Annotated in this window: 45 protein-coding genes, 1 tRNA gene and 1 pseudogene; 31 read left to right on the top strand and 16 right to left on the bottom strand. The window is 39.1% G+C overall.

Going from position 1 to position 45,702, the window contains the following annotated elements; all coding sequences use genetic code 11:
- The 5 genes from DSM106972_RS38655 to DSM106972_RS38635 form a co-directional block, all read left to right on the top strand.
- The coding region (locus DSM106972_RS38655) for an FtsX-like permease family protein (RefSeq protein WP_233787955.1) at nucleotides 1-697 on the top strand (697 nt) is incomplete at its 5' end.
- Between the two features lie 12 nt (nucleotides 698-709).
- Nucleotides 710-1,378: a DevA family ABC transporter ATP-binding protein gene (locus DSM106972_RS38650; RefSeq protein WP_127085664.1), complete on the top strand. Its 669-nt coding sequence runs from the start codon at nucleotides 710-712 to the stop codon at nucleotides 1,376-1,378.
- Between the two features lie 43 nt (nucleotides 1,379-1,421).
- Nucleotides 1,422-2,759 (top strand): SCP2 sterol-binding domain-containing protein, encoded by a 1,338-nt coding sequence (locus tag DSM106972_RS38645; RefSeq protein WP_127085663.1) that lies wholly within the window; start codon nucleotides 1,422-1,424, stop codon nucleotides 2,757-2,759.
- Between the two features lie 162 nt (nucleotides 2,760-2,921).
- A complete protein-coding gene (locus DSM106972_RS38640) occupies nucleotides 2,922-3,392 on the top strand; it encodes a methyltransferase family protein (protein WP_127085662.1) in 471 nt (156 codons plus the stop codon).
- A gap of 126 nt (nucleotides 3,393-3,518) precedes the next feature.
- Nucleotides 3,519-4,310 carry a peroxiredoxin-like family protein gene (locus tag DSM106972_RS38635; RefSeq protein ID WP_127085661.1) on the top strand — a complete coding sequence of 264 codons (792 nt, stop codon included), beginning with the start codon at nucleotides 3,519-3,521 and terminating at the stop codon, nucleotides 4,308-4,310.
- Here DSM106972_RS38635 and DSM106972_RS38630 read toward each other — a convergent pair.
- On the bottom strand, nucleotides 4,307-5,686 hold the full coding sequence (locus tag DSM106972_RS38630) for a UvrD-helicase domain-containing protein (RefSeq protein WP_127085660.1): 1,380 nt from the start codon (nucleotides 5,684-5,686) through the stop codon (nucleotides 4,307-4,309). The genes DSM106972_RS38635 and DSM106972_RS38630 overlap by 4 nt on opposite strands.
- Before the next feature lie 294 nt (nucleotides 5,687-5,980).
- Between DSM106972_RS38630 and DSM106972_RS38625 the strand changes: the two are divergent.
- From DSM106972_RS38625 to DSM106972_RS38610, 4 genes and pseudogenes are all read left to right on the top strand, one after another.
- Nucleotides 5,981-6,187, top strand: a pseudogene (locus DSM106972_RS38625) (hypothetical protein); the annotation flags it as partial.
- A gap of 193 nt (nucleotides 6,188-6,380) precedes the next feature.
- Nucleotides 6,381-7,382: an ABC transporter substrate-binding protein gene (locus DSM106972_RS38620; RefSeq protein ID WP_127085659.1), complete on the top strand. Its 1,002-nt coding sequence runs from the start codon at nucleotides 6,381-6,383 to the stop codon at nucleotides 7,380-7,382.
- 1,062 nt (nucleotides 7,383-8,444) lie between these two features.
- The gene (locus DSM106972_RS38615; RefSeq protein WP_127085658.1) at nucleotides 8,445-9,974 is read left to right on the top strand and encodes a sugar ABC transporter ATP-binding protein; all 1,530 of its coding nucleotides are present in this window, start codon (nucleotides 8,445-8,447) and stop codon (nucleotides 9,972-9,974) included.
- Nucleotides 9,971-10,945 (top strand): ABC transporter permease, encoded by a 975-nt coding sequence (locus DSM106972_RS38610; RefSeq protein WP_127085657.1) that lies wholly within the window; start codon nucleotides 9,971-9,973, stop codon nucleotides 10,943-10,945. The genes DSM106972_RS38615 and DSM106972_RS38610 overlap by 4 nt, the downstream gene beginning before the upstream one ends.
- A 24-nt stretch (nucleotides 10,946-10,969) precedes the next feature.
- Here DSM106972_RS38610 and DSM106972_RS38605 read toward each other — a convergent pair whose 3' ends face one another.
- From DSM106972_RS38605 to DSM106972_RS38590, 4 genes are all read right to left on the bottom strand, one after another.
- Nucleotides 10,970-11,209 (bottom strand): DUF3455 domain-containing protein, encoded by a 240-nt coding sequence (locus DSM106972_RS38605; RefSeq protein ID WP_325052261.1) that lies wholly within the window; start codon nucleotides 11,207-11,209, stop codon nucleotides 10,970-10,972.
- A 171-nt stretch (nucleotides 11,210-11,380) separates the two neighbouring features.
- Complete coding sequence (locus tag DSM106972_RS38600) at nucleotides 11,381-12,214, bottom strand: SDR family NAD(P)-dependent oxidoreductase (RefSeq protein ID WP_233787366.1); 834 nt, start codon at nucleotides 12,212-12,214, stop codon at nucleotides 11,381-11,383.
- Nucleotides 12,215-12,268: 54 nt separating this feature from the next.
- Nucleotides 12,269-12,967: a glutathione binding-like protein gene (locus DSM106972_RS38595; protein WP_127085655.1), complete on the bottom strand. Its 699-nt coding sequence runs from the start codon at nucleotides 12,965-12,967 to the stop codon at nucleotides 12,269-12,271.
- Between the two features lie 54 nt (nucleotides 12,968-13,021).
- Entirely contained in the window at nucleotides 13,022-14,311 is a 1,290-nt protein-coding gene (locus tag DSM106972_RS38590; RefSeq protein WP_170213635.1) for an MFS transporter, read from the bottom strand.
- Nucleotides 14,312-14,598: 287 nt separating this feature from the next.
- On the opposite strand from DSM106972_RS38590, the gene DSM106972_RS38585 reads away from it, so the two are divergent.
- Both DSM106972_RS38585 and DSM106972_RS38580 read left to right on the top strand, forming a co-directional pair.
- Nucleotides 14,599-14,847: a CTB family bacteriocin gene (locus DSM106972_RS38585; protein ID WP_127085654.1), complete on the top strand. Its 249-nt coding sequence runs from the start codon at nucleotides 14,599-14,601 to the stop codon at nucleotides 14,845-14,847.
- Nucleotides 14,848-15,351: 504 nt separating this feature from the next.
- The gene (locus DSM106972_RS38580) at nucleotides 15,352-15,600 is read left to right on the top strand and encodes a hypothetical protein (protein ID WP_127085653.1); all 249 of its coding nucleotides are present in this window, start codon (nucleotides 15,352-15,354) and stop codon (nucleotides 15,598-15,600) included.
- 289 nt (nucleotides 15,601-15,889) lie between these two features.
- Here the strand turns inward: DSM106972_RS38580 and DSM106972_RS38575 are convergent, their stop codons facing one another.
- Nucleotides 15,890-16,918 carry a hypothetical protein gene (locus DSM106972_RS38575; protein ID WP_127085652.1) on the bottom strand — a complete coding sequence of 343 codons (1,029 nt, stop codon included), beginning with the start codon at nucleotides 16,916-16,918 and terminating at the stop codon, nucleotides 15,890-15,892.
- Nucleotides 16,919-17,156: 238 nt separating this feature from the next.
- On the opposite strand from DSM106972_RS38575, the gene DSM106972_RS38570 reads away from it, so the two are divergent.
- Together DSM106972_RS38570 and DSM106972_RS38565 are read left to right on the top strand one after the other, a co-directional pair.
- Nucleotides 17,157-17,483, top strand: a complete 327-nt coding sequence (locus DSM106972_RS38570) for a hypothetical protein (RefSeq protein ID WP_233787365.1) — start codon at nucleotides 17,157-17,159, stop codon at nucleotides 17,481-17,483.
- Between the two features lie 100 nt (nucleotides 17,484-17,583).
- Entirely contained in the window at nucleotides 17,584-18,243 is a 660-nt protein-coding gene (locus DSM106972_RS38565; protein WP_127085651.1) for an SDR family oxidoreductase, read from the top strand.
- A 522-nt stretch (nucleotides 18,244-18,765) separates the two neighbouring features.
- On the opposite strand, the gene arsS is transcribed toward DSM106972_RS38565, so the two are convergent.
- The gene (gene arsS, locus DSM106972_RS38560) at nucleotides 18,766-19,752 is read right to left on the bottom strand and encodes an arsenosugar biosynthesis radical SAM (seleno)protein ArsS (protein WP_127085650.1); all 987 of its coding nucleotides are present in this window, start codon (nucleotides 19,750-19,752) and stop codon (nucleotides 18,766-18,768) included.
- A 271-nt stretch (nucleotides 19,753-20,023) separates the two neighbouring features.
- Between arsS and DSM106972_RS38555 the strand changes: the two genes are divergently transcribed.
- Nucleotides 20,024-20,854, top strand: coding sequence for a hypothetical protein (locus DSM106972_RS38555; RefSeq protein WP_127085649.1), 831 nt, complete (start codon nucleotides 20,024-20,026; stop codon nucleotides 20,852-20,854).
- A 117-nt stretch (nucleotides 20,855-20,971) separates the two neighbouring features.
- On the opposite strand, the gene arsM is transcribed toward DSM106972_RS38555, so the two are convergent.
- The 3 genes from arsM to DSM106972_RS38540 form a co-directional block, all read right to left on the bottom strand.
- Complete coding sequence (arsM, locus tag DSM106972_RS38550; RefSeq protein ID WP_127085648.1) at nucleotides 20,972-21,937, bottom strand: arsenosugar biosynthesis arsenite methyltransferase ArsM; 966 nt, start codon at nucleotides 21,935-21,937, stop codon at nucleotides 20,972-20,974.
- Nucleotides 21,938-22,018: 81 nt separating this feature from the next.
- On the bottom strand, nucleotides 22,019-22,693 hold the full coding sequence (locus DSM106972_RS38545) for a response regulator transcription factor (protein WP_127085669.1): 675 nt from the start codon (nucleotides 22,691-22,693) through the stop codon (nucleotides 22,019-22,021).
- 446 nt (nucleotides 22,694-23,139) lie between these two features.
- A complete protein-coding gene (locus tag DSM106972_RS38540) occupies nucleotides 23,140-23,427 on the bottom strand; it encodes a Mo-dependent nitrogenase C-terminal domain-containing protein (protein ID WP_073622213.1) in 288 nt (95 codons plus the stop codon).
- Nucleotides 23,428-24,068: 641 nt separating this feature from the next.
- Here DSM106972_RS38540 and DSM106972_RS38530 point away from each other — a divergent pair.
- The 4 genes from DSM106972_RS38530 (at nucleotide 24,069) to devC (ending at nucleotide 28,051) form a co-directional block, all read left to right on the top strand.
- Nucleotides 24,069-24,650 (top strand): TetR/AcrR family transcriptional regulator, encoded by a 582-nt coding sequence (locus DSM106972_RS38530; RefSeq protein ID WP_127085646.1) that lies wholly within the window; start codon nucleotides 24,069-24,071, stop codon nucleotides 24,648-24,650.
- 171 nt (nucleotides 24,651-24,821) lie between these two features.
- On the top strand, nucleotides 24,822-26,213 hold the full coding sequence (locus DSM106972_RS38525) for an HlyD family efflux transporter periplasmic adaptor subunit (protein ID WP_127085645.1): 1,392 nt from the start codon (nucleotides 24,822-24,824) through the stop codon (nucleotides 26,211-26,213).
- A 54-nt stretch (nucleotides 26,214-26,267) separates the two neighbouring features.
- Nucleotides 26,268-26,882: a GNAT family N-acetyltransferase gene (locus DSM106972_RS38520; protein WP_127085644.1), complete on the top strand. Its 615-nt coding sequence runs from the start codon at nucleotides 26,268-26,270 to the stop codon at nucleotides 26,880-26,882.
- Between the two features lie 2 nt (nucleotides 26,883-26,884).
- Nucleotides 26,885-28,051 carry an ABC transporter permease DevC gene (devC, locus tag DSM106972_RS38515; RefSeq protein ID WP_127085643.1) on the top strand — a complete coding sequence of 389 codons (1,167 nt, stop codon included), beginning with the start codon at nucleotides 26,885-26,887 and terminating at the stop codon, nucleotides 28,049-28,051.
- On the opposite strand, the gene DSM106972_RS38510 is transcribed toward devC, so the two are convergent.
- Complete coding sequence (locus tag DSM106972_RS38510; RefSeq protein ID WP_127085642.1) at nucleotides 28,048-28,731, bottom strand: hypothetical protein; 684 nt, start codon at nucleotides 28,729-28,731, stop codon at nucleotides 28,048-28,050. The two genes, devC and DSM106972_RS38510, sit on opposite strands and share 4 nt — an antisense overlap.
- A 401-nt stretch (nucleotides 28,732-29,132) precedes the next feature.
- On the opposite strand from DSM106972_RS38510, the gene DSM106972_RS38505 reads away from it, so the two are divergent.
- The 10 genes from DSM106972_RS38505 (at nucleotide 29,133) to DSM106972_RS38460 (ending at nucleotide 37,785) form a co-directional block, all read left to right on the top strand.
- The gene (locus DSM106972_RS38505) at nucleotides 29,133-29,636 is read left to right on the top strand and encodes a DUF2231 domain-containing protein (RefSeq protein ID WP_127085641.1); all 504 of its coding nucleotides are present in this window, start codon (nucleotides 29,133-29,135) and stop codon (nucleotides 29,634-29,636) included.
- Nucleotides 29,633-30,238, top strand: coding sequence for a DUF2231 domain-containing protein (locus DSM106972_RS38500; protein WP_127085640.1), 606 nt, complete (start codon nucleotides 29,633-29,635; stop codon nucleotides 30,236-30,238). Before DSM106972_RS38505 ends, DSM106972_RS38500 begins: the two co-directional genes overlap by 4 nt.
- A gap of 2 nt (nucleotides 30,239-30,240) precedes the next feature.
- Entirely contained in the window at nucleotides 30,241-31,140 is a 900-nt protein-coding gene (locus DSM106972_RS38495) for a cytochrome c oxidase subunit II (RefSeq protein ID WP_127085639.1), read from the top strand.
- A gap of 2 nt (nucleotides 31,141-31,142) precedes the next feature.
- Entirely contained in the window at nucleotides 31,143-32,792 is a 1,650-nt protein-coding gene (gene ctaD / locus DSM106972_RS38490; RefSeq protein WP_127085638.1) for a cytochrome c oxidase subunit I, read from the top strand.
- Between the two features lie 81 nt (nucleotides 32,793-32,873).
- Entirely contained in the window at nucleotides 32,874-33,458 is a 585-nt protein-coding gene (locus DSM106972_RS38485; protein ID WP_127085637.1) for a cytochrome c oxidase subunit 3, read from the top strand.
- A gap of 9 nt (nucleotides 33,459-33,467) precedes the next feature.
- Complete coding sequence (locus DSM106972_RS38480) at nucleotides 33,468-34,955, top strand: GMC oxidoreductase (RefSeq protein ID WP_127085636.1); 1,488 nt, start codon at nucleotides 33,468-33,470, stop codon at nucleotides 34,953-34,955.
- 94 nt (nucleotides 34,956-35,049) lie between these two features.
- Nucleotides 35,050-35,781, top strand: a complete 732-nt coding sequence (locus DSM106972_RS38475) for a DevA family ABC transporter ATP-binding protein (RefSeq protein WP_127085635.1) — start codon at nucleotides 35,050-35,052, stop codon at nucleotides 35,779-35,781.
- 55 nt (nucleotides 35,782-35,836) lie between these two features.
- Nucleotides 35,837-35,910: transfer RNA gene (locus DSM106972_RS38470), tRNA-Val, on the top strand.
- A 253-nt stretch (nucleotides 35,911-36,163) separates the two neighbouring features.
- On the top strand, nucleotides 36,164-36,574 hold the full coding sequence (locus tag DSM106972_RS38465) for a hypothetical protein (protein WP_127085634.1): 411 nt from the start codon (nucleotides 36,164-36,166) through the stop codon (nucleotides 36,572-36,574).
- An 11-nt stretch (nucleotides 36,575-36,585) separates the two neighbouring features.
- Nucleotides 36,586-37,785 (top strand): DUF6575 domain-containing protein, encoded by a 1,200-nt coding sequence (locus tag DSM106972_RS38460; protein ID WP_127085633.1) that lies wholly within the window; start codon nucleotides 36,586-36,588, stop codon nucleotides 37,783-37,785.
- Here the strand turns inward: DSM106972_RS38460 and DSM106972_RS56005 are convergent.
- Both DSM106972_RS56005 and DSM106972_RS52330 read right to left on the bottom strand, forming a co-directional pair.
- Nucleotides 37,721-37,876: a hypothetical protein gene (locus DSM106972_RS56005; protein ID WP_411675380.1), complete on the bottom strand. Its 156-nt coding sequence runs from the start codon at nucleotides 37,874-37,876 to the stop codon at nucleotides 37,721-37,723. The genes DSM106972_RS38460 and DSM106972_RS56005 overlap by 65 nt on opposite strands.
- On the bottom strand, nucleotides 37,866-38,090 hold the full coding sequence (locus tag DSM106972_RS52330) for a hypothetical protein (RefSeq protein WP_170213632.1): 225 nt from the start codon (nucleotides 38,088-38,090) through the stop codon (nucleotides 37,866-37,868). The genes DSM106972_RS56005 and DSM106972_RS52330 overlap by 11 nt, the downstream gene beginning before the upstream one ends.
- A gap of 180 nt (nucleotides 38,091-38,270) precedes the next feature.
- Here DSM106972_RS52330 and DSM106972_RS38450 point away from each other — a divergent pair, with 180 nt between their 5' ends.
- Nucleotides 38,271-39,443, top strand: a complete 1,173-nt coding sequence (locus DSM106972_RS38450) for a sensor histidine kinase (protein WP_127085631.1) — start codon at nucleotides 38,271-38,273, stop codon at nucleotides 39,441-39,443.
- 24 nt (nucleotides 39,444-39,467) lie between these two features.
- Here the strand turns inward: DSM106972_RS38450 and DSM106972_RS38445 are convergent, their stop codons facing one another.
- Both DSM106972_RS38445 and gyrB read right to left on the bottom strand, forming a co-directional pair.
- A complete protein-coding gene (locus DSM106972_RS38445) occupies nucleotides 39,468-39,806 on the bottom strand; it encodes a hypothetical protein (protein WP_127085630.1) in 339 nt (112 codons plus the stop codon).
- Between the two features lie 162 nt (nucleotides 39,807-39,968).
- A complete protein-coding gene (gene gyrB / locus DSM106972_RS38440; protein ID WP_411675382.1) occupies nucleotides 39,969-43,142 on the bottom strand; it encodes a DNA topoisomerase (ATP-hydrolyzing) subunit B in 3,174 nt (1,057 codons plus the stop codon).
- Nucleotides 43,143-43,606: 464 nt separating this feature from the next.
- Between gyrB and miaA the strand changes: the two genes are divergently transcribed.
- Together miaA and DSM106972_RS38430 are read left to right on the top strand one after the other, a co-directional pair.
- A complete protein-coding gene (miaA, locus tag DSM106972_RS38435) occupies nucleotides 43,607-44,506 on the top strand; it encodes a tRNA (adenosine(37)-N6)-dimethylallyltransferase MiaA (protein ID WP_127085628.1) in 900 nt (299 codons plus the stop codon).
- Nucleotides 44,503-45,243 (top strand): GDSL-type esterase/lipase family protein, encoded by a 741-nt coding sequence (locus DSM106972_RS38430; RefSeq protein ID WP_233787364.1) that lies wholly within the window; start codon nucleotides 44,503-44,505, stop codon nucleotides 45,241-45,243. The genes miaA and DSM106972_RS38430 overlap by 4 nt, the downstream gene beginning before the upstream one ends.
- Nucleotides 45,244-45,333: 90 nt before the next feature.
- Here DSM106972_RS38430 and DSM106972_RS38425 read toward each other — a convergent pair whose 3' ends face one another.
- On the bottom strand, nucleotides 45,334-45,591 hold the full coding sequence (locus DSM106972_RS38425) for a hypothetical protein (RefSeq protein ID WP_127085626.1): 258 nt from the start codon (nucleotides 45,589-45,591) through the stop codon (nucleotides 45,334-45,336).
- Nucleotides 45,592-45,702: the final 111 nt, after the last annotated feature.

Genomic DNA, 45,702 nt, shown 5'->3' with positions numbered 1-45,702 from the left:
TTTCTTCGTCATCCTGAATTTTTGCTTTTTTCTTGGTTGTAATCTTTTGTACTTCAAATTGAAGTGCGGAATGTGGGTTAAATTAGGTACATCTTTTGGTATTAATGGGCACTTAGTTACTAGTGATATTAATTTTTTACGGCTGTTTGGGGAGCGGCGCCAAAAAGGATTAATAGATATAGGTGTTCTAAAATTAGAACCAACAGCTAATACTGCTTGGGTTTTAGCGAATTTGCGTGCTAAATTACCTTCGGACGTGTTGGTAATATCTAAGCAAGAATTTCTAGATAAAGAGAAAGGGTTTTGGAATAGTAGCACCCCTGTTGGTTATGTTTTTGATTTAGGCGCCGTAATTGGCTTTATTGTTGGCGCCGTAATAGTCTATCAAATTTTATACAGTGATGTTTCCGACCACTTGGCAGAGTATGCGACTTTAAAAGCCATAGGATTTCGTGACCGCTATTTACTATCGGTGGTTTTTACTGAAGCAATGATTTTAGCCGCAATGGGTTTTATACCAGGGTTGGGTATTTCTCTTGGTTTTTATTCCATTACTCGACAAGCAACACTTTTACCGATGGTGATGACGGTAGGAAGGGCTATTTTTGTACTAACGCTAACAGCCTTGATGTGTGGTATTTCTGCGGCAATTGCAATTCGTAAGCTTCAATCTGCTGACCCTGCTGATATTTTTTAGCGTGAAAACACTATGTATAATGCCATTACAATTACCAACCTAAATCACTATTACGGACAAGGTGATTTACAGAAACAGGTTTTATTCGATGTTAATTTAGAAATTAAAACTGGGGAAATTATTATTCTGACTGGTCCATCAGGTTCTGGCAAGACAACGCTGTTGAGCTTAGTTGGTGGGTTGCGTTCACCACAATTTGGCAGTCTTAGAATATTAGAACGAGAAATGTTTGGCGCCAGTAATGATGAACGAGTAGAAACACGCAGGAAGCTTGGTTATATTTTTCAAGCGCATAACTTGCTGGAATTTTTGACTGCACAGCAAAATGTAATGATGCCATTGGAATTGCAAGATGTTACTTATTCGGAGTCTATACAAAAAGCCTCATTGATGCTTCAATCTGTAGGGTTAGGAAATCGGATAAATTACTATCCAGAAAACCTTTCCGGAGGACAGAAACAACGAGTCGCAATCGCGCGCGCTTTGGTAACAAATCCGCAAATTGTTCTTGCTGACGAACCGACTGCTGCACTAGATAAACAATCTGGTCGCGACGTTGTGGAACTCATGCAAAAACTAGCCAAAGAGCAAAATTGCACAATTGTGCTAGTTACCCACGATAACCGCATCTTAGATATAGCAGACCGTATCATCAATATGGAAGATGGTTGTCTTGTGTAGAGCAAATAGAGAATTTTATAACCAATATAAATACGTGAAAACAATGGCTAAATTTGACGAACATCCAACGGTTAAACGCTTTCGAGAACAAGCATCTAAAAGTGTTGCTCCCCCAGTTATTTTAGATGCCTCGGCATTGCGGCAACTGTGTTTAGATGCAGGCGCCGATGATATCGGTTTTGTAGAAATTGATAGACCAGCAATTGCTGACCAAAAAGAGGAAATTATTGCGGCTTTTGGCGCCACTAAAACACTAATTAGCTTTGTCTGCCGCATGAACCGGGAGAACGTCCGCACACCTGCTCGTTCTATTGCCAATCATGAATTTCACGAGACTTACGAGGACACTAACAAAGTTGCTCGTCACATTGTTCAAAAGCTCGAAGATATGGGAATTTGTGCAATGAACCCAGCAGCAGCTTTTCCAATGGAAATGGAACGATTCCCAGGTAAAGTTTGGGTCGTTTCTCATAAACCTGTGGCAGTTGCTGCTGGGTTAGGACACATGGGAATTCATCGCAATGTTATTCATCCTAAGTTTGGCAATTTTATTTTGCTTGGAACTATTTTACTCAGTACCAAAGTTACTGCTTATACCCATCCTATTGACTATAACCCTTGTCTGGAATGTAAATTATGTGTAGCAGCTTGTCCTGTTGGCGCCATTGGTGCAGACGGTCATTTTAATTTTGCAACCTGTTATACCCATAACTACCGAGAATTTATGGGTGGATTTACTGATTGGGCAGAATCTATTGCCGATAGTAAAAATGCTAAAGAATATCGTCAAAAAGTCAACGATTCTGAATCTGCATCAATGTGGCAAAGTCTTTCTTTTAAAGCAAGTTATAAAGCTGCCTATTGTATTGCAGCATGTCCTGCTGGAGAAGATGTAATTGCACCATTCTTAAATAATCGCAAAGAATTTATTCAAGAAGTAGTTAAACCATTGCAGGATAAAGCAGAAACAATTTATGTAGTTCCTGGTTCAGACGCAGAAGCTTACGTTGCTCGCCGTTTTCCCCACAAAACTATAAAACGAGTCGGTAATGGGATTCGTCCTCAATCTATACAAGGATTTCTTTTTGGATTATCCCTACTATTTCAACGCGAGCAGTCCAAAGGGTTAGATGCTGTTTACCACTTTACATTTACTGGTAATGAGCGGAGATTAGCAACAGTGACGATTCGCAATCGAATCATTCAAGTTGAAGAAGGTCATACAGGTAAAGCAAATCTTTCTGTAACTGCCGATAGTCAAACTTGGCTGCGTTTTTTAGCAAAGGAACAGAATATAATTTGGGCATTATTACAGCGAAAAATTCGTCTTCAAGGCTCGCCTAAATTACTATTAGCTTTCGGAAAATGTTTTCCCTCCTAGTAACCTTTAACCCATTAATACTTGCACCTGTATCTACCTTACGGCGCCTCTTCATATTTCAATCATGAGTACATAAATATTTCAATTCATGTGATTCCGCTTGCGCCTCGGAAAACTCAAGGGAGCATTATTTGCAAAATAATTACAAAAAGGTAATTCACAATGGAAGAAAAAATATCAGACAATCCCGGAGTAATTGCTTTTCCACCAGTTCTCTATGCTGGAACTTTATTAATCGCATTACTACTCAATTTCGTTTTTCCAATCGACTTTCTGCCGCGTTCTGTGACAGTGTTTTTAGGAACTTTGTTAATTATTTGCGCGCTCCTGATAGCGATTTTAGCTTTTCGGGCGATGAATCGTGCTAGCACTGCGATTAACCCTTCACATCCAACAACGGCGATTGTTTCAGACGGAGTTTTTAGCTTGAGTCGCAACCCGATTTATTTGTCTCTAACGCTGCTTTACATTGGTATTAGTTTACTATTCAGTGCGCTTTGGGCATTGTTGCTGTTATTACCCCTTTTAGTTATAGTGCAAATCGGAGTTGTTAAGCGCGAAGAGATTTACTTGGAGCGTAAATTTGGCGAGGAATACCTGCGATACAAATCACAAGTACGTCGTTGGGTATAAATTGCGAACAGATAGCAGTTCGCGCATCATTTGCAAAATTGTATATTGTGGAGACCCTATTAAATTCGGTCTCTACAATGCAGATCCAAATAAAATTATAATCGTAACCCCACTATAAAAAATCAAATGAACACCCAAACACGCGACCATTCTCCAGATATTTACTCAATTTTGAGTCAAACTCAACGCTTGCGAGTTAGCGATGGAGAGATTAAACCCGTTTTAGATGGTTGTTCAAATGCTTCACAGTTGCTCGTACTGATTTGGTCGCAGTTGGGAGATTTTGATAATCTAGAATATGCTTGGTGGTTGCGAAGAGAAAAAGAAAAGCTTTCTTCAAAAGGAATTACAGTCCGTGCGGTAGGAATTGGAAACCGTAATTCTGGTATTAAGTTTTGTGAATATACCGGATTTCCTCAAGAATGGCTGTTTGTAGATGAAACAGCTGAAATACATACTCTTTTAGGACTTTATCGCGGTTTAACTCTACAATTTCCAACCCTATCAATATCACAAAAAGCTTGGTTAAATTTAATGTTAATGTGTGCTGGCATTGGCAGTCCCGGAACTTTGAAGGAAGTTTTTCGAGGTTATAAAGGTGACAGAAAAGCTCCTCAGTTAATTGCTGATGAGGAAGTTGTAAAAAATACACCTTTACCACCAATAAAAGGTTCATTTTTCAAAGCTGCTGGAGGAAAAGGTTTTCAGCGTCCCTTTGAACTAGCAACCTTGCGTCTACGAAACATGACCGAAGTTTTGAGCAATTGGAATACTTACGTCCCGGATTCATCTTATTTGACACAACGGGGAGGAACTTTTCTATTTGACCCCCAAGGTAAATTAATTTACGAGCATCGCGACCGTGGAATTCTTGGTTTTGCCGAAAATATGAGCAATCCCTTATCTTTTCTGGATTAATAAACATTAACATCTTCAAGAGATTGCTTTAACAAGGCGCAAAAACCTTTTTCTCCGTCTATTCTAAAATTCCTTGGAAAAAATTCAAGTAAATGCCAGTTAGGGCTATTCTGCCAATAGTCTCGCTTTTGATTCGACATGGCATCATATTCTGAATCTCCTTCAAGTCCAAAATATTCAATAATTATTCCTTTTTTATCTCCAATTGTAAAGTCAGGACGGTAGTTAATTTCATTAATTTCATTCCACCAGAAGTTACGCTCGTACTTATACTGAATATCATGTTCAAAGAGAAAGTTCGCAATCACTTTCTCGCCAAAAGATTTATAGTGTTTTCCATCAAGCCCCTCGCTTGGTAGTGAACGAAGATAACGCAGCATTTCGTCATTTTTTAGACTTGTATTATTACTTGAAACAATACGTTCCCAATCTTCACGAAAATGTGCCATCATTAAAGCGCGAATTTCCTCATAAAAAGCTGGTTCGAGAGCTTTCTTATGTATATAAGTACTAATGAGTTCGTCTTGTACAATACGACTTTTGCTCTGTCCTCCATCTGGCTCATCGAACAGAATACTTTCTTCTGGATAAACCAAAGCATAAGCTAAGGCGTGGAAGGTCATTACATACGGTATAGAATTTTCTAATTTTGAGGTAAGGCGTTCTCGTATTTCCTCAGCAGCCTTGCGATTGAAGGCTAAAAGCAATATCTCATTAGGTGCAACGCCGCAATGCTTCTGTAAAAATAAAGCTCGATTAACCAAGGTGGACGTTTTGCCACTACCAGCCCGTGCTACTACTTGGGCATGATTTTCAATGGCGCCAATTGCTGCTGCCTGTTCAAGATCAATATTAAAGTTTAAGTGTTGCTGTATCCAAAGTTGCACAAAATTAGACTTTTCAGCCTGATAATTTTGAAATGAAATGTGTTCTGCACATTTAGCTTGATAAAAGTTATAAGTATTAGGAAAATCTTGCTCAAAATGCTTTTTTAGGTTTTCAAGCAAAATTTGCTTTTCTGCTTGCCGTTTTTCTGTCTCTTTGTCTATTTTTACTAATTCCCTAATTTTCTCTAAAGAAATAGTAGGTGATATTTTGTGAATTTTTTTAATAAATTGCTCTTTCTCGTATCTGAAAATAAATCCACCTCTATAATTGACCCTAATAAATTTTAGTTGTCTAAAAATGTTTACTTCAATAACTATTCCTTGAGTGCTATTCATTACTCCTTTTAAGTCTTGTATCATATGTTCATATTTAATTTTTTCCTCAAAACGGCTAACTTCTCTATTCAGAAGTAGCTCCCAAAGGTTATCATTATTACCAATTACTCTTGCAAAATCTTGAACATTGTCAATCTGCAAACCACTATCCATAAGTGCCTGACTCTTACTCAACAGCTTTTAGCGGATTCAAAACCCTATTTTCAGTTTTCCCCCAGACGGAGCAAATCTAACACTAACTCCAAACGTAATCGCTCCCTGCTGACAATATTCTATAATTGCCAGCAGGAACCGGAGTGTTAATGTATCTTGTATAACACTCAGCCACAGTATTAATCAGCATTTCAAAGTACAGAATACGTGTCAGAACAATATCTGTCACAAGCAATTGCTTTTGTAATACGTTTGTATTAGTTTGAGGCTAATGGAAAAATGGAGAAAAACACTATGACGACAAGTATTGAGCGTGCGGTACTACCCTCTCCTTTCCCTTACCATACGCAACTACCAGATGAAGACGGAACCTTTGTGTTCACGCAGTGTGCCGAAGGCAAGAATTTTCAGGAGCATCCCCAAAATCTCATTTTAACAGACTCAATTGGTTCGGTTTTAGAAAAGATTTATCCTGATGGTCAATATGCTATCGGGCAAGACTTATAGCGGATTTCGTTTTCATGCGGTGCATGTAGAGACGCGAAATTTCGCGTCTCTACAACGTTTCGGGCATTATATATGTACCTCACATACCTGAAATTGGCTATAAGTCACAGGTTTTCTTGATAAACTTGCAGTGTCCCAACCTGCTGATTATACAGTAATTCGCTTAATTTTTAGTCTTGTTCCGGCTATGAAGAATCAAACCTGTTTTGAAGGTGATTGTGTCCGAGTCTATATGTCAAGGTTCTTGGTATTTGGCGCCTACGTTGCGATTACCGTCGCCGCTTTGTCGCTGTTTGGTTGCGCGCGCGAGAAAACGAAAAAGATTGTTGGATTTTCGCAGACGGAGAACATCGGCCCGTGGCGCGTAGCCGAAACGAATAGTATTAAGTCCGAAGCTGCCAAGCGTAAGGAAACTTATGATTTCTTAATGACGGACGCTCAGGGGCAGACGTCGAAGCAGTTCTCTGACATTGAAGATTTAATCGCGCGGCAAGTCGATGCTATATTTCTGGCGCCACGCGAATATCAAGGTCTCACACCTGCTCTTGAAGCGGCGAGGGCGGCAAAAATACCAGTGTTTCTTATTGACCGTGAAGCTGCGGGAAAACCAGGTGAACACTTCGTCAGCTTTCTTGGGTCGGATTTCCGAGCGCAAGGGCGTCGCGTTGGCTCTTGGCTGGCTAAGGCGACTGGCGGCAAAGCATCAATTGTGGAACTCACCGGAACGGCGGGGTCGTCGGTGGCAATAGACCGGGCTAAGGGGTTTCGCGATGCTATCAGCAGTTATCCTAATATGAAGATCATCGCTACACAAACGGCGGATTTTTCGCGGGCTGCAGCGCAGCGCGTAATGGAAAACATCATCCAGGCTAAGGGTTCCGACATTACCGCAGTGTATGCTCATAACGACGAAATGGCATTGGGCGCCATCCAAGCTCTCAAGTCAGCAGGCATGAAACCTGGGGTAGATGTAATGGTTGGTTCAATCGACGGTCAGAAAGCCGCGCTCTTAGCGATTATGAAGGGGGAGCTAGGGGTGAGTGTTGAGTCAAACCCACGTTTTGGTCCACTTGTTTTCGCCACGATGGAGAAGTATTTTGCTGGCGAGAAAATTCCTCCTAAAATTATTCTCAAGGACAGACTCTTCGACATCAGCAACGCTAAGGATTTTGTGCATGAAGCATACTAGTGTTGTTTATTTCAATTACTGGGGCTGTTTTTACTGGTGGTTATGATTTGTATCTTCTTTTTTACTGGGGGAAAGTTTGCTATATCCCCCAGTAAAACATTATCCGAATCGCGCAAACCTGAAGCCATATCTTAACACAATAAGATTAACGTAAATATTACTACTTCCTTTTTTATTGATTACGTGTTTATCGCCCTCCGGGCAAACTGCGTTAACGCAAAATAAACGCTATTTTATAGAATTAATATGTATAACTAGCGTAATTTTTATACAGATGACCGCACATCTGGGACAGATATGCTACGTCAACGCACCAAAATTAATGACACGAACCAATAGTAGTTTATGTCAAAAGTTTTGGCTGGTTGGTTTGCAACGGATGTAACGGATGTAACGGATGTAACGGATGATTTATTTGCTACAAACTTGCGTCCAGTTATTTAAAATTATTTATCCGTTACATCCGTTCATCATCCGTTGCCAATTCTGCTACACCCCAAAACTTATGACATGAACCAATAGTAGTCCGTGTCATTAGTTTTGGAAGGTTGGTTTGCAACGGATGTAACGGATGTAACAAATGTAACGGATGATTTATTTGCTACAAACTTGCGTCCAGTTATTTAAAATTACTTATCCGTTACATCCGCTCTCATCCGTTGCTAATCAACGCACTAAAATTAATGACACGAACCAATAGTAGTTTATGTCAAAAGTTTTGGCTGGTTGTATGGTGGGCAATGCCCACCTTACTATCGGCGCCAACTAGCCAAAATTAATGACATGGAACAATAGTGCTTCATGTCATAAGTTTTAGGGAGTAGAAATATTGGCAACCGATGATTAACAGATGTAACGGATAGTTAATTTTAAATAACTTGGTTTTATTTGTAACCAATAAATTATCCGTTACATCCGTTGTATCCGTTGCTAATCAACGCCCCAAAATTAATGACACGAACCAATAGGTAATTTGTATCCTAATATAGATAAATAGAGATGTTGACGAGAAAAGATAGCCAGGAAGTATGGCGTGAAGGATTTCTAGTATAGGTGGCTCTGATGAATCAGGCGACTCGAACTGTCCTGCACATGAGGGACATAAAGAAAAGTTTTTCTGGCGTGCCCGCGCTCCAGGGCGTTGATTTTGAACTCTTGACAGGCGAGATTCATGCGCTAGTTGGCGAAAACGGCGCCGGCAAATCGACGCTGATTAAAATTCTGACGGGAGCGTATCGGCGGGATTCGGGTGTTATAGAGTACGCTATGGGTCGCGTTGCGTTTCAAAACCCGACCGAAGCCCAGGCAGTAGGCATTGTAGCTGTTTACCAGGAAATTAATCTCGTCGGTTTCCGAACTGTTGCTGAGAATATTTTTCTTGGCAGGGAACCGCATCGCTTCGGCATTATTGACAAACGACGCATGAACAGTGAAGCGGGCGAGATATTGGCACGTCTTGGGTTGCATATCGACCCACGCTCGGTGGTTGGTTCGCTCAATATTGCTCATCGCCAGATGGTAGCTATCGCGCGCGCTATATCTACACACGCGCGGGTACTTATCCTTGATGAACCCACGAGTTCGCTTACTCCAAGCGAGGTCTCTGTTCTTTTTGACGTTATGCGTAGACTAAAATCGGAAGGAACATCCATTATTTACGTCAGCCACCGTTTTGAAGAACTCTACGCCGTATGTGATCGTGTGACAGTCCTCCGTGATGGGCGCCACATTATAACGCAGTCACTGACCACACTCAATCGCCTCGATCTTGTCTGTCATATGCTGGGTCGCAAGCCAAGGGAAGTGAGCAAAGGAGTCACGGCATTCGCAACAGAACCGCAAAACGCAGTAGGGGGAGCAATACTGCTACAGGCAGAAGCTCTCAAATATCAGAATCGTCTCTCAGGTATCTTTATTGAAGTGCGGCATGGTGAAATAGTTGGGCTTGCGGGTTTGCTTGGCTCTGGTCGCAGCGAAACAGCGCGCGCTCTATTTGGGGCTGAACCACTTGACGGCGGAACCGTAAAACTCGAAGGTAAACTTCTCTCCCTACGTGATCCTCATGACGCTATCGACGTGGGGATAGCTTTCCTTTCAGAAGATCGCAAAGCGGACGGCATTATTCCTGAGCTTTCGGTGCGCGAAAACCTCACTCTCGCCGCTCTACCAGCCCTAACGCGATGGGGCATCGTTGACAGAAAACGACAGAACGAACTTGTTACTCGTTTTATGCAGCGTCTTGACATCAAGGCGGCTAGTGCCGAACAGAAAATCCACGAACTATCAGGTGGTAATCAGCAGAAAGTGCTTCTCGCGCGATGGCTGTGTAAGAATACGAAACTTCTTCTCCTCGACGAACCGACTCGCGGTATTGATGTTGGTGCAAAGGGGGAGATACAGCGGCTTATCGCCGAACTAGCTTTGCAAGGTCTTGGGGTTCTCATGATTTCATCAGAAGTGGAAGAGCTTGTTGAAGGCTCACAGCGTGTCGTCGTCTTGCGTGACGGGCGGTCAGTTGCCCAACTAAATGGCGAGCAGAAGAACATAAAGACAATTTTGCACGCTATGGCGGAGGGAACGGTTGATCCATGAAAATCAAGAAGCGCGCTCCTAGTTGGAGAACCCTATGGAACCCAAATAACGGCGCTCCTGCGGCACTCCTTATTTTGTATGTTGCGAACGCCATCTTTACTCCGCGTTTTGCTACAGTTAGCAACACTCTAAATATGTTGCTCCAAGTGTCTACGACGATGATCATTGCCGTTGGGATGACATTTGTTATTGCCTCACGTGGTATCGACCTCACCGTTGGCTCCACTATGGCATTGGTTTCAGTCATTGTGGCATTGCTTATTAATCACGGGATTTTTATTGCTATCCCGGTTGCTTTGGCAGGTGCCTTATTGATTGGATTTCTTAACGGCTTTCTCATCTCACGTCTCTCACTTGAACCTTTGATTGCCACCCTGGCGGCTCTCATTATGTGGCGTGGGATAGCTCAGGTTATTGGGGATGGTCAACTTGTTCCCTTTGCCAACCCCACGTTTGAAGCGATTGGAAAAGGCTATCTCGGCGCCATCCCGGTTCAGGTTGTAATTGCCCTTATTGTCATTGCGGCAGCTATCTTCTGTATCCGCTTTACGCTTTTTGGGCACCATATCGTTGCAGTCGGCGGTAACGAAGCAGCAGCAAGGCTTGCGGGTATCCGCGCTTTTCGCGTGAAATACATTGTCTATATAATTAGCGCCCTGCTCGCCGGACTGGCTGGGCTTATTGAAACGGCGAGACTCAGCATGGGCGACCCTAGCAAGATTGGTGTCAACGCGGAATTCGATGCCATTGCAGCCGTTGTTGTTGGTGGCACGCCCTTCTCTGGTGGTCGCGCGAATGTGCTTGGAACTGTTGTGGGCGCCTTGATTATGCAGGTAATCTCCACAAGCTTCAACATGTTGCTCATCCCGTTTACTTGGTCATTTCCAGCAGCGCATCACGCAGAAAACATAATATTTCTTGATATTGCTAAATACACCATTATTTATGTAAAATTTGGCACTCAGCAATAACCAAGAAATATTTTTCAGATAAGGTTATTGTGCGGCGCCATAGAAGTAGTAGTTGGCACTATAATTCACTCTTACTTCATTACCTACATAAGATGAATCGCAACCAACTTTGGGCGCCTGACCTCCGACTGTATCTACTCGTTGGATATAATTAATGTTGCTAAATACACCAGCTTTAATGTAATATTTAGCACTCAGTATTTGCCAAGGAATATCTTTGACATTAGGCGCCTGCACAAGATTTTTGACTTTACCAGTATTTATGCAGCTGCTGAAGCTTAATGAACGTATTTATCAGTAAATATGCTATAAATCGGTAAAATCTAGACTTATGTCATGCTGATTGATGATATGCGTTCTGAGCGCATTCAGGAGCTTATGCCTTGATGAAAGTGATGTTTGACAGTTCTGTAATAATTGCTTATTTTCGAGCTATCAAAGAAATACTCCACCACTAGCTTCAATCCGTTGCCCGTTGATCCATTTGGCATCAGGGGAGCATAAGAAAGCCACAATTCCACCAATATCTTCGGCTTGTCCAACTCGACCTAGAGCAGTATTAGAGGCGATATAACCTTTAATTTGAGGATTACTACGCACTGTAGCATTATTAAAGTCGGTTTCAATGGCTCCGGGAGCTAGCACATTAGCAGTAATTCCCCGCGTTCCTATTTCTTTAGCTAAGTATCTTGTGAAAGTTTCAATCGCACTTTTAGCAGAAGCATAAACCGAGTAACCTGGATTAGCGAAGCGAGTTGTCCCACTGGAAATGTTGATAATTCTACCGCCGTCATTTATGATTGGTAATAATTTTTGGGTTAAAAAATATACACCCTTGAAGTGAATGTTTACAAGACCGTCAAAATCTTCTTCCGTTACTTGGGCAATGGGAATCGTAGCTCCCACCCCAGCATTGTTAATCAAAATATCTAGTTTTTCTGTTCCAAATTCCTTACTTAGTACAGTTTGAAGTTTGGCAACAAAACCGTCAAAGTCCTTGATTTGCCCTACATCAAACTGTAAAGCGGTTGCATTTTGTCCTATTTGCTTAATTTGGGTTACTACTTCACTCGCTTCTTCCAGTTTGGATTTGTAAGTAATTATAATATCACAACCAGTTTGAGCCAGACGCAAAGCCATATCTTTGCCAAGTCCACGACTACCACCTGTAATTAAAGCAACTTGATTCATAGTTAAAGCAGTTTGAAGATTTAGCAAGTTTTGATCAAATTTGGTTGGACGGGCAGGGATGCCCGTTCCACAAGACACAAGAGTATGTTTAATTTATACTGACAAATAGTATAAAAATCATGAAGAGAATGTTTATCGCTTCACAGTAGTAGCGGATTGATTAAATAATAAATCGCGCGCTTGTTCTGGAGCTATTTGCTCATTATTAAATGCTTCAGCTTTTTCATAAGCTCGAATTGTTGCTGGGCGCCCTTTTATTGCTTCAAACCAGCGTTGCAGGTTAGGATAATCTTCTAGTTTCTGTCCTTGTCGTTCGTAGGGTACAATCCAGGGATAGCTGGCAATATCGGCAATTGAATAATCTCCTGCTAGGAATTCGCGGTCACTTAGTCGTTTATCCATAACAGCATATAAACGTCCTGTTTCGTTGACATAACGATTAATTGCGTAAGGAATTTTTTCAGGAGCGTATATATTGAAGTGATGGTTTTGCCCTGCCATTGGTCCAAGTCCTCCCATTTGCCAATACAGCCATTGCAGTACTTCCACGCGACCTCGAATATGTGCTGGAATTAATTTCCCGGTTTTGTCTGCTAGGTACTCTAATATTGCACCTGACTCAAAAATCGAAATGGGTTCACCACCATCAGCAGGTTCACGGTCAACAATTGCTGGTATACGATTGTTCGGAGCAATTTCTAGAAATTCTGGTTTAAACTGCTCCCCTTTACCGATATTGACAGGGATAATGTTGTAGGGTAGTTCAACTTCTTCTAAAAATATAGTAATTTTGTGTCCGTTGGGCGTAGTCCAGTAGTAAAGGTCAATCATAGATATTTCCCCTGTATATTTTAGACTCTGTAGTAGAGAATTTAAAGTCAATTGTTAATGAGTTGCTGCTTCAGATAAATTATTGGGCAAATTTGTTTTCATTTTAATCCAGCTTGTCAAAAGTGGTAACTGTCGAGCAAACCAAATTGATTCTAAAAGGCAAATAATTCCACTGGCAATTACGGTATTCGGGGCGCCGATATACTGTGCTAAACTTCCAGCGATTAAGCTACTCAAAGGTAGTGTACCAATTATAGACAGAGAGTAAAGACTCATCACTCTACCCCGTTTATCGTCTTCAACTAAGGTTTGCACAATGGTGTTACCGCAAGACACTATAAGCATTCCGGCGCCACCAATTACAGCTAGAATCAGTAACGAAAGCCAAACTTGTCTAGATATTGCAAAAGCAATTAAGCCAATTCCACTTATAGCAGGACATAATGCCATCAACTTTTCTAAACCCAACACTCGCTGACGCAAGCTAAGATAAAGACAGCCAATAACTGAACCTATAGCACCTGCTGAACTCAAAAAGCCCATTGTATCCCCACCACCTTTAAGGATGTCAGATGCAAAGATGGGAAGTAACGCCATATGGGCACTACCGAATAAACCATTTAATGCCAACAGTAATAAGATGGCACGAATTGGCACCACATTATATATATAACTAAATCCTTCTTGTAATTTTTGCCAGGTGTTGCTTCCAGATGTAGAAATGTGAGAAGGAGTTGGTCGTAATCTCATTGAAATAAGCGTTAATAGTGCCACAACGTAACTTAGACTATCGTACAGAAAGCAATAGTTGGCGCCAAGCTTGGCAAGTAATAAACCTCCAATTGCAGGCCCAATTAACATAGAGGTACTAAGCATGGCAGAATAAAGGGCGATAGCGTTATTTAAATGGTCACGGTTATCGACTGTTTCAATTACAATCGCGTACCTCACAGGCATATCCAGACCCTTTAATAATCCTCCCCAAATACTGAAAATTATCAGCACCCAAAAATTTGCCAATCCTAAAAAGGATAGTGTCGTCAAAGTTAAAGAAGCGACTGTTCCTAGCACTTGCACCACTATCAATAAATCGCGCTTACTCCAACGGTCACTCAAAACCCCTGAAAACGGCGCCAGAACTAATGTCGGTAAAAATTGCAGAAACCCGTTTAAACCAAGCAACCAAGCAGAACCCGTCTGGGTATAAATTAACCAAGAAATCGTCACCTGCGTCATAAACGTGCCTGACAGCGACAGCGTTTGTCCACCAAAGAAGAGTCTAAAGTTACGTGATTGGAATGCAGGTAGATGTAAATAAATATTATTTTTTAGCCAGCCCTTCAATTGCAGATGCCTCCCTAGTGGTATAATCCCTGCCTTTTAGTATGCCCTATCTAACTCAGCAATGCTTCTGTTTGTTTACTTACTTCCATATCGAACTTTAGTATGACTCTTTTCGGTGGAGAAATATAAGCTTTATTCCCAACGTTTGTGCGATGTACAGGAAGAAGCAAAATTCATAGTATGTACACATGAAGCGAAAACAAACGCAGCAAAGCAACCGAAATAATAAACGGTATGACTTCTGCGATATCTCAACCAAATAATTATACTTTTACGGAGATAAGTAAATGAATAACGAAACTAACACCAACGCAGTTGAACTTTCTTTTGATGAGCTTGATACTGTTGCAGGTGGTCTAGCTATTAGCTTAGGTGACATCGGTGGGTTTGCATCGGATGCTTCTAACAGCTTTTCGCAAAAGAACTTAGGGGTTGCTCAACAAACCTTTGCAGGCCCCGGTGGTAGCTATACTGCTTCTGTTGTTCAGTTGCAAGATATCTTGAGCAACGCAGGTCAAGCTATTGCTGCTAAATAATTAAAGTTATTCCTAGGGCGGGCAAGGATGCCCGCTGCACAAGATAGCTCCACAAGATGGCTCTACAAGATGGCTCCACAAGATGGCTCTACAAGATGGCTCTACAAGATAGCTCCACAAGATAAAAAGTGGTTTGTAAAGCAATAGTATAAATTGTGAAAAATTTTATTAAAGTTAACCTGATTTTGGCAGCGAAATCAGGCAAAAATATTTTTTAAGTGATATAATAAATATAACAAGTTTCTAAGATATCATGAACAATCTCCTCAATGCAAGCTCAGGCTTTTAACCTTGTCACTAAAGCGGATACAGGGAAAGCTTACTATCCCAAATCTGCCTGACTTCATAAATATTAAATCAAATTGCATAACTCAATGAAAGTGAAGATATACGTTCGACTAAAAATGTAATATTTTCTCAAGTTTTTGTGCAATTTCGAGATACATTTTCGGGTTACCGCCGGAATTGAAAGTGAATGCTGTAGTACTTCAATCATACAAAATTATGAACACTATTACAATCCAATTCGCTGGCTTTTGCGCTCAATCTCCAAAATACACATTCAACTCGCGGGTTGCAATGAAAAGTAATTGTAAACCAAGTAAGTGGGCTATCGGTCGAGTTACTGGATTACGGATTGATGATGATAATAATTGGAATTATACGATAGTTTTTGACTATCCGCAAGGTTATAGTGATGAACTCACCGAGGATGAATTAGCCGACGAAAACGAATTACTCTGCTTAAACTAATTTTTTTCTTTTCTTTGTGTACTTTGTGGTTCATGAAATGTACCACAAAGTACATAAAATCAGGCGCAAAACCAAATAAATGTGTCTAAACTCACAACGTATGTTTTACTATAACAAAGGTATAAAATTAGTCTTAAACGTACTAGTAATTAGCTTGGTTTATGTTTAATATAGTAAGTATTGATTGTTATTTAGTTTTAAACTAAATAGTAATTTTAATCGCCATTATATTTAGTATTTGCATGGAAGCTTAATAGTCCCATGCAATTTTGCTTTTGAGTGTAATTACTCAATTATTTAAAGGCGCCGACGGGAGAATAAAATTAAGGCTTTCAGGATACCATGTATAGTCATTCATGTCGCTGGGCCAGGGAACTTCATCAACTTTAGCCACCTGTAAAGTATTTTGGTAAATTTTATTGTACAAAGCAGGAAAATCACCTATTTGAATATTATTTTTAATAAAAGTTTGACGCAGCAATTGTGTTGTATACATCATATTATGAGCTTCAAAGCTACCATCTGGAAATATCTGGTCAAATATTAAAAACTTTATATCTTCTCGTTTTCGCTTAATTGCTCTTTGCGGTGTAATTCCAAATTTATTAGGTACAGTATCCCCCTCGATGTATACCATTATATAACTCGGTCCTTTCACCCAGTTTAAATAACCATTCCCAAAAGCAAAAACGTTTATCAACTGATTCGCACGCTTTTCCCACTTCTCCTTTAAAATTCGGCGCCTTTTAAAGTCGAATATACCAGCACGCGCATCAATATACTTCCTTTTTGCTACTCTCAAACCTCTTGCTAGTAAAATAGTACCATGACTATCACTGGAAAAGTTAAGAATAGTGTTGGAGGTAATGGCATAATTAGTTAAAATCGCGGTATTGCCAATTACAGGGCTGCCAGATAAATTCAAACGGTCTAATCCTGCATTTATCCAATCAAGGTATTTATTAATAAATCGAATAATCGGATGTATCTTACGGTAAGAGGCGTTATTTAAATTTGCAATACCAGTAACGAGAGTCGAAGCATATCTACGACTTCGCTTTGAAGACTCGCTTTCACGTTGCCCTAACCCAGAAATAAATACTGCATACAACTCGCGGTTATCGTTTTCCGGATAGTAAACTATTTGACTCGTAATTACACCAAAAGGATTTCCTGATGCAATAACGGTGTTAAAGTCAAAAATTTGCTCAGTCTCAGGGTTTTGCAACTGTCCATCAAATTTTTTATCCGGAAATATTGTTTCTAGGGGCCAGCGCCACCATCTTGAGTCTACTTGTCCTGCTTTTGTTTCGCTCATATACACTGTTGTTCTAAATTATACTATTTTTATTGTAAGTATGATTATACAAAATCCTTTATCAAAAAAGTATACCGTTTTAGCGTGCGAATCTAGAGACCAGGAAATTTTAGATGCCTTTCCGGAATTAATTGCTCCTAAGTTGGTTATTTATATAACGATAACAAGCGCGCCCTGCATAAGTATAAAAGGTAGGCGCCTATATATAAATCAACCAGAGTAACTAAAGGAATTTATTATGTCTGACTCAACTAATCCTTTAACACCAATTCAAATTGACAACGTTCCATCCCAAGATTTAACAAATTCTTTAACACCACAACAAATGAAACCTGATAACACTCCACCCAAATTCAACCTTAAAACTGCAATTGTCAAAAACTGGAAGACTACAACTGTTGGTGTAGTTATTTCTTTCACCGGTTTTGTCTCTTTTTCACCTCAAACCTTCGGTGGTTCCGATACACCTTTTGTACAGGTATGTAAGTATGTAACCTCTGGAGGTCTTGCAGCGTTAGGTATTAGCTCGAAAGACTATAACGTCTCAGGTGGTAATGGTAGTTAAATTGAAATACTTTTCTATCAATGCGTTTTTCGATTCCAATGTGGCAGCATGGATACGAAAATGTGCAAAAATTGAAGAATTAGTTTCGATTTGAATTAAAATGGCAACTTATTTAGTCACAGGCGCCAATCGAGGTATAGGTTTAGAGTACTGCCGTCAGTTAAAAGAACGAGGAGATACTGTAATTGCCGTTTGTCGTTCTGCTTGTGATGAGTTAAAAAATCTGGGTGTACAAATAGAGCCGAATATAGATATTACTCTCGATGCATCGGTAAATGATTTAGTTAATAGGTTACAGGGTTTGCATCTCGATGTTTTGATTAATAATGCTGGTATTATCGAACGAGTTAGCCTTGATAATCTGGACTTTGAAAGCATTCGCCGCCAGTTTGAAATAAATGCACTAGGAACTTTGAGAGTTACAGGCGCCTTGCTTCCGAATTTCAAAAATGGCTCTAAAATAATTATAATGACTAGCCGTATGGGTTCCATTGAAGATAACACTTCGGGAGGCTCATACGGTTATCGCATGTCGAAAGTAGCTGTCTCGATGGCAGGAAAGTCTTTATCGCATGATTTAAAACCAAAAGGTATTGCCGTTGCTATTCTCCATCCCGGACTGGTGCAAACCCGCATGACTGGTTTCAGTGGTATTACTACATCTGAGTCAGTTCAAGGACTTATCAAACGAATTGATGAATTAAACCTAAATAATACAGGCACCTTCTGGCATAGTAACGGTGAAATATTACCTTGGTAATCAATATATAAATATGAAATAAATATGAAAAAGCCGCGAAAACAATGCTTCGCGGCTTTCGGTGTGGTGTGAGGAGTTTAACTATCTATTATCATAAAGGTTACTTTGAGGGGCGACATACCTGGTAACAGTTTTGGTAACAAGAAACCCGGTTTCTAATAGAAACGCGACATATCGTGTCTACGACATACCGCGTCTCTAAAACGTTTTCTTCTTGTCCTTCACATCTTCTTGGTTGAAAAGATTTTTCTACCACGAAGGCACAAATTACACAGAAGAAATCGAACTATTAAGTTCATTCGGTCAACGAAATTCACCTTAATGGTGAGTGTGTGTACCCTAAAAGTAAAAACCGTGGCTTTTGGGAGGGGTCCACGGCTTTTGGGGTAATGTGAGAAGCATAACTGAGATTCATAATAAGCTTATAAATTAGAGCCGTGACACCGGTAACAGTTTTGGTAACAGAGACTCAAAAACACCTCCAAGGTGTATAAAGTTTTCCTTCACAATAGTTTACATGAACTAAAGTAAAGCGCCACCACAGCTCGAACCACTTCCAGCAGTACACCCATAACAGTAAGCAGCGGTTTGAACTTCGTTTATTACGTCTAAGTTGCCACTCTCAAGTAACTTGGCAACCGTCAATGCTTCCCCATCCTTGGTTTTTGCGGGCAGATTCATCATTTGGTTAAAGTCGCAATCGTAAATATTACCCTTATAATCGATAGATATTTCGTCACGACACATCAAGTTTCCTACTGTGTCTGGGTTGTAATGTGCTTCCAAAAATTCTAAGTAGGGAGCGTATAGTTTTTTACGTTCCAAGTGTAACTTTGTTCTCCCTACTGGTAAGTTTGTGATTGTGAATAAATTATTGAAGTCAATATTAAAATTGTTTTTCAAAAAACGTTTGTAATCACTTTCGAGACTTTGTTGGTTAGGCGCCAGAGAAAAGTTTTCGGTAGTCGGTAGCAAGGGGTTGTAGACTAAATCTAAAATTAAATCAGGCGCCGTACCGTAACCAAGTCTGTTTAACCATTGCAAAGCTTGAATAGAAGCGTCAAAAACACCGTTCCCCCGCATTTTGTCTACGTTATCTGCCATGTAACAGGGTAGTGAAGCTACAACTCTGACCTTGTTTTGAACAAAGTATTGGGGAAGGTAGTCAAAACTTTGTTCAAAATAAATAGTCAAATTTGACCTGACTATAACAGACTTATCGTTTTTTCTAGCTGCCTCAACAAGTTCCTGAAATCCATAATTCATCTCTGGCGCCCCACCAGTCAAGTCAACGATTTTGATTTGTGGGAATTTTTCGATTAATTCTACTAAATACTGGCAAATTTCGGGTGATAACTCCTCTGTACGCTTCGGCCCAGCATCAACATGACAATGCGAACAAGCTAAATTGCAGCGTTTACCCAAATTAATTTGCAAAACAGTGATTTGCTGCTTTAAGAGAGGTGATTTTAGTTTTTCTTTGAAAGGCGTGATTTTTGAAGTAATCATTTTATTTCAAGACAATGTACCGTCTTTATATTATCGCATAGCGTTTATGCAATTTCAGACCGCATAGAAATACAATTAATCTCTGCCTAAAGGATATTATCGTTCATGTATATTAGTTTTTCTGCTCGCAAATGTTATAGACAATACTAATCCCTTAATATCTACCTTACATTAACATAAAACCGCTCTTGAGGTAGAAAGAATAATGAAGCTATTTAGTTTAAAAAGTAGGTAAGTCACTTACAGCAAATTAATATCAGGAGCTAAAGTCATGAGTCAAATTCCCAAAAATGACAGTAAATCTAATAGTGCTTCCGATGATAACACATCTCAAGGAATTAGAGATATAGGGGTTTTGGCTTTCCTTGCCGTATTAGCGATGTTAACCATCAATAGCGGGGCTTTTGGTTCTAATGAGAGTATAACATCAAAAATTACCAATACAGCTGAGATTACCAGCGAAACCGATGATTTTGCAGGTAAAACTGTGACAATTAGGAGTAAACCTATTCAACGTCTTGGTTTACGTGCTTTTGCTGTCAAAGATAAACAATTAGTTGGTGGCAAACCTATTGTAGTTATTAATGCTTCAAATATACCCTTTGATTTACCAAAAGACGGGAATACAGAAGTTCAGGTGACGGGTCAGGTTCGTGAACTAGATATTCCAAAAATCGAGCGCGATTTTAAACTAAATATACAAGATGAATATTACAAAGATTACATTAATCAACCTGCAATTATCGCACGCTACATTACACTAGCTCCTAAACCCGGTCAAGTCGCTACAAATCCCGAACAGTTTTATGGTAAACGGGTTGCTATGATGGGCAAAGTCAAAGATATTCAAAGCCCAAATTTATTAAAGTTAGATGATGGCAATTTTATTGGTGGAAAAGATTTGCCGATTTTATTTAGCCAAAAACCAAAAGTCGCAATCAATGAAGGTCAAACTGTGGTAGTTATGGGAAGAGTTAGTCCATTTGTTGCTGCTGATATTCAACAAAATTATAAAATGAATTGGAATTCAGATGTAAAAAAGCAACTTGAAGACGAATATGCTAATACTCCTGTATTAATAGCAGAGAATGTGTATCCTTAGTAGATATAAGTGTAGTAATGCAGTGGAAAAAAAGTAGTCATAAAATACTTCCGGCGCCAGTATCGCCTTGATGTAGTTTATGACTTTTGTGCAACAATTAAGACATATACGATATTTCTAGCAACATCCTCCTCCGACGTAATGCCAAGTTGAATTGGTGACTAAAATATCTTTGGGAAGTTTGGATAAATTATTCGCTGTTTTATCGCATACAGACATAGGAATTCCTGCTTGTAAGATGTGACCGTTTTTATCATCAAAATATTCTTCTGCTCCACTATATATAGCTGTCTTGCCAGTAAATACACAGGCGCCATCTTCTGGAATAGGTACTTTGAAAGATACTGAGTCTAGACTTTCTAACAGCAGATGTTCTGGTAGATTATAATTACGAGCATCTAATAAACGGTATGGGCGCCGTGCCCGAATTTCTACTTGTCCAAAACCAACATCTATAATGCGCTGAATATATTCATCATATGTTAAGGCGCCGGATAAACACATTGCACGCAACCGTTCATCACGCTGTAAATGTTCTGGTATTGGACGTGTGGCAATCGGGTCACTCATTTGCAGGCGCCCACCTGGTTTCAATACTCGATACGCTTCACGCAACGCACGAGTTAAGTCAGATGGTTCAAATATATTAAACAAACAATTCTGTGCGACTATATCTACTGAAGCATCCTCAATAGGTAAATTAAAAGCATCACCTTCTCGAATTTCAACAAAACTGGTGTCGAACCAAGAATTTTCTTTTGCCGCAGTTTCTAAATTAGTAGAGGCAGCTTCACGCATTGCCGCTACTGGGTCAACTGCAATAACCCCACGTGGACGACGAGAAAAGTAAGCAAACTGTAAAGCTTCCAGTCCACCACCAACACCCACGTATAATACAGTCGGCTGGTTACTCAATTCTGTAGGATGTACTGTAGTCCCACAACCATAGTTCATGTCCTGCATCTTACGCGGAACTTTTAAGTCTGGGAACTGTAAAGGTGAACTTTGAACACAGCAAAGTCCGACTTCTGGAGTTTGAGCAACATCACTGTAAAATTGCGCTGCGGTTTCTAGGTAAGTCATGAAGATTTTAGATTACTCTTTCTACTCTATCAACTTGTACATGTCTTTAGAAATCGGGTTTCGATAAAGAAACCCGCTTTCTTATTCACGCAAAACATAACCTACGCCACGCACTGTGTGTATTAATCGTTTTTCGTGTTCAGCTTCGAGCTTGATACGCAAATAACGAATATACACTTCAATGATATTAGAATCGCCCATAAATGTATATCCCCAGACAGATTCTAAAATTCTATCCCGTGATATTACCTGGCGCGGATGTGATATTAAATATTCGAGTAAGTCAAATTCTTTAGTTGTTAATTCTATATTTCTTTCCTTACGTTTTACTTGTCGCGTTTTTCGATGCAAGCTCAAGTCTTCAAATAGTAATAGGTCTGGGTCTAATTCTTGTGTCTTTCTTACATGCGCGCGTACTCGTGCAAGCAAATCATCTGCACTGAACGGTTTAACTACATAATCATCTGCTCCCGCATCCAGTCCTGCTACGCGGTCGCTAACTTCATCTTTTGCCGTTAACAATATTACTGGCACTTGATCACCAGTCGTTCGTAAACGTCGGCAAATTTCTAACCCTGATAACCCAGGCAACATCCAATCTACTATCACTAAGTCGGGTTGTGACTCGCGTGCTACATTCAAGCCTGCTACTCCATCATGCTCGACTGTCACTTTATACCCTAGATATCCAAGCTCCATCTCCACGAATCGTGCGAGCTTAACTTCTTCCTCTACTAATAATATATGGGCTGTCATCGATTTTTTCACAGTTTTTTTCTTTAATTAACAACACAGACTCATCCGAACTAAAGCAACATTTTTTACATTTGTTTGACTTTCGATTTGATTTTGGTGTGTTATAATTTACATGCTACTGTAAACGTTAACACTCCAGATTATACAAGCATATTCTGAAATGAATTGATAAGTTTTGTTGCAATATTATATTGTTTTACTTATTTATGCTTAAAGATTCCCAGCTTCTTCAAGAAGTTAGGAATCTATGACTTTCAAATAGAATTTAAGTATAATTTATACCACTATATATCAGTGGTTAAAAGCTTAACGTAGAGATATAAAATTATTGAAATACTTTAAGTCTAGTACTGGTGCGCGCGCAGGGTATAGCTTGTAGAGTTGCTGTAGGCTTTAATCACATTTAATACTGATCCAAGTCAAGATTCGCTCATTGAAAATATATATTAACAGTAAGCGCTTACATCTTCTTTGCAGACGTCAGCTAGATAGCATAGTGCTTTAAAGCGTAAATATACGACTTGTTCGTAAAAAGGATTGAGCTTGCACATTGGGGGAATATGAAATAGTTTCTTGCCAAATACTACAACATCACGTTCAAATGGACATTGAGAAGGAATAAGTTTACATAGTTTATGTGCAAATTTTGAGTCTTTAACTTCGATAGATTCTAACCACTGACGGATAGGAAAGAGTATATCGTTTTGGCGGTGGAGTTGTGTAAAGGATGTCATGATAGTTCTCCTGATGTTTTTGTGTTTGTTTGGTAGTCGGGTTGTTATCCCTTCTATTACTTATATATGGCTGTGTTTTTTAACTTATGCATTTTGTCCCTTGTTTTAGGAACAACTCTTACTACAGTTACCAAACTTAACTTTCCGGACAGTATGGTAAAATTTGGCAACGGATATAACAGATGTAACGGATAGCTCGCAAAACCGTAGGTTGGGTGGAGCGTAGGCGGAACCCAACATCAAATTCAAGTTAAGTTATTACAACTTTTTGGCTTAAAATTCTTAACCAAGTAGTATCGATGTATGTAGGCTGTAGGTTAGGTGGAGCGCGAGTACGTTCACGTAGCACGTAGTGTCCCGTTATCCGTAAACGTAAACGTAGTTTTCCTTTATGGTAGGATATCCGCTTATGGTAGGGAAACCCAACATAAATATTCGTACTCGGCGCCCATCCTACAATCAAATTTATAAATGTTGGGTTACGCCTACGGCATACTATGTGAGCGCAAAGCCTCCACCCAACCTACATTACACCCGTTACATCCGTTACATCCGTTACATCCGTTGCCCACTTGACTTCTTTGTAAACTTCACGTTAGACTATTTTATAACGAGCGTTCAATATAAAAAGGCTCTATATTATGCCAAAGATAGTAGACCACGATTTGTACCGTAAGGAGTTACTGAGTAGGTGTTTTGACTTGTTTGCTGCTAAGGGGTATGGGTCGATAACGATGCGTGAAATTGCGAAGGAGTTAAAGGTTTCGACGGGAACGCTGTATCACTATTTTCCAAATAAGAAGGCTTTATTTGAACAGTTGGTGGAAGATATGGTACAGAATGAGCTTTCTATTGCGACTGCGGAGTGGGAGACGTTAAAGACTCGACAGGAACGCGCGGAAGCTCTGGGTAAATATTTGAATGGCAATCTTGATTATCATATTAAAAGCAGTTATTTAATGATTGATTTTTCACAGCATCAAGATTCTGAAGGTTATATAGATAGTGAATTTTGGCGCCGTTTATGCGAGCGTTATCAAGGCGCCATTTATGAGTTTTTGGGTGTGGAAGACCGCGCACTTGCTGATTTTATCATGTGTTTTGTTGATGGGGTGATTTTGGAGAGGTTACTTGGTATAAATACGATTGATGTTGTTGAACAATGTACGCTGATGGGCAAGATGGTAAATGCTTATTTAGAAAAGTATGGATTTAATTCATAGGAGTTTCTTATGGTTAGTTTTTTACCATAGAGACGCAGAGTTCACAAAGTAGGGTGCGTGAAAGCCATTAGAGTCTACACTAAAAATTTCATATAAAGTGCTTTCACGCACCATCAATGTGTTGCATTTTTTGGGAATTATAAGTTCAGCATCTATATATAGAGGGGAAGTATGAGTTTTAAAGTATCTCTCAAGTCTTTTAATGGTTGGATGGTTGGAATGATGGTTGCTGCTACTGCTGCTACTGGTGGTGTATTATATTATGGTGCCCAGCAGTTTGGTTTAGCTGGTAAGCCTGTTGAAAAGCCTGTTGAGTTACCACCTGTTACGAAAGTTAGTGCTTTGGGGCGCCTGGAACCTGAAGCTGAAATAATTAAGTTGTCGGCGCCTATCCCTTTGGATGGTGATAGAGTAGCTAGGGTGTTGGTGAAAGAAGGTGAGACGGTTAAACAAAGTCAGGTTGTTGCTGTATTAGATTCAAGAGCTAGATTACAGGATGCTTTACTCGTTGCTCAAAAACAAGTCAGTATGGCAAGGGCAAAGTTAGCACAAGTACAAGCTGGCGCCAAAACTGGACAAATTCAAGCTCAAAAAGCTACAGTAGCTAGGCTACAAGCTCAATCTGTTGGTGATAAGGTTGGACAACAAGAAATTATTGCTCGGTTAGAAGCTCAATGGCAAGGTGATAAACAAGCACAGTTAGAAAATATCGCTCGGTTAGAAGCACAAGCACAAGGTGATAGACAAGCACAACTTGCCACTATTAGTAGGTTGGAAGCTGAGTTGAATAATGCAAATTCAGAATTGGGACGTTATCAGCAACTATATAATGAAGGGGCAATTTCAATTTCGCTGTTCGATGGTAAACGGTTGAGTGTGGAAACTGCGAAACAGCAACTTAACGAAGCTCAAGCTGTGTTGAAACGTATTGACACTACTTCCCTTAGACAAATTAGTGAAGCAAAAGCTGTGTTGCGACGTATTGATGCAACTAATAGTAAGCTCTTAAGTGAAGCAAGAGTTGCGCTAAATAGAATGGGAGCAACTGGCAATAAACAAATTAGTGAGGCTGAAGCTACATTAAATAGTATCGCTGAAGTTCGCTCTGTGGATGTTCAAGCTGCACAAACTGAAGTTGATAATGCTATCGCTGCTACTAAACGTGCAGAAACTGAATTAGAACAATCTTACATTCGGGCGCCACTAAGTGGACAAATTCTCAAAATTCATACCCGTGCTGGAGAAAAGATTGGTGATAACGGAATTGCAGATTTGGCACAAACGAGTCAAATGGTAGCAATTGCTGAAGTTTATCAAAGCGATATTGCTAAAATTAAACTTGGACAAACAGCTAAGGTAACAGGACAAGCATTCCAAGGTGAAGTCAAAGGCACTGTATCACAAATTGGTTTACAAGTGAACCGTCAAAACACCTTTGCTAACCAACCAGGAGAAAACCTCGACCGTCGTGTCGTCGAAGTCAAAATTCGTATAGACCCTGAAGATAACTCCCGTGTCGCTGGGTTGACTAATTTACAAGTTCAAACTTCGATTGATTTGTAACGTTTTATTACTTTAATCCATAACGAATGTTCGTTATAAAGAAGGAAGTCAAATATGCAAGCAACAATAACTAAGCTTGAAACATCACAAGTCAACCAAGCTACCGAAGTTTTAGGTCATGCTTTTCGTCAAGACCCCATTTTTAATTATTTGCTGCCAGATAATTCTACTAATACGCTCTTGTGCTTACTTCGTGTTGCTTTGAGACATAGCCATTCTTATAACCATACTTATACAACTACTACTAATACTGGTGAATTACAAGGTGTTGCATCTTGGATACCACCTTCTGGTTCTGGTGGCAGTGTAATACGTATATTACAAGCAGGCGCCTTAATTTTACCGTTCAAACTGGGAATATCAAGGTTTGCACACACGCTTTCTTGGTCTTGGGCAATGGAAGAATTGCATAAACGCAATATGTCGTCAAAACCTCACTGGTATTTATCGCTGTTGGGTGTTTCACCAAGTAGTCAAGGATGTGGAGTAGGTAGTTTATTAATTGAACCGATATTGAAACAAGCTTCTCGTGACGGGTTGCCTTGTTATTTGGAAACTTCAACCGAACTCGCTGTACGGTTTTATCAAAAGCATGGGTTTAAGGTTGTTTGGGGTGGTGAGTTATTAAAGGGTAGTCCTTATTTGTGGGCAATGGAAAGGGTGGCATAATTATGAGATTATTTAGTAAGAAAAAAACACCGTTAGCTTGGCGCCAGTTGATGAAAGAGAAAACTCGTCTTGCTGTAGCTGTAGCGGGAATTGCGTTTGCTGATATATTAATGTTAATTCAGATGGGGTTTGAAGGCGCCTTATATGATGCTTCGATACAACCCCATCGTAATTTACAAGCTGATTTGGTGTTGATTGACCCGCAAATGCAAACTTTGTTTTCGGTCAAAGATTTTGCGCGGGAGCGATTATATCAAACTTTGGCGTATGATGGTGTTGAGTCGGTAACTCCAATTTACATTTCCACCGGACAATGGCGTAATCCGCAAACTCGTTTGGAAAGGGCTATTTTAGTATGGGGTGTTGACCCAACTAAACCAACGTTCAAAATGCCAGAAGTGAATAAGCGACTCGAAAGCATTAAACCGTTGAATAGTGTGTTGTTTGATATTGCGGGTCGTCCTGACTATGGTGTTAATAGTGATGAGTTTAACAAAACTAACAGGTTTGATACCGAGTTGAACGGTAAAGCTGTTAATGTGACTGGTTTGTTTGTAAATGGCGCCTCGTTTGCAGCAGATGGTAATGTAATTACGAGTGAATCTACATTTATGCAGCTTTTTCCAAGCAGCAAACCAGAAAAAATAGCTGTTGGGTTGATTAACTTGAAAGATAATGCCAATATTCTCAGGGTGCAAAAACAGCTTGCTGCATCTTTACCCAAAGATGTTTCGGTACTGACTACAGAAGAGTTTGCCCAAATTGAAAAGAAATATTGGGCAGAAGGTACAGCGATAGGATTTATTTTCGGTTTGGGTGTCGGTGTCGGGTTTATTGTAGGAATTGTAATTGTATATCAAATTCTTTATTCTGACGTTTCTGAGCATTTACCTGAGTACGCAACACTCAAAGCGATGGGATATACGGATGGTTTTCTGCTGCGGGTTTTGATACAAGAATCGCTGCTTTTAGCTGTTTTAGGTTATATACCTAGTTTTATTGCTGCTATTGGATTATATAGTCTTGCTGCTGGCGCCACAATGTTACCGATTGCGATGACGGTGGAACGTGCAATTAATGTTTTTGTTTTAACTGTAGCTATGTGTAGCATTTCTGGTGCTATTGCGATGCGAAAGTTACAATCTGCTGACCCTGCCGATATTTTTTAAGTTTTGCGGATGGATACTAGTTGCAAGTCAATTTCGTTGCCGATCATTTGATAATTATAAGTCATTAAGAAAGACTGATTATATGTTCTGGAGTTTGGAACATATAATGTTGCTAACAAAGTTAATTGGTAGTTGGTAATTTTAAGTAAGTATTGATTTTTATAAAAATCAATTACTACTCTATCTTGATGTCTCAAAAACTTGATATCGCATGAATTTATGAGATAATCAACTATATCATTTTGAAGTCGATTATATATATTAACTTGGGCGCCGTTTACAGTAACTAAACAGGCATCGCGTGGTGCCCATCTACCATTATAAGTGATTAAGGCTACTTGTGAATCAGCCCGCCAATTTGTAGTAATATTACCATAACCTTGAGGACTACCATTACAAGCGTAAAGGCTTGCAACTGGCTTATCACCTCGTATATCATATAAATAGTTTCTGGTTCTATTAGATTTACTATTTTGACCCCATACTACTGTATATCGTGAATTTGGCGATATTAAATATTCTCGATGAAAGTCATATAAATAATATTTTGTAATTGCACGTCTATTTTGGCGCACAACCGGAGATTGTGTTCTTCTGGCTTCAACTTTTGCGTTGGAATTTATAACCAAGGCAGCAAAAAATAAGAAACTCAAAGAAACTTTAAGCACTGTTTTCAGCATATTTACGTTGTCTGATATTTATTTAGCTTTTAACTGTATCTTATTTTCATCTTATCCGGTTTACTTAAACAATTAAGTGATACATCAAACAATAAATTTATTGTTGATAAAGCAATATTCATCAAACTTCAGGCGCCGATACAATTATGATTACTCTTTATTAATAAACTAATTGTTGCAGATATGAAGCAGTAGAAACCCGATTTATTCTTAACTGTATCTTAATTTCTCTGTGCAAATTTTAAAGTAAATTATATCATGGTTTGAGTTATGTAATTTTTATATATAGAATTTATGTGTTAATACTAGTAGTGTTTGAGTAAGTTAATGACGATGAATCAAAAAAAATCAAGTGTTAGTAAAATTTTGTTGTATCTTTTGGATGTGTAGAGGAAAACAAAATGTTTGACAACTTACTTCCACCTTTAAATGAGCATAATCTACCGTATCCAGACACAATACACCCTATTGTTGTTCACTTCGTAATTGCAATGGTGTTGTTTGCTGTGGTTTGTGATTTTGTGGGTTTGGCAACTCGGAATTATAAACTTTATGAGGTGAGTTGGTGGAACATGTGTTTCGCCACGGTTTCAATATTTATTGCGATTATATTTGGTCAAATCGAAGCTGGTCTAGCTTTGGCATATGATGCGGTGGAATCAACACTGAGTTTACATACTTTAATTGGTTGGTCGCTGTCGGGAATTATTGCTGCTATTACGGGATGGCGTTATATTATTCGGTTACGTGACCCATTAAGATTACCTACTTCCTATTTGGCTGTTGGATTAGTTTTAACTGTCATTGTTTGCTTTCAAGTTTACCTTGGAGATAAGTTAGTTTGGGTGTATGGACTACACACGCAACCAGTTGTAGAAGCTATAAAACAAGGGGTTTTGCAATGAATTATGGTTTGATTGAACAAATTAAATCACAACTTGGCGCCAATGGGTTGCCTTATGCAATACCAATTCATCCTAACTTGGTGCATTTAACATTGGGATTATTTATTGTAGCAGTAACTTTTGATATTGTCGGCGCCTTTTATGTGTTGGAAAAGCCAGTTTTTAAGTTTTTGGCAATTCCTGCGACTCGTGCGAGCTTGTTCGATGTTGGTTGGTACAATATGCTAGCTTGTGCAATTATTACGTTTTTTACAGTTGCAGCAGGTTTTTACGAAATTATGCTGGCACAACCATCAGCTGAGATTAAAAGTGCTTGGGGTTTACAAGCTTTTGAAACTATGCTTTGGCATGGTGTTGGTGGTGTTGTTTTATTAACGTTAATTGTTGTAATGACGGTTTGGCGAGGGTTTCAGCGCTATGTATGGCGTAAAGACCGAGGACAACAAGTTCAGTGGAGTTATTTAGCTGTGGGATTGGTGATTATGTTTATGATGTATCTTCATGGTACATTAGGCGCCCATTTAGCAGGTGAGTTTGGTGTTCACAATACCGCTGTTAGGTTATTGCGGATGAGTGAAGATGTTAATGCGGTGTTGAAATAATTATGAAAATTCGTACTATTGTAACCTTGGTTATTGTTACATTAGCTTTGAGTGTTGTGAGTTTATGGATGGGAAATTTGTCACATTCTTGGTTTCCACCCCAAGCAACAGCAGAGTCTTTACTTATTGATGATTTGTTTAGCTTTTTGGTGACATTAGGTACTTTTATCTTTTTCGGAGTGACAGGTACTCTTACTTATTCAATTCTATTTCAACGTGCAGGTAAATACGATATGAGTGATGGCCCTCCAATTGAGGGGAACGTCAAATTAGAAGTTATTTGGACTGCAATTCCTTTTTTCTTGGTGATTTGGATAGGCACCTATAGCTATCAAATATACGACCAAATGGGAATTCTTGGACCGATGGAACATGTACATCTAATGGAGTCCGCAGAAGCTGCTTCGATGGATACACCATCTAAGAAAATTACAGAAGTAGAAGTCATTGCCAAACAGTGGTCTTGGGAGTTCCGTTATAAAGGTGCCAATGTCAGTAGTACAGAGTTACATTTACCTAGCGCACAACGAGTTCGGTTGAAGTTGACTTCTGCTGATGTAATACACGGGTTGTATATTCCAGCTTTTAGATTGAAGCAAGATATCATACCTCAGCAAGTTATAGATTTTGAATTTACTCCAATACGTGTGGGTAAATATCGTCTTCGTGATTCCCAATTTAGTGGTACTTATTTTGCGGCAATGCAAACCAATGTAGTCGTAGAAACACCTGAAGATTTTAGTAATTGGTTAGTTCAAACAGCGAAACTTGAGCCAAAACCTTCATATAATCAGGCTTTTGCTGAGTATCAACAGCAAAGTAAACAAACTATAAAAGGTTGGGATAGTGTGGCACCTGCTACACCTCCAGTCGTGAATTATTCCACTCAGAAGGATAGCTAGTTATGACAATTTTAGAAAATATTGAAGGGCAAAAAAAACATCATCTACCTTTAACGACGTGGAAAACTTATTTTAGTTTTAGCACTGACCATAAGGTGATTGGTATTCAATATATAGTTACGGCATTTATATTCTTTCTCATTGGTGGAATTTTCGCGATGATTATTCGCGGAGAACTCATAACTCCCGAATCTGACTTGGTTGAACGTACTGTTTACAATGCCATGTTTACGATGCATGGTACGGTGATGTTATTTTTGTGGACGTTTCCTGTTTTAGCTGGTCTGGCTAATTACCTTGTACCACTAATGATAGGTGCCCGTGATATGGCATTTCCAAGATTGAATGCTGTGGCATTTTGGATGGTGCCTATATTCGGCATTATTCTGATGGCGAGTTTTCTGTTACCTTCGGGTCCTGCACAAGCAGGATGGTGGTCTTATCCTCCTGTCAGTTTACAAAACCCTAGTGGAAATTTAATTAGCGGTCAATTTTTATGGTTGGTAGCAGTGGCATTATCGGGGGTTTCCTCAATAATGGGCGCCGTAAATATTGTCACCACTATTTTCAAAATGCGGGCGCCGGGAATGACGTTCTTCCGAATGCCTGCATATGTTTGGACGGTTCTTAGTGCCCAAATTATTCAGTTATTTGGACTACCTGCACTCACCGCCGGGGCAGTAATGTTACTGTGTGACCTCTGTTTTGGCACAGCATTCTTTGACCCTGCGAAAGGTGGCAGTCCAGTATTATATCAACACTTCTTTTGGTTTTATTCACATCCCGCAGTCTACGTAATAATACTACCAATTTTTGGTATTTTCTCGGAAATTTTTCCAGTTTACGCCAGAAAGCCGTTATTTGGATACAGAGTAGTTGCCGTATCATCCCTTATTATTACAGGATTGAGTGCAGTTGTCTGGGTTCACCACATGTTTGCGAGTGGTACTCCAAGCTGGATGCGGGTGCTATTCATGTTTTCGACAATGTTAATTTCCGTCCCCACTGGTATTAAAGTGTTTGCTTGGGTAGCGACGATTTGGGGTGGTAAACTTCGACTTGACACTCCAATGCTATTTGCACTGGGTGGATTAGTAATGTTTGTATTTTCGGGCATTACAGGCATTATGCTTGCCGCAGTACCCGTTGATATTCATGTTAATAACACCTATTTTGTCGTCGGTCACTTCCACTACGTTATATACGGCGCCACTGTCATGGGAGTGTATGCTGCTATATACCACTGGTTCCCCAAAATGACCGGACGAATGTACTACGAAGGATTAGGAAAACTACACTTTGTATTAACATTTATTGGCGCCAATCTTAATTTTTTTCCAATGCACCCGTTAGGTTTACAAGGAATGCCACGTCGGGTAGCTTCATACGACCCAGAGTATGCATTTTGGAATGTGATAGCTTCTTTAGGAGCATTTTTACTGGGAATGTCCACACTACCATTCATCTTAAATATGGTCAGTTCCTGCGTAAACGGGAAATTAGCAGGTGATAACCCTTGGAGAGCAATAGGCTTAGAGTGGTTAATTTCCTCACCTCCACCAGTAGAAAACTTTGAAGAACTCCCCATAGTTATCTCAGAACCATATGGTTATGGTAAAAACGAACCACTCGTAGAAAACGGCAACGGATAAAACGGATGTAACGGATACATACGTAAATCATCCGTTACATCTGTTACATCCGTTGCAAAGTATTTAATTCAAAAATCTAAAATGGAAACAACAGCACCAGAACATATACAGCATTCTCACGACGAAGAAGCAAATAGCATGTTTGGCTTCATCGTGTTTCTACTTTCCGAAAGCGTTATTTTCTTAAGTTTGTTCGCAGGATATATAGTCTACAAAACCACAACAACAAACTGGTTCCCAGCAGGTGTAGAAGGATTAGAAATTAAAGAACCTGGAATAAATACAGTCATTCTTGTAGCCAGCAGTTTTGTAATATATATAGCAGAAGTTTTCTTAGCACGTAAAAATATCTGGGGTTTTCGCGTATTTTTACTTCTCACAATGATGATGGGGAGTTATTTTCTATACGGTCAAGCTGTGGAATGGCAAGGACTGAATTTTGGGTTTACATCTGGAGTATTTGGTGGAACGTTTTATTTACTCACAGGTTTCCACGGACTGCACGTTTTCACAGGTGTTTTATTACAGTTCATGGTCTTAATTCGTTCTTTTATTCCTGGTAACTACGATAAAGGTCACTTTGGTGTTGCGGCAACTTCGCTATTTTGGCACTTTGTCGATGTGATTTGGATTATTTTGTTTAGCTTAATTTATTTGTGGCAATAGGAAACTTATATGATTATTGATGACCAATATTATGATGTAATTATAGTTGGTACAGGCGCCGGTGGTGGAACAATAGCACAAAAACTGGCGCCAACGGGTAAGAAAATTCTGATTTTGGAAAGAGGTGGTTTTTTAGCTCCAGAAGAACAACTTCAAGGTGGCGAAGTCTTTAAAAAAGAGCGCTATCGAGCTAACGAAGAATGGTACGATAAAGATGGTGAGCCATTTTTTCCCCAAACAAGTTACTCGGTTGGTGGTGATACCAAGACTTACAGTGCTGAACTGTTACGAATGCGGGAAAAAGATTTTGAGCAGGTACAGCATCAAGATGGTATTTCGCCTGAGTGGTCAATTAAATATAAAGACTTGGCGCCATATTACAACGAAGCTGAAAAGCTTTATAATGTGGGTGGTCAAACTGGAGAAGACCCTACCGAACCACCTCGCATTCAAGAATATTTGCACCCAGCAGTAAATCACGAACCTCAAGTCCAAGAAATTTGCAATATCGTATCTGAACAAGGATTAAATCCATCGCATCTACCTTTAGAGGTAAATCAAGACAGCGATACCAAACCTGGAATTGCAACCGTCAAAAACTATCCTAACGTCACCCTTAAAACCGACGCATTTGTAAGCTTTCTACATACTAGCCCCAGTGGAAGAGAAGTCAAAGCAATTGAAGCGCAAATAGGTACAGAATCATATTTATTCTTTGCCCATATTGTTATTCTAGCTTGCGGCGCCGTCAACTCGGCAGCATTACTATTGCGTTCAAACAACGAAAAACACCCCCACGGACTCGCTAACAGTTCCGACCAAGTGGGACGCAATTTTATGAAACACTTAATGACATCATTAGTACAACTACGTCCCACAACAAATTCGGGTATATTTCCCAAAACAGCTTGTATCAATGATTTTTACTGGGGAGATAAAAACTTTCCCTTCCCAATGGGTAGTATTCACAACACAGGTGGTCTTCTTCAAAATGTCATGTTTGCAGAGTCTCCACCTTTATTATCTGGTTTAGCCAAACTTATGCCTGGTTTCGGTTTACGACAACTAGCCATTCGTTCTATAGGTTGGTGGTTACAAACCGAAGACTTACCAGACCCAAACAACCGAGTTAGACTAAAAAACTCAAAACTCTATTTAGAATATACCTCTAACAACACCGAAGCACACGACCGTTTGATTTATCGCTGGTTAGATACACTCAAAACAGTAGACCGCATTATGAATAACCCCCTATCACGTGGCGCCTATCCCCGTGCTGAGGCGCCTTTAAATGTAATTGCACACCAGTCAGGCACATGTCGCTTTGGTGAAGACCCTAAAACATCAGTTCTTAACCTCAACTGTCGCGCGCACGATGTCAATAACTTATATATTGTTGACGCCAGCTTTTTCCCATCCAACCCAGCAACCAGTCCCTCACTTACAGTAATTGCAAATGCTCTCAGAGTCGGAGAACATTTAATTACAAATTTATAACCTTGTGGGTTGGGCATCCTGCCCGACCTTGACACCACTTTACCCAATAAGTTAAATTAATTTATAACAAACGTTCGATATAATAAGTGCGATTATGCAGTTAGAATCACATCAGCTTGGTGAAGAGAGTGTAATATCGATACAAGATTTAAACCATTATTTTGGAGAAGGCGCCTTACGTAAGCAAGCATTATTTGATATAAATTTAGAAATCAACAAAGGTGAGATAATCATCATGACGGGGCCATCGGGTTCTGGAAAGACGACGCTGTTAACGTTGATGGGTGGTTTGCGTTCAGCGCAGTCGGGTAGTTTGAGGATATTGGAACAAGAGATATGCGGCGCCAGTAAGAAGCAGTTAACTTCGTTACGTCGTAATATTGGTTATATATTCCAAGCGCATAATCTGATGACGTTTTTAACGGCAAAAGAAAACGTGCGGATGTCATTAGAGTTGCACGATAAATACTTAGACCAAGATATTGATGCCTTAGCTGTGAATATGTTAGAGATGGTAGGTTTAGGTAATCGTGTTGATTATTATCCAGAAAGTTTGTCGGGAGGACAAAAGCAGCGTGTAGCAATCGCGCGGGCATTAGCGAGTCATCCTAAAATAGTATTAGCAGATGAACCAACAGCCGCATTAGACAAAAAATCGGGACGTGATGTCGTAGAACTGATGCAAAAACTGGCAAAAGAGCAAGGCTGTACAATATTATTAGTCACCCACGACAACCGTATTTTAGATATTGCTGACAGAATTGTATATATGGAAGACGGCAAGCTGGTTAGCGATGGTATTGATGCGGCAGCCAAAGTTAAATAAATTATCTTGCTTTGTAGAATAAGCTATGCTATACTTAACAAGTTGCGAAAAATTCGGACGTATAGCTCAGTTGGTTAGAGTACATCCTTGACATGGATGGGGTCACTGGTTCGAATCCAGTTACGTCCATATATTTATACCCGTACAGTGCGTAAATTTTTTTGAAAAATAAAAAAATGAAACTGTGACATTATAGCATTACTAAACAAGGCTCTTAATCTTTCGCTTGAAGATATGTTACAAGCTGCGTTTTTGGCAAAAAGCAAAGGTTCATAAAGTTTTGAGATTTTGTTTATGATTTATAGTAAATTAGTGATATAAGTCTAAAAAATAAATTATAACATGTATAAAATTAATTTATTTTTGTATCAACGAGTACAGGATGCCATATCCGAAACACTTCCCTAATGACTGCCCTCCATCAGAATGCGATATTGCGTCGGGAGAGTTTTACAGGTACATAAAAAATCAAAAACCGTGCCCAGAAGATTTCCTATCTTGGCGGGAAGAAAATCCAGAAAAAGAATGTCCTAAAGGCACTTCGGAATGTCAAGCTTGTGGAGTATCAATTTATTTGTCATTGGATGATGCTAAAAAGCTATCTCGTAGAGTTGCATATTTTAGGAATAAGAAAATAGCGAAGGGTACTCTGAGTGACGAACTGGGAAGAATAAAAAATACTCCATCAAATGTTGGAAAGTCTCATTATACTTGGTGGATACCAGAGAATAAGGAGCCTTGGAAAGTTTTTGAACCGATTGATGACAATCAAGAAAATTCTAACAAAAAATAACAATATAAATCATGAGTTTTTTGCCTGAAAAAACAGTATTAGGACAGCTTGAAATCATAGAAGTTTATGACTTTTATGATAAACCTGTATTGTTTTCCTGTAAAAATAAATCTGGATTTATTTTTTTTGTAGTTTGTGTAGATAGTTCAGACTCTGCGGAAATATGGTTATATGCTCCCGTATCTTCATCTCGATTTCAGCGCATAGTTCGCGGTGAAGTTGAGCTTAGAGATATATTTGCTGATACAGAAGATGCTTTTGTTTATCAGATAGAAATTCCTTATGAAGATAGTCAAGATACTGTTTATAATATTGTTGCTTGTAAAGAAATACCAGATGAATATATGCCAGAGTCTGGAGAAATAATTCAATCCAAAAATAATCACGATGATAACAATATTACAAAAATTTCTACACAGAAAAGAAAAGAAATTATAGACTTTGTTTTAGAGTTTATAAAGAAAGATATTTCCGAAGTTCCTGTAGGTGATTTAGGATTAATCTTATTTTCATTACAAGAGACAATTGATGCTATAGGACAAATAAAGCTAGGGAAATCAGAGAGCCACATAATAGAACAAGAAGTAAAGCAAAAGACCCAAGTTGCTATATCTGGTGTATTTAAGGGTTCATTTGGTATGCGTCTAGAAGGCACTGTATATGAAGATAGTTTAGGCTTAGGAGAGTCTTTTTTAGGACAATGCCTAAAAGAATTTATACAGTTAATAAATCTTGGAGCAAATGCAGATGAATTGCCAGCTAAATTGAATACATTAAAAAAGAAAACTGCTTTTAAATATACTGATTTTTTAAAAGCTTTAACTAGAATTCAAATAAGTAAGTTGCATATAAGCTGGGCTTCTCCTAACAAAAATCTGCAAACTGGAGAAATAGAACTAGAAACTGTATATAAGGTTCTTGATATTATAAAAAATATACAGACGACAGCAGAAACGAAAATTTATGTAAAAGTCAAATTGATTCAAATTAATTATCCTGGCAGAACAGCAACTTTACAAGAAGTAGACTCGACAAAAAAATACAAATGCTTGATAGCAGATTCTGCTATTAAAGATGTAGAGACGGTTAGTAAAGCACAAGAATATTTGGCAACTATTCGAGATTCTGCAATACTATTTTCCTTTACTAATAAAAAAGAACACAAATATGAATTATTAAGTTTAAAGTCAGAACCTCCAATTGATGCTTAAAATAGAAAGGGTTTCGGCGCTTGGTATTGCTGATTGGACATACAAAGGCAAAACCACGATATTGATTAAATTCTGTATGACTAATAACCAATGCTGGTATCAAATAGAAAAAAGTTTACTGTGTGCCAGTAGGTTAATTCGTTTTTGATCATTTTGAGTGAATTTAACTTTTCGCGCGTTGGTTCGATAATCATATTTTTAGTATTCCCTTTTCCCTCACTTTTATCAGCAACCTTCCCACCTAAAGTTTCCACTTGCGCGCGTTGTTGGTTTAAATCAAGTAACCATGTAGGGCTATGCCTCACTAATCATACAGCGAGGATGCCCATGTTACAACATCTTAAAATACTCCTTAAGCGGTATATGTAGACATGGGCGATGCGTATACAATAGTATGCTAACCTCGTGTAATTAGTCTACATCGCTTTTTAGCATATTACGCGATGCGAATTTATGGTAATTCGCTTTGAATTGGGAGAGTAGCTGTGAGTCGAATTTTGTTACTCCTGGATAATAGACAAAACAGGCGCCTGTTAGTGAATACTTTGGCACAAATCAATGAAATAGTGGCGCCAGAAGGGTTATCTAGTAAGGAATTAGAAAACTTAATACAGCAACCCTTTGATTTATGTATTCTGTGCATGGTGATGTTAAAACGCTATCGTCAAACACTACACGCACGTAAAGAAGCTGAGTATCCTGTTGTTTTACCATATTTACTTGTTATTACCCAAAAACAGCTAAGAATAATAAATTATAATTCGCTGCATAGTATAGATGAGCTAATTACAATACCAATAGTGAAACGTGAATTACTTTTAAGAGTAGAAGTTTTATTAAGGTCACGCTTGTTGTCGCAACAGATGCATACAGCGAATAAAAAGCTATCGATGGAAATTGAACAAATACGCTGTTTGGAAACAGATATTCGTTCATCTTTAGAACGTGAACGTACACTAAATGAACTAAAGTCTCGGTTTGTGTCAATGGTGTCGCATGAGTTTCGTTCACCCTTACAAGTCATTTTATCTTCTTCGCAAATCATTGAGCAGCATGGTGATAGGCTTTCGTTAGAAAAAAAACAGCAGTTTTTTCAGCATATTAAAGCTAATGTTAAGAAAATGAATCAATTGTTAAATGATGTTTTAACGATTGGTGAGGTTGATTTAAAAATGTTTAAAGCGGATATTAAGCCAATTAACTTATCTGATTTTGTGCATGATTTAATTGAAGAAATTTGTCTCACATCAGAACAACATCGCAAAATTGCATTTAAGTTTTACGGTGGTTATAACGATGTATATGTTAATGAAAATTTAATTCGTCACATTCTCATTAACTTGCTTTCTAACGCAGTTAAGTACTCATCTCCTGAAAACGATATTAATTTTACTTTACGTTGTCAAGATGGTGAAGCTATTTTTACAATTCAAGACAAAGGTATTGGTATTCCTTGCGAAGATAAAGAAAAACTATTTGGTTTATTTCAACGTGCCAGCAATGCCAAAGATATTCCTGGTACAGGGTTAGGACTTGCTATTGTGAAAAAATGTGTTGATTTGTATGCTGGTTCAGTTGAACTAGAAAGTGAAGTAGGCGCCGGAACAACAGTGACGGTAAAATTACCAATACCTCAACCTGCACCTGTTTATCGATAGGGCGCCTAAATGACTCTAGAATTATTAAGGTTCAATAAGCTTAAAGCCCCAAGGTTTGATAACACTAAGAGCGATTTCTCGGTCTATACCTTCATAAACTTCCCATTCGGAGTTTTTGTCTTTGGGATGTCCCTCACCAACATGACCTGCAACTTTGATAATGGGCAAACCAGCCAAGCGGTTACGCTCCATTTCCTTTGTAAGTGGTAGTTTAATTATATGACCTCTAAACTTGGAGGTGCTTTCTTTGGCTACAACTTCACGAACGAGACAGATATCACCAGCAGTTCCCCAAGTAGTTTCGTAAATGTAAAGGAACGATATATAGGTTTTTGGTTTAATGGCTCTTCTAAGAACTTCCATTATATATAATCCTGAAATGAGGCACGAAATATATTTTCATAATAAATACTAGCAGATTGTTACTGTCTCCGCCTCTTGGTTTCTGCCTGTATTTTAAATGACTTATGAAAAAAGGCTAGTTTTGAGGCTAGCCATTTTAAATATTAATGATTGAAATCTGGATTAAATATCTAAGTCCATCAAATCAAGTTTAGAACCGTAAGTCTCAATAAATTCACGGCGTGGTTGTACTCTATCGCCCATTAATATTGTAAAGATACGGTCGGCTTCAGCAGCATCCTCGATTTCTACTTGTTTTAAAGTTCGAGATTCAGGGTTCATCGTCGTTTCCCATAACTGTGCTGGCATCATTTCACCCAACCCTTTGAAACGCTGAATGTTGTAGTTAGCGTTTTCTGGGAACTGACTGATGATTTGGTTTTTCTCTCGGTCGCTGTAACAGTAATAGTGGTTACGTCCACGTTCTATTTTATATAGAGGTGGACATGCAATATATACGTGTCCTTGTTCGACTAAAGCGCGCTGGTATCGGTAGAAGAAGGTTAGTAACAGAGTACGGATGTGCGCCCCATCTACGTCAGCATCAGTCATTATTATTACACGGTGATACCGTAATTGTGCTACATCGAAGTCTTCGCCTTTAACACCCAAACCAAGAGCAGCAATCAACGATTGAACTTCGTTGTTCTTATAAATTTTGGCATCGTCAGTTTTTTCGATGTTAAGAATTTTACCTCTTAATGGAAGAATTGCTTGGAAACGTCTATCACGTCCTTGTTTAGCACTGTTATGGATAAATACACCGCTTGCTAAAGCAAAGTTATGGCTATTTGGTACTTCAATGTCATAAACATCCATTTTTTCTTCAAGATGTTCGACTTTGACGATACGGTGGTTGTAGTTAATAACTGCTTGTTTTGCGAGATATTCCTCTCCCCTGAAGTAACGCTCACAGAAGGTTTTCCAAGATAGTAAAGATTTATCCTTTAATCGGCGCCGATAGTCGTCGTAAACTTCTGGGTCTATCCAATTAGTTTGTCTGTAAACTTCTCTCAAAGCACCCATCGTTTTGATGTAGTAAGTTTTGTTAAGTGCCTCACGACGACTTAATCTGTAGTTACAACTCTTCCATTGCTCCTTCGTTTTCTCCCGGCGCCATGCTAGTAACTCTTCGTTTTGCCATTGTACCTTCGCTAAATCTGAAAGTACTTTGCGAGCTTCAGGATTATTTGCGTAATACTCACGCACACGCTCTGACTGCTTAAGTCGGTTAGCTTCGTCGCTCCAGTATTCTTGCTGCGCGCGGTTTAGCTGCTCGCTGTTTTCTTGGCGATAAGCTTCATTAGTATCGTAAAACTCACGCCATTTTTGCGTCATAAACTCTTTGTAGGCTTCATCCTCCCACTGCGCTTTTGCTTGTTCGGAAAGAATTTTACGTGTGTCTTCACGCTGCATTCGCTCCTTCATAAAAGCACGAAACTCTGGAGTCATATGAGCTTGGCGGCTTTTTTCGATTACATCTGGTCTATGTAAAGTTTTCTGAAGATGTTCACGATGTAATGCCAAGTGGTCTTCGGGTTTCATCCGAAGAATATTAGTAGGGTTGTTGTTGCGCTTGTTGAAATCAACGTGATGACGATGGCATTTACCCTTGGCGCCGTAAACACCGTGTTCCAGGTTATAGAAGTCGGCGAGCAAATGCGTATAAATCCAATCGTCTTTTAGAGGGTTCCACGCCATTTCATAGCCATTAAGCCCTTGTCCACGCTCATTTTTCTTAGATATTTCCCGATATAAAGGCATCAGCGAGTCTTCGGGAGTTAACGAAGCTGCTGGCTTATAACTACCGTCCCGTAACATAAAACGATGGTCAGGAGTACAAATTATTGTCTTTCCGTTATCAAGCGTTACCTTGACTACCTCAGTATTATCTTTAGTCTTACGTGCATTAATTATACGCTCTATTCCTATATTCCCACTCTCACGGATAGTATAGCAATAGTTCTGTATTCCTTGTTCCTGCTCTTTTATGATGTCTTCTACTGTTAAATGGCGCCCGTCAGTAAGTGCGATTTCAGTGTATAAAAAAATACAGCCCCCCGCTGAATCGCCTTCCACCAAATATATCTCTGATTCGGCTGGATCTCGGCTGCTGCAATCGGCTAATTTACCGGGTAAAGGGGATGATTCGAGTACAGATTTGCGGCGTACTAACTCACGTGCGTGACGTGCAGCTTCAGCAGCTTTAAAGGCTTGAATAGCTTTATCTAATATTGAATCAGCAATACCAGGATGAAATTCTAAGTACTCACTAAGAACTTCTCCAACGAGAGACTCAACAATACCACGAACTTCGGTGTTACCAAGTTTTGTTTTAGTTTGCCCTTCAAATTCAGGTTCAGGTACTTTTACAGAAATAACAGCAGTTAAACCTTCGCGAACGTGTTCACCACTAAGGTTAGACTCGTGTTCTTTAATCTTGTTGCGTTTGCGGGCAACACTGTTCATTGTCCGGGTTAATACTGCTTTTAAACCCTCAAGGTGTGTACCACCATCAACGGTACGAATGTTATTGGCAAAACCTAAGACATTATCTGAGTAAGCATCAGTACACCATTGTAAAGCTACTTCGACTTGAACGTTATTACGCTCGGCTTGCACAAAGATAATTTCTTCGTGTAAAGCTTGCTTATCAACGTTCATGTACGCGACGTATTCACGAATACCACCTTTGTACTCGTAAACTTCGACTTTAGGAGTTTCACTTTTTATTAACTCCAAACGGTTGTCAGTAAAAGTAATTTTGACACCCGCATTCAAATACGCCAACTCTCGCAGGCGCCCAGATAAGGTAATATAATCAAACTCGGTACCAGTTTGGAAAATAGTGTCATCGGGCTTGAACTGGATAGCAGTACCAGTGCGGGCTTCTTTCAAAGACTGTATTTTTAAATCTGTTTGTGGAATTCCGCGTTCGTAGCGTTGGGTGTGTACTTTCTTATCACGCCAAACAGTCGCTTCCAACCACTCAGATAAAGCATTAACAACCGAAACACCAACCCCGTGAAGTCCTCCAGATACCTTATAGCCACCACCACCAAACTTGCCACCCGCACCAAGCACAGTCAGTACAGTTTCCAGTGCTGATTTTCCAGTTTTAGTCATAGTATCAACTGGAATACCCCGACCGTCATCTTGCACCTGACACGAACCATCAGCGTTTAACTCAACCTCAACAGTAGTACAATGACCAGCTAAAGCTTCATCAATCGAATTATCTACCACCTCATACACTAAGTGGTGCAATCCGCGCGTTCCGGTTGTACCAATATACATACCCGGTCGTTTGCGAACGTGTTCCAGACCTTCCAAAACCTGTATCTGATCGGCGCCGTAATCTGTCGTCATGAAAATTTTCCGATATGAGTGGGAATAAAATCACTTAAATAGCGATTTAGTCAAAATCACTTCAAGATTCTAGCACAAAAGCCTTAATGACGACCGTAGGGCAATTTGATAGTGATTTTATTAAGGGGGTATACCCCACCTCTATTAACTCGTCGATTGCCTTGATATTTTCGTCGCATCAACCAGTAGCGCTCTTGACTACACCTATTATAGTAAAATTGTATTAAATGTATAGCTATTGCCTATTCTACGTAAGAAATTGGAATAAAAGAGGAGAACATTAAATTTTAGCTAAAATTTAAGGATTGATTAACGAATTACAGTAACGTAAGCAAAGCGTATAAATATTTTGTTCTCAAAGATTATCCCATAGTTTGTGTAGATTTTGCATTATGACCGAGTTCAAATTAATAGTCATATGTGGTGCAACAGCGACAGGGAAATCTGGCTTGGCGTTAGAATTAGCGACACGACTTAACACCATAATTATTAGTGCAGACTCGCGTCTAGTTTACCGTGAGTTTGATATTGGTACCGCCAAACCCACACCATCAGAGCTTTCAATGGTACCCCACTACATGATAGATATCTGCGAGCCACTTGACACAATGACAGTTGCAGACTATCAAGACCAAGTTCACAACTTAATACAAACCTTAAAAGAAGCAACCCCTCTTTTAGTAGGAGGTACAGGTTTATATATAAAATCAATCGTACAGGGTATGAAAATACCAAGAGTGGCGCCAAATAATAACTTAAGAACCCAACTATTAGAAACATTCACTCAAAGTCAACTATACGCAATGCTACTACAAGTAGACTCAACTGCCGCATCAAAAATTCATCCCAACGACCCAGTACGAACCATTAGAGCATTAGAAGTATTTTATATCACAGGCATACCAATATCAGAACAACAAGGAGAAAACCCTCCCTCTTACCCCATCCTACAAATAGGTTTAGATAGCGACCCTACGCATTTAACACAGCGCATTACCCAACGTACCGAAAAAATGATAGAAGACGGATTTATAGCAGAAGTCGAATATTTGTCTTCTAAATACGGCGCCGACCTATCACTATTCAATACACTAGGTTATCAAGAAATTCGACAATACTTAGCAGGCGAAATTTCGCTCTTAAAAGCCAAAGAGTTAACAGTACTACACACTCGACAATTTGCCAAAAGACAACGGACATGGTTTCATGCATATCCAGAAATTGAATGGTTTGACATTCAATCACCATTATTATTAGAGCAAATATGGCAGAGAGTACAAAAATTCTTATGAATATTATAACATTAATCTCTCTTAGTCTCAACTTGCTAGCATTTATATTAGCTTGTTTCCTGACCATTAAAAACGGAGGAATAGATTACTGGCGCCAAAAATTCTCCAATATAAACATCTCTAATATATCAGATGTACACAACCCACCGTATTACAAACATAAAACGAGTCAATTTGAAATATTGCCAATAAAACCTAACACAATAATTTTTCTTGGAGACAGTATAACCGACGAAGGAGAATGGACGGAACTGTTAAAAAACCCAAACAGTCAAAACCGTGGTATATCTGGTGACACTACAGAGAGAATATTAAGGCGTCTAGATACAATTATCAAAAATCATCCCAAACAAATATTTTTGATGGTTGGTATTAATGACTTACACATGCTCAAAAAATCAGTGGAAGCTACAGTAGAGGGATATAAACAAATCTTAAACCAGTTTCAAGAAAAATTACCTAACACCCAAGTATATATTCAAAGCGTCTTACCTGTGAACAATAATATCTACTTGTATTGGGCAGATAACCAGAAAGTTATAGACTTGAATAGGGAGTTACAAAATCTAGCAAAACAATACAATTATAAATATATAGATATACATTCTCATCTTGTTGATACACAGCAACAATTAGGCGCCGACTTTACAAGTGATGGACTACATTTAAATGGGAAAGGGTATTTGATATGGAGGGAACTATTGGCAACGGATGTAACAGATGTAACGGATGGCTGATTTCGTGATTATGGCGGAATATAAAGTAAATAAGTAAGTGGACAGTTTGTAATCTGTCCAACAACAGGATATAGATATTATACCGAATCGCTATTGAACGTTAAATAGCGTGTTGTTATAATATCTTTTCATTAAGCTTTTATAAGTTTTTGTAATTTTGGCTTGCTCCGTTTGTCGGTCAGCCAATTTGATGATAAATATAAATGGCAAAAAAAGTAAAACTAAGCCTAAAAATGCACCTAACCCAATCACCAAAAAGCAAGCAATCAACCCATAAATAAACTGTGATGTATAATTAGTCGCAGGCGCCGCTGTTACATCATCACAACCTTCTAAGTTACGATACATATATGATTGGGTTAAAAATAAAAAATACGCTTAACATCGTTATCATATCCTCTTACCTAGGAAAGACAGTGTTAAAAAGCTAACAAGTATTAAAGATTATAATTATTTTGT

The organism is Dulcicalothrix desertica PCC 7102 (assembly GCF_003991905.1).
GTDB classification, from domain to species: domain Bacteria; phylum Cyanobacteriota; class Cyanobacteriia; order Cyanobacteriales; family Nostocaceae; genus Dulcicalothrix; species Dulcicalothrix desertica.
This window is presented reverse-complemented; position numbering and strand designations above follow the sequence as displayed.

Excerpts from the sequence above, each read along its gene's own strand:
- DSM106972_RS38650 (WP_127085664.1), top strand. The coding sequence starts at position 710 with ATGTATAATGCCATTACAATTACCAACCTAAATCACTATTACGGACAA.
- DSM106972_RS38645 (WP_127085663.1), top strand. The coding sequence starts at position 1,422 with ATGGCTAAATTTGACGAACATCCAACGGTTAAACGCTTTCGAGAACAA.
- DSM106972_RS38640 (WP_127085662.1), top strand. The coding sequence starts at position 2,922 with ATGGAAGAAAAAATATCAGACAATCCCGGAGTAATTGCTTTTCCACCA.
- DSM106972_RS38635 (WP_127085661.1), top strand. The coding sequence starts at position 3,519 with ATGAACACCCAAACACGCGACCATTCTCCAGATATTTACTCAATTTTG.
- DSM106972_RS38630 (WP_127085660.1), bottom strand. The coding sequence starts at position 5,686 with ATGGATAGTGGTTTGCAGATTGACAATGTTCAAGATTTTGCAAGAGTA.
- DSM106972_RS38620 (WP_127085659.1), top strand. The coding sequence starts at position 6,381 with ATGAAGAATCAAACCTGTTTTGAAGGTGATTGTGTCCGAGTCTATATG.
- DSM106972_RS38615 (WP_127085658.1), top strand. The coding sequence starts at position 8,445 with ATGAATCAGGCGACTCGAACTGTCCTGCACATGAGGGACATAAAGAAA.
- DSM106972_RS38610 (WP_127085657.1), top strand. The coding sequence starts at position 9,971 with ATGAAAATCAAGAAGCGCGCTCCTAGTTGGAGAACCCTATGGAACCCA.
- DSM106972_RS38595 (WP_127085655.1), bottom strand. The coding sequence starts at position 12,967 with ATGATTGACCTTTACTACTGGACTACGCCCAACGGACACAAAATTACT.
- DSM106972_RS38585 (WP_127085654.1), top strand. The coding sequence starts at position 14,599 with ATGAATAACGAAACTAACACCAACGCAGTTGAACTTTCTTTTGATGAG.
- DSM106972_RS38580 (WP_127085653.1), top strand. The coding sequence starts at position 15,352 with ATGAACACTATTACAATCCAATTCGCTGGCTTTTGCGCTCAATCTCCA.
- DSM106972_RS38575 (WP_127085652.1), bottom strand. The coding sequence starts at position 16,918 with ATGAGCGAAACAAAAGCAGGACAAGTAGACTCAAGATGGTGGCGCTGG.
- DSM106972_RS38570 (WP_233787365.1), top strand. The coding sequence starts at position 17,157 with ATGTCTGACTCAACTAATCCTTTAACACCAATTCAAATTGACAACGTT.
- DSM106972_RS38565 (WP_127085651.1), top strand. The coding sequence starts at position 17,584 with ATGGCAACTTATTTAGTCACAGGCGCCAATCGAGGTATAGGTTTAGAG.
- arsS (WP_127085650.1), bottom strand. The coding sequence starts at position 19,752 with ATGATTACTTCAAAAATCACGCCTTTCAAAGAAAAACTAAAATCACCT.
- DSM106972_RS38555 (WP_127085649.1), top strand. The coding sequence starts at position 20,024 with ATGAGTCAAATTCCCAAAAATGACAGTAAATCTAATAGTGCTTCCGAT.
- arsM (WP_127085648.1), bottom strand. The coding sequence starts at position 21,937 with ATGACTTACCTAGAAACCGCAGCGCAATTTTACAGTGATGTTGCTCAA.
- DSM106972_RS38545 (WP_127085669.1), bottom strand. The coding sequence starts at position 22,693 with ATGACAGCCCATATATTATTAGTAGAGGAAGAAGTTAAGCTCGCACGA.
- DSM106972_RS38540 (WP_073622213.1), bottom strand. The coding sequence starts at position 23,427 with ATGACATCCTTTACACAACTCCACCGCCAAAACGATATACTCTTTCCT.
- DSM106972_RS38530 (WP_127085646.1), top strand. The coding sequence starts at position 24,069 with ATGCCAAAGATAGTAGACCACGATTTGTACCGTAAGGAGTTACTGAGT.
- DSM106972_RS38525 (WP_127085645.1), top strand. The coding sequence starts at position 24,822 with ATGAGTTTTAAAGTATCTCTCAAGTCTTTTAATGGTTGGATGGTTGGA.
- DSM106972_RS38520 (WP_127085644.1), top strand. The coding sequence starts at position 26,268 with ATGCAAGCAACAATAACTAAGCTTGAAACATCACAAGTCAACCAAGCT.
- devC (WP_127085643.1), top strand. The coding sequence starts at position 26,885 with ATGAGATTATTTAGTAAGAAAAAAACACCGTTAGCTTGGCGCCAGTTG.
- DSM106972_RS38510 (WP_127085642.1), bottom strand. The coding sequence starts at position 28,731 with ATGCTGAAAACAGTGCTTAAAGTTTCTTTGAGTTTCTTATTTTTTGCT.
- DSM106972_RS38505 (WP_127085641.1), top strand. The coding sequence starts at position 29,133 with ATGTTTGACAACTTACTTCCACCTTTAAATGAGCATAATCTACCGTAT.
- DSM106972_RS38500 (WP_127085640.1), top strand. The coding sequence starts at position 29,633 with ATGAATTATGGTTTGATTGAACAAATTAAATCACAACTTGGCGCCAAT.
- DSM106972_RS38495 (WP_127085639.1), top strand. The coding sequence starts at position 30,241 with ATGAAAATTCGTACTATTGTAACCTTGGTTATTGTTACATTAGCTTTG.
- ctaD (WP_127085638.1), top strand. The coding sequence starts at position 31,143 with ATGACAATTTTAGAAAATATTGAAGGGCAAAAAAAACATCATCTACCT.
- DSM106972_RS38485 (WP_127085637.1), top strand. The coding sequence starts at position 32,874 with ATGGAAACAACAGCACCAGAACATATACAGCATTCTCACGACGAAGAA.
- DSM106972_RS38480 (WP_127085636.1), top strand. The coding sequence starts at position 33,468 with ATGATTATTGATGACCAATATTATGATGTAATTATAGTTGGTACAGGC.
- DSM106972_RS38475 (WP_127085635.1), top strand. The coding sequence starts at position 35,050 with ATGCAGTTAGAATCACATCAGCTTGGTGAAGAGAGTGTAATATCGATA.
- DSM106972_RS38465 (WP_127085634.1), top strand. The coding sequence starts at position 36,164 with ATGCCATATCCGAAACACTTCCCTAATGACTGCCCTCCATCAGAATGC.
- DSM106972_RS38460 (WP_127085633.1), top strand. The coding sequence starts at position 36,586 with ATGAGTTTTTTGCCTGAAAAAACAGTATTAGGACAGCTTGAAATCATA.
- DSM106972_RS38445 (WP_127085630.1), bottom strand. The coding sequence starts at position 39,806 with ATGGAAGTTCTTAGAAGAGCCATTAAACCAAAAACCTATATATCGTTC.
- gyrB (WP_411675382.1), bottom strand. The coding sequence starts at position 43,142 with ATGTATATTGGTACAACCGGAACGCGCGGATTGCACCACTTAGTGTAT.
- miaA (WP_127085628.1), top strand. The coding sequence starts at position 43,607 with ATGACCGAGTTCAAATTAATAGTCATATGTGGTGCAACAGCGACAGGG.
- DSM106972_RS38430 (WP_233787364.1), top strand. The coding sequence starts at position 44,503 with ATGAATATTATAACATTAATCTCTCTTAGTCTCAACTTGCTAGCATTT.
- DSM106972_RS38425 (WP_127085626.1), bottom strand. The coding sequence starts at position 45,591 with ATGTATCGTAACTTAGAAGGTTGTGATGATGTAACAGCGGCGCCTGCG.